Below are 56,451 nucleotides of genomic sequence, written 5' to 3'. Positions count from 1 at the left end.
TCAAACATTGTCAGGATGCACTGCTGGTGCCCGGTGGGTATATGTCTGTTCAAACGTTCGCGTATGGCTCCCGAAAGCCCCGTCAAGAGATGGTGGGCACCCGGGCGACAGCGTTCTTATCCAAGGAGATTTTTCAAGAAACCGATCCTCCGCATTTGCTGGATATTGTCCAAGCGGTTCAAGGACATTTTGAAATTGTCGAATTACGCAACGACCGATCTGATTATGTAAATACCTTGCGTGAGTGGATTTCGCGTCTTGATACCCACCGCGAGAGAGCAATCGAGCTGGTCGGTTTGGATCAGGTCGAAACCTATGAACGCTACCTTAAATATTCCATTCTCGGTTTTCAGAGCGGAAACCTGGATCTTTATCGGATTAAATTGAAGTGCCTGGATAAACCCTGGACGTCCACGCGATGAGTTTTTCCGTAAGGGGGGCGTGATGACTGGCGACTTTAAATTATTGAGCGTCGTGCACCAGCAAGGGGTGGACTTTGTCACGATAAACAATCCTCCTGTCAACCTGCTCGATGCCCAGTTGACGGACGAGTTGCTCCGCTACACCGCCCGGCAAGCAGAGTGTTCGAACGTTAAGGTAATTGTGTTCAACAGTGCGGACCCGGATTTTTTCATCGCCCGTGCGGATCTGCAGTTGTTCCAGAATTATCGCGATGAGGTGGCCAACCAGGCACTGCTGTCGATGTATGAGTTGATTGAACGCTTTCACGCCTGGGGGAAGGTCACCATCGGACAGCTCGCTGGCCGTGCCAGCGGCGCTGGCAGTGAGTTCCTGATGGCGCTTGATATGCGCTTTGCAGCGATTGGCAAAGCGTTTATCCGGCACCCGGAAGTGTCGCTGGGGTTGTTGCCCTGTAAAGGAGGAACGCAATTATTGCCGCGCCTCGTCGGTCGGTCCCGCGCGCTGGAAATGATGCTCAGCGGTCAATTTTATAATGCCGAGCAACTTGAAGCTTATGGCTATGTGAATCGCGCTGTAATGCCTGTGGCGCTGGATGCTTATGTGCGAAAGCTGGCAATACGTATCGCCAGCGCGCCTGCGGCGGCTATTGCGAATGCCAAGAGGGCCGTCAATTTGTCAACGGACCTGGATCATTCGTTGTTTGCCGATGAACATCGTCTGTTTCATGAAGTCGTTGGCAGCCCTGACTGTCAGCAGCGGGTTGGACAATTTCTCAAGCATATCAACGCGTCGCGCCAGACGGAGCTGGAGATGGACACGCGGCAATGGGGCCGGTAATGGAGCGTATCGCGATCATCGGTATGTCGCTGCGCTTGCCCGGCGCCAATGATGCTGAGCAATATTGGCAGAACTTGTGCGAGGGCAAAGACTGCATCACCGCAGTGCCTGCCGATCGGTGGAACAATGCCTATATTCCGCCACTGCATCATCGGGACAGACGTTCATCAGCGGCGACGCAGTGGGGGGGCTTCCTGGAGGGTATCGATCAGTTCGACGCTGCCTTTTTCAATATCAGCCCGCGTGAGGCAGAAAAGCTAGACCCCCAGCAGCGCCTGTTGCTGGAGATGAGTTGGCACTTGATTGAGCGTACTCATTACACAGCGTATTCGCTGCGCGGTAGTAACACCGGTGTGTTCATCGGCGCCAGTGGTTGGGACTTCAATAAAATCCTCAATCGCGATATTAATTTGATGGAAGGGTATGTAGGCACTGGGTCAACGCTCAGCCCCCTGGCCAATCGCATCTCCTATCAGTTTGATTTTCAGGGCCCCAGCATGGTGGTGGATACCGCGTGTTCATCTTCCCTGAGCGCGATACATCTGGCGTGTGCACATTTGAACGCAGGGGAATGCGATTTGGCCATCGCCGGCGGCATCAATGTAATCCTGGCCCCGGAAACCAACCTGGCCTTCGCTGCGGCTGGATTCATGTCGCCTACCGGCCGGTGCCAAACCTTTTCGGCAAGCGCCGATGGTTACGTGCGTAGCGAGGGGGCAGGATTGGTCATGTTGAAACCCTATGCGCGAGCGTTGGCCGAAGGTGACGAAATCCTGGGGATCATACGTGGCAGTGCGATCAATCAGGACGGCATGACAAATGGCCTGACGGCTCCCAGCGCCAAAGCACAAGAACAGGTAATCGCGCGCGCACTACGTCAAGCCGCAGTGCAGCCGCAGGACGTCAGTTATATCGAAACCCATGGCACGGGTACGCCGTTGGGTGATCCGATCGAGATAAAAGCGTTGTCCAAGGTATATGGTGGAGGGCAGGCTTCAATCGTTACGCCCTGTCTTCTGGGCGCGGTCAAAGCCAATATCGGCCATTGCGAGTCCGGCGCGGGCATGGCGGGCTTGTTAAAGATTCTGCTGATGTTCAAGCATCAATTGATCCCACCGCAAATTCATATCGGTCAATTGAATCCGTTGATTGATGAGTTTCTGGATCACACGCGGCTGAAGATAGTGACGGCACTCAGCGCATGGCAACCGGACAACAAGCGCATTGCGGGCCTGAGTGCCTTCGGGTTCGGCGGTACCAATACGCATATGGTGCTGGAAGAACCCCCGGCCGCCTGTGCAGGTGAGAGGTCCTGGGTTGAGGGCGCCGGGGTGCTGAAGATAACCGCACACTCTGAGTATTCCATCAAAGCCATTGCGCGTGCTTATGCTGATTATTTAAAGCCGACGCATAGAGGTGCGCAGACGCTCACCTACACCGCCAATCGTTACAGGGCCGATTTATCCATACGCAAGGCCATTGCTTTCTTGAACAAGGCGGATTTGTGCGAAAAACTGCGCTCATTTTCCAATGGCGCTGATAGGCCGAAGGCGTTTGGGAAGAGGCCCAAGTGTGTATTTCTCTTCACCGGCCAGGGTTCCCATTACCCAGGCATGGGGACAATGCCATATGCCGCCTTCGAGGTATTTCGCCAGGCCATTGATGAGTGCGAAGCGATCACGATGGCTAATCACGGTTTGTCGATCAAGACGCTGGTATTGGAATCAGACACAGCGGTGTTGCGAAAAACAATAAATTGCCAGCCTGCCATTTTTTGTCTGGAGTATGCCCTGGCCAAGTTATGGATCTCCTTGGGTGTCAAGCCCAGGTACTTGATCGGGCATAGTCTTGGTGAATACGCAGCGTGCTGCATTGCCCAGGTATTTTCCTTGGCTGACGCGTTGCGCCTGGTCGTTTCCCGAGCGCGATTGATGGAGCAAATGACGGCGCCGGGGGCGATGCTCTGCGTTTTGGCGAGCACCCGTGATGTTGAAGCGCTGCTTGAGCGCTGCTGTTTTGAACCTGAGCAGGCAGTGGTGATTGCCGCAGACAACAGCCAGCATCAAACAGTCGTCAGCGGGCCGTTGCCGGCGGTGAAACGATTCCAATGCCTGCTCGATACTCTTCCTATGCAATGGGTTGAGTTGCGAGTGGAAAAAGCCTTTCATTCCCCCTCCATGTTGCCGGCGTCTCTTGCCTTTGAGGCGGTGGCAGCGTCGGTCACCTATGGTGCGCCGCAAGTCCCCATCATCGCCAATCTCACAGGGCTACCGGCAGATGGCGGCACGTTCAATGCCGACTATTTTTGTCAACATATGCACCAGCGAGTACGGTTTCGCGAGAGCATTGAAAACTTACTGGGTAAGGGAACATATATAGGACTGGAGGTCGGGCCGGGTGCCGCGTTGAATGCCGTATGCCAGCCATTTTCCAGGTTTGCGATGTGTTCATCGTTGGCCAAAGAAACGCAAACTCAGCTTTATCGTGCAGTGAGTTGGTTATACGAGCGCGGCGTACCTATTGAGTGGGCGGCCTTGTGTGCCTCTGCGGCACCGCGCCCAGAACCGGTGATGGATATCCCGGTATATGCTTTCGAGCGTACCTCCTTTCGACCGGTCTTCAGTGACGCGCCGGTTATGCTGATCCCGCAAAACGGTCCCAACACGGGGATCGTATTCAGTCAGCCGTTTTTTACACCGACCATCGCACCAGGCGCGGCAGGGCTTGCGGACTCGGCGCCCAAGGTCGGTGAGCCCCAGGGGCGGGCAGCACATGATATGACTTCGATCATCGCCCTCAGTCTGGGACTCGAGGCGCAAACCCTGGACAAAACAGCCAGTTTCCGGATGCTCGGGCTGACCTCTTTCATGGCGGTTGAGTTACTGCTGAAGATCAAATCGACTTTCGGTCTGGATTTAAAACCTCAGGATTTGTTCGAGCATCATTCAGTCGCCAGGCTGGAAGCTTTCATACAGCAGTCCCTGACTCACCCTGCAGCAGCGTACACCGCGCCAGTACCCGAGCTGCCTGCCGCCCATCTCAGTGCGAGCAGACATCAAGTGCGCTTCATGGATAGGGAGCTGCTGATCAATGGTTATCGGATCAATGTCTGTCAGTGGGGCGAGGACCGGCAACCGGCTGTCTTACTCATCCACGGGCTACTTGACCAGGCTTATAGCTGGCACGATATGGCGCTGCATCTGGTGGCTGCCGGTTATCGCGTGATTGCCCCAGACCTGCGCGGGCACGGGCTTTCTTCGCATATAGAAGACGGGAAGGGCTACCAACTGGTGGACTACGTCAGCGATATCACCCTTCTTTGCGACGCGCTCGCACTCACCCAGGTGCATGTGGTTGGCCACTCCTTGGGTTCGGTACTCGCGGCCCTGTTCGCCAATCAAAATCGGCAATGGGTTAGAACGCTGTTTCTGCTGGAAACCTTCATTCCGCCCACCGTCGATGTCTTGGACATGGAGCTTCAGATTGCCAAAGAGCTGCATCATCTACGTACAACACCCAGCCAGCCGTTGATACGCAGCGTCGCCGAGGCAGTCCAACTTATCAAAATGAGCTATATGACCGTTTCCGACTCGTTTGCCCGTCAGTTGTGTGAGCGTGTGTTGTCTGGCGATGATGAACACGGTTACCGATGGCGTTGGGATGCACGTTTGCGCTCGCGTGTAGGACTGCGTTTTCACGGGCTGCGCAAGCATTACGTTGATCTGCTCAACGGCATCTCGGCGCCTGCCGCTCTGTATTTCGGCCAGAAGAGCAACTTTTCTTCGGCCGCCGAGAAGACCGCCCTGCAGCGTTCGCTGGCTGATTGCCAAGTGATCAATTTTGATGCAGGGCACAATATTCAGATCGAGTGCGCGAACGAACTTGCCCAGCATATCTTGCAAACCCTGGGTGCCCTGGAGCGCACGTGAGCTGATTAATTACTGAGGCAAGTTGCAGCGGGTGCTGCGCTACGCGGTTACGTGCTGATCTTGAGCCCAATCAATCCGCAAATAATCAACGCCACACTGGCCAACCGGAACAACGCCATGGACTCCCCAAACAGAATAATCCCGGCGATCACCGTGCCCACGGCGCCCACTCCCGTCCATACGGCGTAGGCGGTGCCCAATGGCAGTTCCTTCACCGCCAGCCCCAGCAGGCCTAGGCTGATAACCATAGCGGCAATGGTCAGTGCGGTGGGCAGGGGCTTGCTGAAGCCGTCGGTGTACTTCAGGCCGACGGCCCAGCCGACTTCAAACAACCCGGCGAAAAACAGAATGATCCAGGACATGGTGACCTCGCTTCTTCAGGCGGGGTCGTCCCCGGACTCAACGCGCATTGGCGTCGCGAGGTCGTCCCCGCGAGGGGCTAAGAGTGCCGAACATGGGCCGCTCGATCAAGTGTGCGGGGTGTTCTCCAGTGCGCGGCGATCTTCCTTCTCGCTCATACGTCGAAAGTAAGTCGACAGCAATGCCCCGGAAATATTGTGCCAGACGCTGAACAGCGCACTGGGCACCGCCGCCAGTGGCGAGAAGTGCGCGCTGGCCAGCGCGGCGCCGAGCCCGGAGTTCTGCATGCCCACTTCCAGCGCCAAGGATTTGCGTTGCGCCAATGGCAACGTGAACAGGCGCCCGGTGAAGTAGCCGAGCAGGTAGCCGAAGCTGTTGTGCAGCATCACCACGGCCATGATCAACAGGCCTGACTCGGCAATCTTCGCCTGACTGGCGGCGACCACGGCGGCGACGATGATCACGATGCTGACCACCGAGACCAGCGGCAGCACGTCGACCGCATGACGCACCCGATCACCCAGCAAGCGTTGCGCGAGCACGCCGAGCACGATTGGCAGCAACACCACCTGCAGGATCGACCAGAACAGCTCCATGAACGACACCGGCAGCCAGGCCGAAGCCAGCAGCCAGATCAACGCCGGGGTGAGCAGCGGGGCGAGGAGGGTGGTGACGGCGGCGATGGCCACCGACAGTGCCAGGTCGCCACGGGCCAGCCAGGTCATCACGTTGGATGACGTACCGCTTGGGCAGCAGCCGACCAGAATCACGCCAACGGCGATTTCCGGCGGCAGGTGAAAGACCTGGCACAACAACCACGCCACGCCGGGCATGATCACAAAATGCGCGACCACGCCCAGAGCGACACGCCACGGATGGCGGGCGACCTCGGCGAAGTCTTCGAGTTTCAAGGTCAGGCCCATGCCGAACATCACCAGGCCCAGCAGTGGGACGATGGCGCTTTTCAGGCCGAGGAACCAGCTGGGTTGGAGAAATGCGACGACGGCAAAGATCAACACCCAGTAGGCGAAGGTATTGCCGACGAAGCGGCTCAAGGCGGCGAGTGCGCGCATGGAAAGTGTCCTTTCTTGTTCGATTTTTGACGTGGTAACGCAATCAAATGTGGGAGGGGGCTTGCCCCCGATGGCGGTGTATCAGCTAATGGATTTTTGACTGATACACCGCTATCGGGGACAAACCCCCTCCCACATTTTAGAGCCTCACATGGCTTAGATGCCTTGTGGGGTCTCTTCACCGCCGAGTGCTTCGATCAACGCCGGCAGGAATTCGCCGAAGGTCAGCATCATCAGGGTAAAGCTGGCATCCAGTTGGCCCAGGGCTTCGTCGCCGCCGTCCTGTTCGGCCTGGTCCTGCAGCAAGTCTTCGAACTTCAGGCGCTTGACGGTCATTTTGTCGTCGAGCATGAAGGACAGCTTGTCCTGCCAGGCCAGGGACAATTGGGTCACGACTTTGCCGGTGGTCAGGTGCAGCTGGATTTCTTCGCCGGTCAGGTCCTGGCGCTTGCAGCGCACGATCCCGCCGTCTTCGTGGGTGTCGCGCAGTTCGCATTCGTCGAGCACGAAGAAGTCGGCCGCCGGTTTCTGGGTGGTGACCCAGTCGGTCATGATCGCCGTCGGTGCGGTTTTGACGGTCAGCGGGCGTACGGGCAGGGTGCCGATCACTTCGCGCAGGGTGGAGAGCAGGTCTTCCGCGCGTTTCGGGCTGGCCGAGTTGACCAGGATCAGACCCTGTTTCGGCGCGATGGCGGCGAAGGTCGACGAGCGACGAATAAAGGCGCGGGGCAGGAAGGCCTGGATGATTTCATCCTTGATCTGGTCGCGCTCCTTTTTATAGACCTTGCGCATCTGCTCGGCCTCGATCTCCTCAACCTTCTCTTTAACCGCGTCCCGTACCACGCTGCCCGGCAGGATGCGTTCTTCCTTGCGCGCGGCGATCAGTAAAAAATCCCCGCTGACGTGGACCAGGGGCGCGTCTTCACCTTTACCGAAAGGGGCAACGAAACCGTAGGTGGTCAGTTCCTGGCTTGCACACGGGCGCGCCAGTTTGGTGGCCATGGCCGCTTCCAACGCCTCGGCATCAACAGGCAGATCTTGGGTCAGGCGATAGATAAGCAGGTTCTTGAACCACATGGGGTGAGTCTCTCCTCTATACAAAGGGGGGCATTATTCTCTTGATCACGCCGCAGGCCAACCCTGCGTAAGCCATTGGAAGGGCTGAAAAAAAAGATTTAAGAAAGTGCTTGCCAGACCTCGGAGCGCTCCGTAGAATGCGCGCCACACCGAAACGAAGGGTGATTAGCTCAGCTGGGAGAGCATCTGCCTTACAAGCAGAGGGTCGGCGGTTCGATCCCGTCATCACCCACCATTCGCTTTATGTGTTACGCGCAGCGGTAGTTCAGTCGGTTAGAATACCGGCCTGTCACGCCGGGGGTCGCGGGTTCGAGTCCCGTCCGCTGCGCCATATTCGGTAACCTGGAATGCTGAACGCCAGGTCACCACGGAAAGCCCGCTCATTGAGCGGGCTTTTTATTGCCCGAAATATGGCAAAAAGTCGTGCGGTAAACTTTTTTTAAATAAAGTGCATTTAAATCAAGACATTACGATTTTTTGGTGTATGATGCGCCCACACCGAAACGAAGGGTGATTAGCTCAGCTGGGAGAGCATCTGCCTTACAAGCAGAGGGTCGGCGGTTCGATCCCGTCATCACCCACCATTCGCTTTATGTGTTACGCGCAGCGGTAGTTCAGTCGGTTAGAATACCGGCCTGTCACGCCGGGGGTCGCGGGTTCGAGTCCCGTCCGCTGCGCCATATTCGGCAACCTGGAACACTGAACGCCAGGTCGCCACAAGAAGCCCGCTCATTGAGCGGGCTTTTTTTCGTCTGCAAGATTGCGCTGCAATTGCATCTCCAGCCACGGTTTTTAATAGACAGTTAAGTTGCGCCAAGCCTCTTTAGCGCAACTCAACCGAATTGACGTGCCGATTGCGCTGTGGTTTTGGGCTTCCTGCTACGGGTCAGCTGATAAGCAATGGCCAGCCATATGAACCATGCTGGCATGACCATCAAGGCAACACGGGTGTCAGGTCTCAATGCCAGCAGGCAGAGAACGAAGCCCATAAAAGCCAGTGAGAGCCCTGCCATTGGGACGCCGCCCGGCATCTTGTAAGCAGATTTTGCGTGAAGCTCAGGACGCTTTTTGCGATAGGCAATGTAAGAGGCGAGGATGGTCGACCAGGTGAATATCACCAGAACCGCCGACACAGTGGAAACGATGGTGAATGCTGTCATGACTTGCGGAACGATAAACAGCACCAGTACGCCCATCAGCATCAGTGATGTAGTGAAGGCCAGGCTCAGCAGAGGCACGCTATTGCCCGATAGCCGCCGAAAAATACCCGGAGCATTGTCTTGATTGGCCAGCCCGAACAGCATACGGCTGGATGAGAATACGCCACTGTTGGCCGATGAAGCGGCGGATGTCAGAACTACGAAGTTCACGATACCGGCTGCTGCGGGAAAGCCTGCGACAAGGAACAGTTCGACAAAAGGACTTTTCACGGGTGAAACCTGCTGCCAGGACGTCACGGCAATAATGCAGCCCAATGCCAACACGTAGAACAGGATGATTCGCAACGGAATCGAGTTGATCGCCTTGGGTAGGGTCTTCTCCGGCGACCGGGTTTCTGCCGCCGCGGTGCCGATCAGTTCGGTACCGGCAAAGGAGAATATCGCCATCTGAAAACCGGCGAAAAAACCCAGCAAGCCATTAGGGAATGCAGCCTGCTTATCCACCAGATGGCCCAGGGACGCGGTAACGCCACTGGGGGATACGAACGAGCTGGCAATCATCACGAGGCTGACGCCAATCAGCGTCACCACGGCGATGATCTTGATGATCGCGAACCAGAATTCGACCTCACCGAAAAGCCTGACCGTCAGCACGTTCAAGGCAAACAGGGTCGTCAGCATCCCGATAGCCGGTATCCAGGCAGGCAGATCGGGGAACCAGTACTGGAAAAAGCCTCCGACGACGACGGCATCGCCGATCACTGCAACGCTCCAGCTCAGCCAATACGACCATCCGAGAAAAAATGCGGCGCGAGGCCCCAGGTAAGCGCCGGCGAAATCCGCAAAGGTCTTGAAATTCAAATTCGATAGCAGCATTTCGCCCATGGCGCGCATGACGAAATAAACGAACAGGCCGATGATCATGTAGATGAGGATGATCGAGGTGCCGGAGAGGGCGATGATCTTTCCGGAGCCCATGAACAAACCCGTGCCAATGGCGCCGCCCATGGCCATTAACTGGATGTGACGATTGCTGAGCGTGCGCTGCAGCGCAGGCTGCTCAGCCCGCTGTGATGAATTCGATTTCATTTCAAAACCTCTTGATCTTATGTTTTTGAGTTTTGGCAGAAAAATGGATACCCAGCGCCACTGTCAGGAGGCAATGGCGGGTGACGGTGTTGTTTTATTTTTGGGCAGTGACGGCCCGCTGCAGATGCCTTGGGGCGTCACTCGCAGGTCAACTGGCCGTGCGCAGATGGGCGGCGTTGGTCGGTTGCTGATCAAGCATCTGGAACAGGTTTTTTATATTTTCAGGCGTGGGTACCAGGTGGATGTGCCGGCCGACTTGATGTTCGTGCGCCATCGCCTGCAGGTAGCGAAGCGACGAGAAATCCTCCAGGGCAAAGCCTACGGAATCGAATACCGTCACCTGTTCATCGCTCTCGCGTCCCTGGATGTCGCCTTGCGCAATCCGGAAAAACTCGATGACGGGTGAGTCGGCCTCCAGTTGCTGAATATCACCTTCAATCCGCGTTTGAGGTTCAAACTCCACGATGACCCGAGCGTTGCGCAGGATGTCGGCGTGCAGTTCAGTCTTGCCCGGGCAGTCGCCGCCGACGGCATTGATATGCATACCGGGCTCCATCATCTCGGGGGTCAGGATCGTTGCGTAGGCCTTGTCGGCGGTAACGGTGGTAACAATGTCCGCGCCCTTGACCGCTTCCTGTACGGAGTCGGCGTGAATCACGTTGATCGTCGGGAAAGCCGCCAGGTTGCGCAGCAGCTTGAGTGAGGCATCGCGATCGATATCGAAGATGCGAATTTCGTTGATGCCCAGCATTTCATGGAAGGCCAGCGCCTGAAACTCGCTTTGAGCGCCGTTGCCAATGAGGGCCATCGAGGTTGCCCCAGTACGGGCAAGCGCACGCGCGACCAGTGCCGAGGTTGCAGCGGTACGAACGGCGGTGGTCAGTGTCAGCTCGCTGAGCAGGGTCGGATAGCCACTGTGGACATCGGCCAGCAGACCGAATGCCATCACCGTCAGCAGGTTCTGCTGACCATTGTCCGGATGGCCATTCACGTACTTGAAGGAATACTGCTTGCCATCATCGGTAGGCATCAGCTCGATCACACCATTTGCGCAGTGATTGGCCGTGCGCGGCGACTTGTCAAACTGCGCCCAGCGTAAATAGTCTGCTTCGATGTAGGTGGCCATCTCACGGATTGCCCGGCGGATGCCAACCTTGGCGAACAGGCGTGCGGCATCATCGACATCCAGGAAGAGCGTCATTTTTTATTCTCCAATCTGTCCAGTTACACGTTGTAGATTCGTGGGGGATCAGGCGCGTTTGCTCTCGAAACCATGCAGTACGTTCACCGCATTGATGCCGATTTCATCGACCATGTAGCCGCCTTCCATCACGAAGAGGGTGGGGCAACCCACACTCGCTATCAGCTCGCCGATCCCGATGAAGTCCGCGCTTTCCAGCAGGAAGTGACTGATCGGGTCGTCCTTGAAGGTGTCGACGCCCAGTGAGATCACCAATACTTCTGGCGCGAATTGCTGAAGCTTCCTGCAGGCATGAAGCAGGGCGTCGCGGTAGTTTTCCCAGGCGGTGTTTTTCGGCAATGGGTAGTTGAAGTTGAACCCTTCGCCGTGGCCCGCGCCGGTTTCACCGCTGAACCCCGAATAGTAGGGATAGGACACGGCCGGCTCGCCGTGCAGCGAGATGAACATGACGTCATTGCGCTGGTAAAAAATGTTCTGGGTACCGTTGCCGTGATGAAAGTCGACGTCGAGTACCGCGACACGTTTGGCGCCCTGAGTGATTGCCTGCTGTGCAGCAATGGCCGCATTGTTGAGATAGCAGTAGCCCCCCATGTACTCACGCGCCGCGTGATGGCCCGGCGGACGACACAGGGCAAAGGCACTGTCGTGGCCTTCATCGATCAGTGCCAGGCCCGTCAGGGCGATATCGGCACTGGTCTTGACTGCCTGCCAGGTCGTGGCGGTGATCGGCGAGCCGGCATCCATTGCATAGAAGCCCAGTTTGCCGTCAATGAACGTTGGCACTTGATCGTTGGCCAAGTCACGTACAGGCCATACCAGTGGCAGGGCATCATGGGTGCGCCCTGTGGCGCACCACTGCGACCAGGCGCTTTCCAGGAAGCTCACGTAGCGCTCGCTGTGCGCGTTGACGTAACACGAGCGGTCAAACACGCGCGGTTCGACTACCCGGCCAAGGCCTGTTTGCTTGACACGGTCGTGAACGGTGTCGGCCCGACTGGGCTGCTCGAACGACGGCTTGAGCACGCCATCCTTCAACTCGGTGCCATGGTGCAGACGGTGGGAATCACTGAAAACTGTAAACATTCTGCGCATCCGTTAATGTGAGCCAGTGCAAATATTCTGTTCTGGTCAGGACGCGATTTCTTTGCTTTGTTTTCGTGTTTATGCATATTTATCGGGAGATTTAACTCAGGAACAGCGTAATGAAGAAAAATATATCCAGGCGCATCAGCCTCGACGAGACCGATCTGGCCATTCTTGAGTTGTTGCAGGAGGACGCGAGTATTTCCAATGCCGAACTCAGTGAGCGGCTTTCATTGAGCCTCACGCCTTGCTGGCGACGGCGCAAGAGAATGGAAGAGGCGGGCGTGATAAAGGGTTATCAGGCAACGCTGGATCGAAGAATGCTCGGGCTGGATATCATGGCATTCGTGCACATCCGCTTTTCCACCCATGCCGATCACGCGCCGGACGCCTTCGAGGCAGTGATTGCGCAATTGCCGCAAGTATTGGCCTGCCACAAGATCACCGGAGACGCCGATTACGTGCTTCAAGTGTTGGCAGAGGACCTCGACAGCTATAGCGACTTTATCGAGCAAGTGCTGAGGCGCCAGGTCGGTATTGCGTCTATTCAATCGAGTCTGGCATTGCGTGAAATCAAGACCGGTAGTCGCATTGCCATACCCAAATTGAGCAAGGGTTAATCGGGATGGGCACCGCACTACGCTCGGTGTGCAGTAGAGCAATCGGGGAAATTGAAGGCAAAGGCAGCGTTCGGTTCGCGTCACATTGCAACGGGAGGGGCGTCACGCAGCACCTGGATCACTTATCCTTGCACTTGTTCATTCTGGTCTGTGAAGAGGGCACGATTGCACGCGCCGGCGAGCGGGCATTCATTAGCCGATCGCCTGGGTCACCAGCGCAAACTCGGTGACCCCGGCGCTTGATTGGGGCGGTACACCCCGCACCATCCGTGGCGCGTTATCCACGCACGGCAGCCCGAGGTTCTCCAGCCAGTCGGCCAACCCGCATGCGCTGGGAATATCGAAGCGCACGAACGCGCCCGGGATCAACCGAAGAAGGTGCGTGATCAAGTGTCGGGCCTGCTCCGGGTGGTGCGCGACGACGGGGCCAATGAGGTGGCCGCGACCAAATTGGCGGAGCATGGCGCATCCCTGCAGGTGCCCCTCTACCTCGATGCCCACCACATGCTCGGCCGTCGGCAGCAGGTCGTTGAGTACGCCGGTGCGGTCCAGTCCGCTGCCGGCGTTGGCCAGTTCGATCACCTTCGGGTAGTCGACTCGGCTCAATACGCGACATTGCCCGTGGCGGCTCGCGGGCAGGGGCTCCGGCGTCTGCGGCACGCCCTGATGTTGCTGAATCCGTGCAAATTCGACGAATCCCATGCTGGCGTACAGCGGCGCGCCTGACTCGGTGGCATTGAGGATCGGCGTGCGCGGGTCCACGGCCTCCAGGCACAGATTCATCAAGCGACGCCCGATGCCTTTGCTCTGGTGCTGATGACTGACGATCACCAGGCCGATGGACGAATAAGCCCCCTGATGACAGGCGAATGCGATGCCTGCCAAGACACCGTCCTGCTCGGCGACGAAGCCTTCGGATGTGCGCTGCACCATCGCCCAGTCTTCCTCGCGGTGAGGCCATTTGAGGTGCACGGAGAGTGCATGGGCGGCGGGCATGTCGGCGGCGGTTGCCGGGCGATACAGGTAAGCGGGACTCACATCGGTTTCCTCTGCTGGCAGGCAGGCACTGAGCCTACGGCGCGTTGCGGCTGTGGCGGTAATCGCTGACTGCTTCGTACACCGCCTTGCGCAGGCGGTTGATGCCGCCAATGGGGCGGTGTTCTTCCACGCCGAACCAGGGGTTGAATGACTGGTTGTCGCAGGCGAGATTCAGCGCGGGCGTGTCGAAGTCCTGCGCCGGGACCCGCACCTTGGCCACGGTTTCAAAAGGCGCGTCGCTTTCCCTCCATTCGATGCTGGTGTCTTCGATGGGCATGAATGTCTGCGGGTTCTGTCGCTGGATCTGCAACACGAAGCACGCCGGTACGCGGTCGGTGGAGAGCTGCTGGTTCAGGGCGCTACGCAGGAAGTTCGGCAGGTCCTGGTTCTGTTTGGGCAACACGTATTCGGGGCAGCTTTGCGGGTCGGGGGCGACGCGGAACTTGGCGTTGGCCGCACCGAACTTGTAAGGCGAAACCGAGAAGTACGTGGTCTGCGTCGGGCTGGCCGGAGCGGGTGCGAGGGTTGCCAGGGCGATGAACAGGTGGCGTATCTGCCAGGTGCGTGGGTCGGCCTTGGGGAAGAACGCCAGCACTTTCTTGCCATCCGCCTGGGCCCCGATGTTCTGCGCATATTCGGCCACGTCGCTGACAAAGAAGTTCGGGTGGCTGAACATCACGAAGTCCTGCTCGGTGCGCGCTTGTTGATCGGCCATCAGCTGTTTGCCGGGTACGTCCAGCAGCTTGATGGCCATGCCGCGGGCATCGCGGATGCTGTCGAATTGCGGGTAGGCATTGCCGTTGGACAGCCGCATCATCGCCTGCCAGGTTTTACCCGGCGTGGCGAACACGCCCTGGCGCAATGCCGGATCGAGGTCGGCCAGCACGCTGACTTCGGCCTTCACGCAACCATGGGCCTTGGCGTGGGCGTCGCGCAGGTAGCGCGTGCCCTCGCGGTGCTGATCGACAATGCGCACGGCGGTCTGGATGATGCCCTGGGTCATGGCGGCTTCACCGGGCGGAATCTGTTCGTCCGGCGACACCGGGCCGCTGTGTTGCCAGGCGTACCAGGCGCTGGCGCCGAGCCAACCGAGCAGGCCCAGACCCATCAGCCACAGCAGGGTTTTGCCGAGAAACCTGCCGATGCGCAGCCAGAGGCGGGCGAGCAGGGAGGGTTGGTCATAGCGGGATCGAATCATCATGGCAGTTGTTGCTCCAGCGGGCTGCCCAGCACTTTGAGGTATTCCAGCAGCGCCCAGCGTTCCTGCGGCAGCAAGCCACGGCCGATGACGCCGTTGCCACGCTGGCCGGCACGGAATTCGTGGCCGCTGTTGTGGTTGCCGGTGATTTTGGTATCGAACACAAAGGCATTCTTGAACGCGTCGGTCTCAAAGCCGAGATGGCGCGGATCATAGTTGAAGGTGCCTTTATAGAAGGTGGTGCTGCGCTCGTCCTGGGGCGAGAGCAACTGGTAGATCGTCGGCACCGAACCGTTATGCAGGAACGGCGGCGTCGCCCAGACCCCAGCCAGTGGCCGCGCTTTGTAGGCGCGCAACTCGCGCACGCCGATGGGCAGGCCGTAACCGTCCAGGCGCGGGCGCTCGGCCGGGCTTACGCCGGCGGCGCGGTAGGCGTGGTCCTCGACGAACGCGGTGACGTAGGCCAGGCCCTTGGCCACGGACATCTTTTTCAGGTCCAGTGGCTCGGTCGGCGTGGGGTGCAGTTGGACGTTGAGCCCGGCCAGCTCCGCCGGGTCCCATTGCAGGGCACTGAGGTCGTAACGCTGGTCGGCGATGTTGTTGGCGGTGCCGGGGTCGGTGCCGATGTAGTCCACTGGCAGCATCTTCAATTGCTGCACCGGCCGGCCGCCTTCTTGCGTGACCGTGGGCACGTGACAGCCGGCGCAGTTCTCGGCGAACAGTGCACGACCCTGGGCGGCAAGCGGCTTGTCGATGGCGCCGAACAGGTCTTCGGGCCAGGTGGGTGGCTTGAGGCGTTGCAAGGTCTCTTCGATCAGGTTCAGGTCGCGCACGCGTACGCTGGAAGGGTAGCGCGCATCGCCCTGCAGGGGCTGGCCGGCGCTGTCGAAGAAGTCCAGGGTCGCGCCGACGCCGAGGGCTTCACCGATGTTGCGGGCCATGGGTTGCTGGGCCGAACCGTTCCATTGCACCCAGTCGAAGGTCCATATGTCCCACAATTGCGGGTAATCCACCGGTGCGTTGGCGATGCGATAGTTTTGCGCGGAAATGGCATCGCCAAAGCTTGCATTGGCGATGCGGCCAAAGGCGTCGGTGCGGCCCGGCCCTTCTTCGGTGGGGTAGAGGCCACGGTGGGTATCGTTCCAGGCGACCTTGAGGAAGCGGTTCAGCGACTGCTTGAAGTCCTCGCGCAGTTGGCTGCGCTCGGCGTCGTAGCGCTCACCCAGGACCTGGCGGGCGAAGCGCTCGAATTTCCACGGGTTGTAATAAGTCGCCGCGAGGCTGGCGACCAGGGCCTGGCCGAAGCTGCCGCCGCGCAAGGTCGGCACGCTCGATGGCAGCACATGCTGGGCTGAGCCGCCGTCGATACGCAGGGCCTGGCCTTTGAAGTGCAGCTCGCCGGTGTGGCAGGCGGCGCAGGTGATATCCAGGTATTCAACGTTGCTGCCGGCGTTTTTATGCCGGGCGAAACCCACGGGCAGGTTGCCGGGGTTCTGCGCGCTGGGCGCCTGCTTTGGATCCACCAGGAAGCCAAAACGGGCCAGGTACTCCGGCGTGGCAAAACGGCGCTCGGAAAAGGGCAGCTCCAGCGCGGTGAACCAATCGTAGTGCAGGCCTTTGACTTGGGTACCCTGGGGCGTGAAGTAATAGGTCTGGCGGTCGGCGGCACTCCATTGGTCCTGGTAGTGCACCTGCTCCACGGGCATGTAGTCCGGCAGCCTGGGGTTAACCGTGTAATAGAGCACCACGGCCAGAATCAGGCCCAGTGCCAGGAGGATCAGGAGTAGGACACGGGTAAAAATGCGCAAGTTAACTATCCTTGTCGAGGGGTGGCGTTGTTATGCCACTACGCCAAGGGGGCGGCAAGTGGCCATGAGCCTGGAGTGACAGGTCCCACGATCCGTCGCAGACCTGCATCATGAATGAAATTGCTTTTAAACACGTGAACTTATCAGACGTTTCCTGCTCACATGCCGGTAGCCATTGGTCGTGGCCGCCTGATAAGCTCGCGACTTTATTCGAATGCCCTTTTGGCGCATGAACAAGGAAATAGCATGAAACAGCATCGGTTGGCGGCGGCGGTGGCCCTGGTTAGCCTGGTACTTGCGGGTTGTGATTCGCAGACCAGCGTAGAGCTGAAAACCCCGGCGCAGAAAGCTTCCTACGGCATCGGCCTGAACATGGGCAAAAGCCTTGCTCAAGAAGGCATGGATGACCTGGACTCCAAAGCGGTAGCCCAAGGCATTGAAGATGCTGTCGGCAAGAAAGAACAGAAGCTCAAGGACGACGAACTGGTTGAAGCCTTTGCCGCACTGCAAAAGCGCGCTGAAGAACGCATGACCAAAATGAGCGAAGAGTCGGCAGCGGCCGGCAAGAAATTCCTCGAAGACAACGCCAAGAAAGACGGCGTGGTCACCACCGCTTCCGGTCTGCAGTACAAGATCGTGAAGAAAGCCGACGGCGCCCAGCCAAAGCCAACCGACGTAGTGACTGTTCACTACACCGGCAAGCTCACCAACGGCACTACCTTTGACAGCTCCGTGGACCGTGGCAGCCCGATTGACCTGCCGGTCAGCGGTGTGATCCCGGGTTGGGTCGAAGGCCTGCAACTGATGCACGTGGGCGAGAAGGTCGAGTTGTATATTCCGTCCGACCTGGCTTACGGCGCCCAGAGCCCGAGCCCGGCGATTCCAGCTAACTCCGTGCTGGTATTCGACCTGGAACTGCTGGCCATCAAGGACCCAGCCAAGGCTGAAGCCGCTGACGCAGCTGCTGCACCTGCTGCACCTGCCGCCAAGAAGTAATCGGCGCTGCAACCAACGACAACGCCCCGTCTCGACGGGGCGTTGTTGTTTTCGGGCGTGCTCAAACGATGCAACATTTTCTGTGGGAGGGGGCTTGCCAGCCATAACGGCCTGACAGCCAGAGCCCTATCTACCTGATGTTCTGAGATCTAGATGTGGGAGGGGGCTTGGCCCCGATGGCGGCCTCTGGGCCGACCAGGATGCTGGAGCAGACCGGGTACATATCCGTTTTTGCGGTCACGGCTGCTATCGGTTCCGCCCTTACGGCGGGTCACTTTGGAAAAGCCCCAAAGTAACCAAATGTATGGTCAGCCCACCTTTTGCTATCCAGTCACGATGAACGGTAAATCAGGCTTGCGCTAATGTATTCGGGCTCCATGTGAGCGCGGGTACACGCTCGGCCCTTGATGAGTATTCGCTCCTGCCTGTCCTGAAAAGGGCTTCAGCTTAGAAAGCTATTTTGCTTACCAGGTTCTCAGCCAGGGTATCTGCCGTTTATCGCCATCAATTACTGACGTCGCAAAAGCTGGTGGTAAAACAGGATTACGCGGTGGCATGCCCGTTGTAGGTGCCGCCTTTGGTCAATAGCGCCCAGACAATCCTGGCCATTTTATTAGCCAGTGCACAGGCAACTTTGTTGAGTGGTTTTCGGGCCAATAGGTTTCTAGCCCAGACTCCAAGGGCATCGTTTCGTTTATCAATTCGGTAAAGCAGGGTTTGGGCACCTTGCATCAACAAGGTTCGCAAATACTTATCGCCCCGCTTGCTTATGCCCAACAGTGTGGTTTGGCCTCCGGTCGAGTATTGCCGTGGCACCAATCCCAGCGAAGCCGAAAAATCTCGGGACGATTTATATATCGAAGCGTCCCCGACATCGGCCACCAGCGCGCTAGCGATGAGGGGGCCGATGCCGGGGATGCTCTGTAATCTTTTGCCGGCGTCACTCCCATTTACTTGCTGCTTGATCTCGGTATCCAACGCTTTGATTTCGCTGGTCAATTGACGAATGTCATCAAGCATCCGACTAATGGCCTGCTGCAGGAGCAGAGGTAGATTGTGCTCTTCCATCAATGCAGGAACCCGCTCCAACGCGGCATAGCCGGTGGGAAAGATAACGCCAAACTCAAGTAAGAATCCGTGCACTTGGTTGATCACCCCGGTGCGTCGACTCACCAGTGATTTACGCAGTTTATGCACGGTCGACAGCACCTGCTGGTCAACCGATTTCACCTGTACAGATCGCGTTCTGGGACGTGATGCGGCTTCGCAAATAGCCTCGGCATCAATGAAGTCGTTCTTGTTGCCTGTGACGTAAGCTTTCACATGCTGTGGCGCAATCAGTTGGACTTGATGACCGAGCTTGGTGATTTCTCTGGCAAGAAACTGTGAACCCCACAGGACTCCATGGCGACTTTGCAAGGTGGCATTTGTGCAAGTAATGGCAGCAACTGTCGGCGATTAAGCTTCTTGCGTAATACCTGATGGCCTTGTGCGTTTTGGCCGTGCAAGTGGAAGCTATTTTTGCCAATGTCGATGCCTAGAATCGTTACGCTGTTCATGAGAAAGCCTCCTCAGGAAAAGTGAGAACCTCAGTAGTGTAGACCTGAGGTTCTCGCCGGGCTGACCATCTCATTAGGGCTCTTGCCCCACCACTCGGCACCTCGCCTAGGCTCGGTGTGCCCGAACGCAGGCTTGAATCCGTGGGCCGCCGCCACGCGCCATCCATGGCGCGGGCGGCTAACCCGGCGTCCTGCCGGGTTACCCACGGATTCAAGCCTGCGTTCGGCCAGCGTGGTTAACGGGGCGCCTAAGATCAAAAGCAGATCAAGATCAAGATCAAGAGCGGCTCGCTTCGCATCGTGGTTACGGTTGGGGGCTCTGGAGGTAGGCTACTGCAGGCGCGCCAGCTGTCACATTCAAGCCTCTGCAAATCCGAACGAACGTCCCCAACTTGACACAGTCTGATATAAGACTCGAACACGGGTAGCCGCACAGACCTGCCAAGTCAATGAAATATTGGGATTTTCTGATGTGCGCAAAAAACGCCCGATCTGACTGCAAGCCTTGTAGTCCGTGGCTTTCAGCCAGGAAAAAAGGCTCTGTTCACAAGGTTATCCACAATTTGTGTGGATAACCTTTCTGTCGTATGGAACTGGAGTGACACATGAAACCACCCTTCAATTTCACCCGTTTCCTGCCCATAGCCGCGCGCTTGCTGGGGCGTGGCCGTCTGCCGACCCTGCTGTTTGCTGTCGCGGCCAAAGGTTCGAGCCAGGGTAATCGGTTGGGCCAGCTCAAGGATGACCTCAAGCTGCTCCAGGCCCTGTGCCTGGCCTACTGGCGCGGCGAGTATCGGGCAATCAGCCCCAAGGCGCTGATTTCGGTGGTGGCGGGGCTGATGTACTTCCTCAGTCCGATTGACGCGATTCCGGATTTTATTCCCATGTTCGGCATGTTCGATGATATCGCCGTGCTGGCGTGGGTCATGAAGACCCTGAGCGGTGAGCTCAGCGCATTTCGCGCCTGGCGCGATGCGCAACGGCCTGAAAAGCTGGCCGTGGTCGAGCGCCTGCCGGCCACACCCGAGTTGCTCGCCCAGGAAAACCCGCAAAAAAACTAATGCTTTTGGCTATCCACTGCGACCTCCGTGGCTGTTAGGATTACACTTCCAAGGAAGGAGTAAGGAAATAACTTACTTGGTAAGTGTTTTTATCCTACGGGGCAGTCATGGATATTCAGATCATTTCACGCGATGGCGAACCCGAATATGCGGTGTTGCCATGGGACCAGTACCAGGCGCTGCTAAAAGCGGCCGGTCAGTCACAACCCACACTGGCTTCTTCCTCTGCCGCACCGATTGCCACCGACCAGCAACTGCGCCCGCTCGCAGCCCTGCGCGGCCTGCGCGAGGCCAAGGGCCTGGCCATCGAAACCCTGGCGCGCACAGTGGGTATCAGCCCCTCGTATCTTGGTTTGATCGAAAGTGGTGAACGCCAGCCGGATGCCGCCATTCGCCGCAGCCTGGCCTGGGAATTGGGCGTTGCAGGTTGGAGGGATGAATCTTGAGCCTACGTATCAGCCGTCAACATTGGGATGGATTACTCAACGAACTGGACCAGGCGCGCCGCCAGCGCCATCTGCTGACCTACCGTGCGCTGCTCGAGCGCCTGCAATTTCCGACGCCGGCGATGCAGACGCTGGCCGCCGCCCTGGAGCACCTGGCGGCGCTGGACGCCAAGGCCGAGCAGCCGCTGCGCAGTTCCCTGGTGATCAGCCAGGGTGCCAGCCGCCTGCCGCGCACGGGGTTCTTTGAATGCGTGGAGCGCCTGGGGCGTTTCAGCGGGCCTTCCGACGGCGTGGCCGCCGCTTCCTGGCACGCTTCGGAGGTGGTGCGGGTGTTTGAATACGAGTATCCCGAGTCCGCCGAGGCTTAAGCCGACAGCAGGTCCAGGCTGTCGATCACGTGGATGCTGTAGCCGGCGATGTCCTTGGCATGGTGCTTGGCCTGCGACGCCAGCTCTGCCAATTGGCTGGCATCGAGTTGTGCACAGGCCTGTGGATACAAATGCACCACGCCAATCGACAGTGAAAGCAGGGCGAACTCCTGGCGCACGCCCTGGCGGTTGAGTGCGGTGAAGCAGCCGGCGTCGAGGTGCTCGGCGCGGTAGAAGCGTCGGCATTGGGTGTGAAAGTCGTCCAGCAGTTGATTGAGCCGTTTGCGCCAGTCCTGTGGGCCCAGCACCAGCAGAAAGTCATCGCCACCGATATGCCCGACAAAGTCGCGACTGGGATCGACCCGGTCGTTCAGGCACTGTGCCAGGCACAACAGCACCTCGTCACCGCGCCCATAACCATAGATATCGTTGAAGGGCTTGAAGCTGTCGATATCCACGTAACAGATCACCGATTCACGCTGTTGCTGCAGCAGGCGCGTCAGGCACTGCTGGATCGGCACGTTGCCCGGTAGCAGGGTGAGCGGGTTGGCGTAGCGCGCCTGCTGGATTTTCAGCTCGGTGATCAGTTTGAGCACATCGATGACCCGGCCCAGGCCCAGATAATCGCCATTCAAGGTAATGATGAAATCTTCTTCGATGCGTTGCCGCGCGCGGCTGGTGAGCAAGCGGCTGACCTGTTGCAGGGACTGGCTCAACTCTACGGCCAGAAAGTCATCGTTCATCAGGCGGCTGATCGGCTTGCGTGCGAACAGGTCGGTCGCGAAGGGTTTGAGCAGCGCGTCCGACAGCGAGTGTCGATGCACGATGCCCACCGGGTGGCCGCGGGTATCGAGCACCGCCAGTGAGTTCAGGTTGGCCTGGCGCCGGAATGCTTCGAGCACCTGGGCGGTTGCCGTGTCTTGATCCACCGCCGGCTGTTCAATGAGCAGCGCGCTGAGGTCACTGGCTTCTTCATTCAGGGCGATATTGGCGTGGTCCGGCTTGGGCAGCATCAGGCGAGCTTGCTGCGGTGGATGTTCCTGGGGACGGCAGAGCAGGTAGCCCTGGACCAGGTCCACGCCCATTTCCGTCAACACCGCCAACTCTTCCGGCAGTTCAATGCCTTCGGCGATCACTTGGGCCCGTGAGGCCTTGGCGATCTGCATGATCGAGCCGACAAATTCGCGTTTGAGGGCGTCCTGGTGGATACCGTCGATAAAGTGGCGGTCGATCTTCACATAATCAGGGCGTAGCTCCGACCACAACCGCAGGCTGGAGTAACCGGCGCCCAGGTCATCCAGGGCAATGGCAAAGCCCATGTCGCGATAGTGATGCAAGGCGGTCTGCAACAGCTTGAAATCATCGGTGGGCGTCTGCTCGGTGAGTTCGATCACCACCTGGCTGGGGGGAATACCGAACTTGCGCAGCAGTTGCAGCGTGCGCCCCGGTTGGTGCGCCGTCTCCACCAGGGATTCCGGCGAGATATTGAGAAACAGCTTGCCCGGCAGTTTCTGCTCGCTGAAGCGCCGGCATGCACTTTCACGGCACGCCATTTCCAGTTCGCTCAGGCGCCCGGCATGGCTGGCGATGGAGAACAGGGCGACGGGGGAGTGCAACGGGCTGTTGGAAGGGCCGCGGCTGAGGGCCTCGTAGCCGAGGACCTGGCGTTCAGACAGGCAAATGATCGGTTGGAACAGGCTGTGCAAACTGCCTTGAGCCAGGATAGAGCCCAATGCATTCAGCTGTTCGGTCATGGTCATGGCGATCTCGATCGAAAAAAAAGGACCGCAGGCTTGAAACCTGCGGTCCTTTATTTCACGACAGAATGATGTCTATATGATGACACTCCGAGGAGCGATCACATTAAATTGCCATCATTTACTGCTTGGCCACCTGCTTGGTGATTTTCAGGTAGTCCAGCAGGATACGACCGGTCTCGGCCAGATAGGCATCGTCTTCCGGCTTGGTTTTTTCCGCCTCGGTCGGCAGTGCATCTTCATCTTCTTTCTTCAGCTCCTTGAGCGGGTCCTCGCCCTTGGCCTTGCGGCGCACGTTTTCCAGCACGAGCTGTTGATTCTCGATGTCGGCGTGCTGCTTGCGACGGTCCGCTTCGTTGAGGCTGACGGTTTTCTCTTCCATCAACTTCTTGGCCAGGGCCAGCTTGTCGCGGATGAAGACGAAATCGGCGTCCTTGGCGGAGCGCGTGTCGTGGTCAGCTTTCAGTTGCGCCAGGAACGGCTTGAACGGGTCGGATGCCGGCTTGATCGCAGGGCGGATGGTGTCCCACGGCATGGCTTCGGGCAGGGCGCTCTCGCCGATTTCCTTGGTGTCGATGATCGACGGGAAATCGATGTCCGGCAGTACGCCCTGATGCTGGGTGCTCTGCCCGGAAACCCGGTAGAACTTGGCCAGGGTCAGCTTGAGTTCGCCGTGGTTCAGCGGCTGGATGGTCTGCACGGTGCCTTTGCCGAAGGTCTGGCCGCCGACGATCAAGGCACGGTGATAGTCCTGCATGGCGCCGGCGAAAATCTCCGAGGCCGACGCCGAGAGGCGGTTGACCAGCAATGCCATCGGGCCTTTGTAGAAAGCGCCAGGGTTCTCGTCTTCGAGCACGTCGACACGGCCGTCAGCGTTGCGTACCAACACGGTCGGGCCCTTGTCGATAAACAGGCTGGTCAGCTCGGTGGCTTCCTGCAGGGAGCCGCCGCCGTTGTTGCGCAGGTCGATGACCACGCCGTCGACTTTTTCCTTCTGCAGCTCTGTCAGGATTTTCTTAACGTCACGGGTGGTGGACTTGTAGTCCGGATCGCCGGCACGGAAGGCCTTGAAGTCCAGGTAGAAGGCCGGGATTTCAATCACGCCCAGCTTGTAGTCCTTGCCATCCTGCTTGAGGTTGAGGACTTTCTTCTGCACGGCCTGGTCTTCGAGCTTCACCGCTTCACGGGTGATGGACACGATCTTGCTGGTCTGGTCGTTCGGTGCATTGGTGTGCGGAATCACTTCCAGGCGCACTACGCTGCCCTTGGGGCCACGGATCAGCTTGACCACTTCGTCCAGGCGCCAGCCGACCACGTCGACCATCTCTTTGTCGGCCTGGGCCACGCCGATGATCTTGTCGGTCGGGGCGACCTGCTTGGTCTTGTCCGCCGGACCTGCCGGTACCAGGCGCACGATCTTGACCTGGTCATTGTCGCTTTGCAGGACGGCACCGATGCCTTCCAGGGACAGACTCATGTTGATATCAAAATTTTCCGCGTTATCTGGCGACAGATAATTGGTGTGCGGGTCGTAGGACATCGCGAAAGTGTTGATGTAAGCCTGGAAGATGTCTTCGGCACGGGTCTGGTCCAGGCGCGCCAGTTGATTCTTGTAGCGCTTGGTCAACAGCTCCTGGATGGCCTTGGGCTCTTTGCCGGCAATCTTCAGGCGCAGCACTTCGTCCTTGACGCGTTTGCGCCACAGGTCGTCGAGCGCGGCGGTGCTGGTCAACCAAGGCGCGTCCTTGCGGTCCACCAGAAGGGTTTCCTTCTCGGTGAAGTCGAGCTTGTCGATGCCTTTGTTCAACTCACCCAGGGCGAAGTCCAGACGCGCTTTGACGCGGTCCAGGTAACGCTTGTAGATGGTGAAACCGGGCTGCAGGTCGCCGCTCTTGAGGAGGTCGTCGAACTGGGTCTTCCACTTGTCGAACTCAGTGATATCACTGGCCAGGAAGTAGCTGCGCGACGGATCCAGCAGCTTGAGGTAGCTGTCGTAGATGATCACCGAGCGCGCGTCGTCCAGCGGCGGCTTGCTGTAGTGATGGCGCTTGAGCAACTCGACGACGTTAAGGCTGGCAATCACCTCATCGCGATCAGGCTGAAGGTTGTCCCAGCTATTGGCTGCGAACGTATTGGTCGACATCGACGCGAAGCCGAGACCAATGAAAAAAGCGAGGGCGGTGCTGGGGAACAGATGCTTCATGCTGATTCGACGCGGGGGCAATTGATAACGCATATTAGGCCGTCTTTGAGGGAGCCGGTTCCATATGGTCCGGTCGCATAATGCAAAAAGCCCGACGCTACTGCAACGGGCTCAGTCCAGACTCACTATGGAGGCACTGTGAGAGCATTGCAAGGCGTCGAGGGTCATGTCGAGTGGTGTAATAGCTCGGTCCTACCTGCAATGTAGGTCAAGTTCGCGTTCGCGTGGCGGAAGCGGGCGCTCATCATGTTGAATATTCCAGAATTGTAATAGGGCCTATGTGGGAGGGGGCTTGCCCCCGATAGCGGTGTGTCAGTGAAGAATGTTTCATCTGATCCACCGCCATCGGGGGCAAGCCCCCTCCCACATGGGATCTCCCACAGGAGATCTTCGTGGGTTCAGGCCCAGTGATGAATCGGCCAGCCGGCCTGTTCGGCGTGGGCCCGCAATACCGGGTCGGGGTTCACCACCTGGGGATGATCCACCTTCAGCAATAACGGCAGGTCGTTGCGCGAGTCCGAATAGAAATACGCGCCGTCCAGGGTTTCGCCTTCCTGCTCCAGCCATGCCAGCAAGCGCGTGATCTTGCCCTCGCGGTAAGTCAGTACGCCCTCGGTCTTGCCACTGTACACGCCGTGGCTGACCTCCAGCTCGATGCCCAGCACTTCGTCGATGCCGATGCGCGCCGCAATCGGCGTGACCAGGTGCGTGCCCGAAGCGGAGATCACCAGGATCCGGTCGCCCTTCGCGCGGTGACGGGCGATGGTGCGGGTCGCGTCGCTGTAGATCAGCGGCTCGATCACGTCCTCGACCCAGGGCTCCACCAGGTGTTCGATCTCTTGCGGGGTGCGGCCGATCATCGGCTCCAGGCTGAAATCCATGAAGTCCTCCATGCGCAGCTCGCCTCGGCCGTAGGCAGCCATCAGCTCGTCGTTCCTGCGCATGAACGATTCAGGGTCGACCCAGCCCAGGCGGCCCATCTGCGCGCTCCATAAGGTGGCGCAGTCGCCATGGATCAGGGTGTCGTCCAGATCAAAAATTACCAATGCCATCCGAAATGCTCTCTCATTCAGTCGTTGCCCGTCAGGCTACTTCACACAGCGCGCTGGGGTCGATGGAAAGTGCCAGGCGCTGGCCGTCCGGATGCAGATCGTCGGCAGAGCGGTTAAGCACATCCACCACCAACTCCACACCACGGGCTTCGATACGATAGCGAATCACGTTACCCAGCAGGCTGTGGCTGCGCACCCGCGCATCAAGTTCACCGTTGCGGCTCAGTTCGATGGCTTCGGGGCGGATCGCGATGCGCCCACTGATCGGCCGTTGCAGCAGTTGGCTGGCCTTGTCGGCATCCAGCAGGTTGTAGTTGCCGATAAACCCGGCGGCGAACACATCCACCGGCGCAGTGTAGAGGGTCTCGGCATCGCCACTCTGTACGATCCTGCCCTGATTCATCAGGAAGATACGGTCTGACATGATCAGGGCTTCTTCCTGGTCATGGGTGACGAAAATCGTGGTCAACCCGAGTTCGCGCTGGATCTGGCGGATCTGCTCGCGCAGGTGTTTGCGGATCCGTGCGTCCAGCGCCGACAGTGGTTCATCCAGCAGCAACAGGCGCGGGCGGGTCACCAGTGAGCGGGCGAGGGCGACGCGCTGGCACTGGCCGCCTGACATCTGGTGCGGATAACGGCCGGCCAGGTCTTTGAGCTCGACCAGTTGCAGTACTTCCTGGACCCGTTTGTGACTGTCGTCGGCGTTGACTTTTTGCATGCGCAGGCCGAACGCAACGTTCTGTTCCACGGTCATGTTGGGGAACAGCGCGTAGCTCTGGAACACCATGCCGATCTGCCGTTTCTGCGGGCTCAGCGGGACGATGTCCTGGCCATCCAGCAGAATTTTCCCACTGTCCACCGAGGTCAGCCCGGCGATGCAGCGCAGCAAGGTCGACTTGCCGCAACCGGACGGGCCGAGCAGGGTGACAAACTCGCCCTTGGCGATTTCGCAGTTGATATCGCTGAATACCGGGGTGCCGGTGTAGCTTTTTTGCAGGTGTTGGACGCTGACGAAGCTCATTGGCTTTTGTCCTTGTTCAAGATATTGGCGGCCCAGGTCAGCACCAGCACAAAAAAGAAATAGGAGATCACGACGGCACTGGTGAAATGGCCGCTGCTGTTGCGCATATTGTTCAGGTACACCTGCAGGGTTTCATAGCGAGTGCCGACCAGGATGTTGGCGAACACGAACTCACCGAACAGGAATGAGAACGACAGCAGCAACGCGACCATCAGGCCTTTGCGCAGATTGGGCAGCACGACCAGGATCGCCGCTTGCCAGGTGCTGGCGCCGAGCAGTTGCGAGGCGTCCATGAGGTCGCGCAGATTGATCGCCTGCAGGTTGTTGGTGATTGCGCGGTACATGAACGGCAGCGCCACGGTGAAGTAGCAGCCGATCAGAATCCACGGCGTACCCACCATCGCCAGTGGCCCGGACCCGTACAGTTGCAGCAGGCCCACCGACGACACCACCGGCGGCACCGCGAACGGCAGCAGGATCAGGATGTTCATCAGCGCATCCAGCCTGGGGAAGTGGTAGTGCACCACGAACAGCAGCGGCAGAATCAGCAGCACCGACAGGATCAGTGCACCCACGCACACCAGCAGCGATTGCCCGAAGGCCATCAGGAAGCGCGGGTCGCTCCATAGCTGCACATACCATTTCAGGCTGAAGCCGGCGGGCAGGATGGTGGCCGACCAACTGCTGGAGATCGAATAGACAAAGGTGCCTACCAGCGGCAGTACCAGGATCAGGAACAGCACGTACACCACCACCCGATGGTAGAGGGACGCCGGGCCGGCATCAGCGCGAGACATGGTAGCTCCTCTTGAGCAGCAGTTGATGGACCACCGTGACCACGGTCATCAGCGCCACCAGCACCACGGCCAGGGCGCTGGCCATGTTCGGGTCCAGTGACACGTCACCGGACACCAGCCCCGCGATGCGGATCGGCAGCACATTGAAGTTGCCGGTGGTGAGGGCGTACACGGTGGCATAGGCGCCAAGGGCGTTGGCCAGCAGAATCACGAACGTGCCGAGCAGTGCGGGGGTCAGGACCGGCAAGCCGATATGCCGCCAGAACTGCCAGCCATTGGCGCCGAGCAGGGCGGCCGATTCGCGCCAGTCTTCACGCAGGGCGTCAAAGGCCGGGTACAGCAGCAGGACGCCGAGGGGGATCTGGAAGTAGGTGTAGAGGAGGATCAAGCCGGTTTTCGAGTACAGGTTGAAATCCTCGATGATCCCCGCCTGCTTGAGCATGATGGTGATGCTGCCGTTGAACCCCAGCAGGATGATGAACGCGAAGGCCAGGGGCACGCCGGCGAAGTTGCTGGTCATGTTGGCAAACGCCGTGACGAAATTGCGCAGCGGCGAATCGACCCGGCGCAGGGAGTAACTGCCCAGCGTGGCGATGATGATGCCGAAGACGCTGGAGTAGAAGCTGATCTCGAGGCTGAACTGGATCGCCTGCAGGTAGAACTTCGAACTGAAAATGCGCGTGAAATTCTCCAGGCTCCAGCCGCTGTCTTCGGTTTGCAGGCTGTTGATCAGCACCCAGGCCAACGGCGCGATTTGGAACACGATAAAGAACAGCGCGAAGGGCACCAGGCACAGTAAAGCCAGCCATTTGCTGCGAACCATGGCACTCATTTGAGCAGCTCCCGGCAGACCGGTTTGTCGTGGGGCACGCCGAGCAGTTCGCAGACGGTGCCGCACAGATCGGTCTGTTTCGGCGCGGCGGTGGCATCCAGACTGAAGGCGTCGCCCAGTACAAACAGGGGCACTTCGCGTTCCTCCGGCAGCAGCCCGTTGTGGGAGCGGTCGTTGTTCATGCCGTGGTCGGCGGTGACCAGCACCTGGTAACCGGCGTCGAGCCAGCCTTGCAGGTAATCGGCCAGAATAATGTCGGCCGAGCGTGCGCTGTTGCGGTACTGCGCACTGTCGAGGCCGTGCTTGTGACCGGCATCGTCGATGTTCATCGGGTGCACCAGCAGAAAGTCCGGCGCGTGCTTGAGGCGCAGGCTTTCGGCGTCGGCAAACAGGTGAGAATCCGGGTAGTGGTCATTCCAGTAGAAATGCCCATGCTGGATCGCCAGCGCCGCATCGTCGGTATGACGATCACGGGCGGCGAGAAAGGGCGTGCGGTTATACAATTCGCTGACCTAATGGTAAGCCGCCGCCGCGGTGGTCAAGCCGGCACGGGTGGCGTAGTGGAAAATGCTGCGCTGGCTGGACAGGCGCGCGACGTTGTTGTGGACGATGCCGCTCTGGATCGGCGGCACGCCGGTCAGGATGCATTCATACAACGGGCGGGACAGGGCGGGCAGTTCACATTCCAGTGTGTAGAAGGCTGCGCGTCCTGCGCCGACATAAGCCTGCAAGTGCCCCATGGCGTGCCGGGCGACCCCGGCGTTCAGGCCGTCGAGCACGACAAGGATGACAGGGTGCTTCATGGGGGCTGGGGCTCCGCGACAAAGATTTCAGGCGTGACTCGATTTCCCGTTGGAAACGGTGCAGCAGTTTGGGAGGGGGCTTGCCCCCAATAGCAGCAGATCAGTCAATGAGTTGGTTGCATGACCCACCGCTATCGGGGGCAAGCCCCTCCCACATTGGATCTCCAGTGGATCTCCAATGTGGGGTACAGGCTTACTTCATTTCTACAATGACCTGCTCGTTCCACAACTGCGGCAGTTTCTTGGACGTGGCTTCCCAGGCATCGGCATCCTTGATCGGTTGCGGGTTGGCCTTGGTGTACTGCTCACCCGGGATCAGGTTTTTGGCGATGTCAGCCGGCAGCTTCAAGTCGGTTTCGGCGCGGATCGGACGGGCATTGCCTTTGGCCAGGTTGAGTTGACCGGCATCGCTGAAGATGTATTCGCGCGTCAGCTTGGCGGCGTTCGGGTGCTTGGCGTACTTGTTGATGATCGTGGTGTAGCCGGATTTCACCGAGCCATCCGATGGGATCAGCACCACGTAGTCATCCGGGTTGGCCATCTTGGCCTTGTAGCTCAGGCCGTTGAAGTCCCAGACGATACCCACTTCGACTTCGCCTTTTTCCAGGGTGGCGATGGTCGGGTTGGACAGGCCGAGGCGACCTTGCTGGGCAATCTTGGTGAAAAACTGCAGGCCCGGTGCGATGTTTTTCTCGTCGCCCTTGTTGGCGATGGCTGCGGCGAGTACTGCGTTGGAGGCTTGGGCGGCGGTGCTTACGTCACCCACCGACACTTTGTATTTGCCGGTTTGCAGGTCGGCCCAACTGGTCGGGACTTCAGAGCCGTGCAGCAATTTCTTGTTGACGATAAACGCGATAGTGCCGGTGTAGGCCAGCGCCCAGTGGCCGTCTTTGTCCTTCGCCCAATCCGGTACCGAAGCCCAGGTGGAGGGTTTGTACGCTTGAGTGACCTCCTGCTTCACCGCGATGGGACCGAAGGCCGCGCCTACGTCGCCGATATCGGCGCTGGCATTGTCTTTTTCGGCTTTGAACTTGGCGATTTCCTGGGCCGAGCTCATGTCGGTGTCGATGTGCTTGAGGCCGTAGATCCTGGCCAGGTCGTCCCAGGTGCCTTTCCAGTTGGCCCAGTCATCGGGCATGCCGACGCTGTTCACGGCGCCCTCGCTCTTGGCGGCGGCTTCCAAGGTTTTTAGATCGGTATCAGCGGCCATGGCGGCGGTGCACATGGCAATGGTCGAGCCTAACAGTGATGCCAGGAAAAGCTGTTTCATCCGAAGCTCCTTTGGGCGTTTTACACGCGGCGTTTTATATGAACGTTGGCGAGGGTGTGGTCTAGGTCAGCAATACCTGAGCCAATCTAGGCCCGATGGATGACAGTTTCATGTCGATGTCGTTTTTGAAGCACGGGTGTCGTTCAGCTCAGACATAGCGTAGACCATGCCAAAGTGCCCGCAGGCCATGGACTTGGCCGATGTATTGCAGGGTGTGGTGCGGGCAGCGACGTCCGTTGTCATCTGTCGGTCATCTGCAATGCCTAGGCTGGCACGCAGCAGCACAAGCCCAGGAAGAGCGCGTTTTATGCACCTGAGCGGTGCTGGTCTAGTCCAGATAGGTAACGTTGATGCGTGACGAGGCAATCAAGGCGGTAACCTCCATCGGCCTGGCGCTGCAAGAGCAGATCGATCATGGCCTGTTGCCGCCTGCCAGCAAACTGCCCGCCGAACGCAAGCTCAGCGAGTTGTTCGGGACCACCCGGATTACCGTGCGCGAAGCCTTGCTACAGCTTGAGGCCCAAGGGCAGATCTATCGCGAGGAGCGCAGGGGCTGGTTCGTTTCGCCACCCCGGCTGGCCTATAACCTGATGCAACGCAGCCACTTTCACGCGATGGTCAGCGACCAGGGGCGCGTGGCCTCCACTGAGGTCATTTGCGCGCGGCTGCAACCGGCGTCGGCGGCGGTGTGTGCGTGGCTGCAATTGCCGGCGTTGTCCAGCGTGATCCAGATTTGCCGGGCGCGCAGGATCGACGGGCGTCTGGTGCTGTACGTGGAGCACTACCTCAACCCCCACTATTTCCCGGGAATCCTGACGTGCGATTTGAATCAGTCGATGACCGAACTCTATGCACGCAAGTACGACTTGCACTACGGGCGGGTGCGTTTCGAGATCGTGCCGACCTCATTGCCGGTGGAAGCCGCCGCTGCGTTGCGCGTATCGGTGGGCAGCCCGGGCTTGCGGATCGCGCGGGTCAACTATGACCAGCACCAGCGCTTGATCGATTGCGACCTGGAGTTCTGGCGCCATGATGCGATTCATGTGGGGGTGGACGTCATGGCATCAGCGTCTTGATCACCTGATCCACATTGGTTTCCAGCTCTGTCACAGGATCAGCACCGTCTACGTTCAACACCAGCAGGCTGGCGCCGCCGGCACTGACAGCCGCTTTCACGGCCTCACTCGGCTGGCGGTGGTGCAGCACCAGCGCCACGTCATTGTCCTTCAACTGCGCACTGAGCGTTTGCAGCGCGTCAGGCGTCCAGTCTGCATCCGGACGTGCGTCGGTACTGAGCACTTCCAGGTTCAAGCTGCTGACCAGATAGGCAAAGTGATCGCTCAAGCTGACCACACTCAGATTATCGGCCCTGGCCAGGCGCGCCTCGCTGTCGGCGGTGAGCTTGAGCAGGCGTTGCTTGAGCGCGGCCAGGTTAGCGTCGATCTGCGCTTTGGCGCCCGGCGCCAGGCGGCTCAGGTCGGCCGCCAACACATCGGCCATGCGCCCCATATTGTTGCTCGACTGCCACGGTTGGCTGTTCAAGCCATCGCTGACGCCCGGCTGCACGGCGATGCCCGGCAAACCGCCGTCCACCGGGCGCGCAGCGTCGACTTCGACAATGCGGATGTTGCTGCGCCGCGCCACGGGGTACAGCGGATCATCCGCCCACAGCGAGCGCAGGCCGATGGCGGCATCGGCATCCTGGGCCAGTTGGCTCAGTGCCGGCGCACCGCGCCCGGTGAAGTAGGACACTTGCCGCGTACCGGGCAAATTGGCGGGTGCCGCGCGTTCGAGCTGCACGTCGGAGCCTTTGAGCAGCATGTCGGCGAGGCCGTAGGTGATCGGCAATGAAGCCAGCACCTTGACCGGCTTTACCGCTTTGGCCTTGGTCAGCGCGGCATGACCAAGGCCATGGTTGGCAACGAAGTCCCTGGTTTGAAAGCCATCCACGACGGCGAGCGCCGAGGTGCTGAGCAAGCAGGCAATGGTCAGGGCCAGTGGGCGAAAGACAGGGCGCATTATCCAAGATTCCCTTTGAGGCTGGGCACGGTGCCGCGCGCGATGGCGGCGAAGGCGAAGGCGATGCCGGCAACCAGAATGATCGCGGCACCGGACGGCACAGGCAGGTCGAAGATGATCGGCAGCAGGATGCCGCACAGGGTACTGACGGTAGCGATTGCCACCGAAACCCAGAAGAAGCCCTTGAGCGACTGGCTCAACAGCCGCGCCGCCGCCGCCGGAATTACCAGCAGGGCACCGACGAGGATGGCCCCGATCACCTTGACCGCAGCGACGGTGATCAGCGTCACCAGAATCACGAACAGATAGTCCAGGGTTTTCACCGCCACGCCGCGCACTGCCGCCAACTGCGGGTTGAAGCTGGCGAGCATGATGCGGTTGTACAGCGGCAACGCCAGGGCCATCACCAGCGCACCGACCACCGCCAGCACCAGCAAGTCGTTGCCGTTGACCGTCAGCACCGAGCCAAACAGCACGTTTTCCAGAATGTGCACATTGATCTTGCCGGCCAGGATCAACAGCAGGCTGGCGCCCAGCGCCAGGGACACCGACAGAAACACGCCGATCAGCGTATCCGGCGCCAGGCCGGTTCGGTTGCGCAGGTAATTGAGCAGGATGCCGAACAGCAGGCAGTAGCCGAACAGGCTGCCGTAGGGCCCGGTGTAGGGTTCACCGAGCAGGATGCCCACGGCCACGCCGGTCAGTGCGGCATGGCCGACCGCTTCGGAGAAAAACGCAAAGCGCTTGACCACCACCAGCGTGCCCAGTCCGCCCAATACCGGGCCGATCAGCAACCCGGCGAGCAGCGCGTTGACCACAAAACCGTAAGCCAGCGCCTCCGGCAAATAGCCGGAAGACGCCCAGCCCTGGACCATCAAGCGAAACGCTTCATAACTCATTGCGCCCGACTCCGAGGGTGAGTGGAAAACAGGGTCAGCAGGCGATCCGGGGTCAGCGCTTGCTCAGGCGTGGCGTCGAACAGCACGCGCCGGTTCAAGCCGGTCACTTGGTCGGCCAGACGGCCAACGGCTTCAAGGTCATGCTCGATCCACAGCACGGTGATTCCGGCCAGGCGCCAGTCGCTGAGCAAGCGTTCGAACACCTGGATACCGGCCTCGTCCAGCGCCGACATCGGCTCATCCAGCACCAGCAATTGCGGCGCCGGAATCAGGCCCTGGGCCAGCAACACGCGCTGGCGCTCGCCACCGGACAGCGCACCCATGCGCCGCTTGCGTTTGTCCTGCATGCCGACCCGCTCCAGTGCCTCGCCAATCGCACCGGCGTAGTGCCGGGACAGGCCAAGAAACGCCGGCCTTCGCTGGCACATGGCAGCCATGAAATCATCCACGGTCATCGGCAAACCGCGGTCGAACTCCAGGGCCTGGGGCACGTAGCCAATGGTGCCGGGCGTGGCCGGCCATTCCAGGCTCAATCGGCCCTGATGCGGTGTTTGTCCCAGCAGGGTCTTGATCAGTGAACTCTTGCCGCCGCCATTCGGCCCGACCAGCGCGTGGATGCTGCCGGGCTGTACCTGGAAACTCACGCCATCGAGAATCACGGTACGACCCAGGGTCAGCGAGACGTTGTCGAAGTCCAGCGTCGGGCCGTTGCTCACAATGTTCAGGTGTTCTGCCGCCGTCATGTCCCCGACTCCTGGATCGCCCGGACCACAGTATTGAGGTTGCCGGTCATTTCCACTTCGTACTTCTGGGCGCTGTATTCGCCGTAGGAAATATGTGACAGCGGATACAGCTTGACCCCGGATTCACGCTGGATTGTGTCGACATAGGAAGACGGGAAATCCATTTCCGAGAAGATCACTTTCACGTCCAGGGCGCGCAGTTCATCGATGGTTTTCTTCAACTGGCTGGGACTCGGTTCGATGCCGTGGGCCGGTTCGACCACGGCGGTGACTTCCAGGCCGAACTCGCGCAGCAGGTAATCGTAGGCCGCGTGTACCGTGGCCACGCGCAGGTCGGGGTTGGGGGCGCTGGTCAGCTTGGCCAGGGCATCGGCGCGCATCTGGCGCAGACGTTTGCCGTAGGCGCGGGCGTTCTGGGTGTAGGTCTTGGCGTTGTCCGGGTCGAGCTTGCCCAACTCGCGGGCAATGTTATTGACCTGGGCAATCGACGCACTGATCGACAGGAACGTGTGCGGGTTGACCACCTTGCCCGCACCGCGTGCGGCGTTGCCGGTGGCGGCCAGCAGCGGCACATTGGCGTTGGCTTCGATCACCGGGATGTCCGGGCGCTCGCTGGTGGCGATCATGCGGTCGGCGAAGTCGTCATGGCCGACGCCATTGAGCACGATCACGTCCAGGGTGCCGATGCGCTTGATGTCTTCGGCGCGCGGCTCGTAGGCATGGGGGTTGAAGCCCGCCGGAATCAGCGGCACCACCTCGGCCTTGTCGCCGACGATGTTGGCCACGTAGCTGTAGTAAGGGTGCAAGGTGATGCCGATGCGCAAGCGTTTGCTCGCCTCGGCGTTCGCCAGGGGAGCGAGGATCAGGCTGAACAGACCAACCAGCAACAGGCGCAACAGGGGAGATGAAATGGACATGGGCAATCGGTCTTCTCGTTCAGTGGCGGTGCTGGCGGGTCACGCCGGCATCGAATTGCGCGACCACTTGCTGCCAGCCGGCAGCGATCAGCGCCTGGTCAGTGAGGTCGGAGGGGACGGCCAGGTGTTTGCCACGGTTGAGCCAGATATCCGGCTCGGTGCCTTGCACGCGCATCAACAGCGAGCCACTGGTGTCGGTGGCCTGGCTCAAGCCCAGGTAGGTCGAGGGCGCGAGCAGTTGCCAGCGATGACCGCCACGGCTGACGGAACTGGCGTCCTGGGCGAACGGCGCAAAGCCTTCTTCTGCCAATTGGTCCGGCGTCGGCAGGGCGTCCTGCTCTTGCTGCAGCAAACGGATTTCATCCAGGGTCACCCGCAGGTCGGCGTAGATGCCTTGTTCGGCGGCGCTCAGGTCACGTCGGGCATCCAGTTGGTGGCTGGGCACTGCTGCGACCTCTTGGGTTTCACCGTGCCAGGCCACCACCGTTCCCGCCACCGCAAGGATGATCAGGCACAGCACGAGCACATAGAGGGTTTCATGCCCCGCGCCGGCCGGGCGCACTACCTGTACGGTACTCATGGTGCCTGGATATCCGCTTGGTCGATTTCCACCACGTGACCGGGGCCGGCATCGAACAGTACATAGAATTCGGCCGTGGGTTTCTTGAAGGTCAGGGTCGAATCCTCACCGAGCTTGCCCGGCACCAGGATGGTCTCGTCGTAGCCGATCACATCCAGGGTCACCCCCGGAGCGCCGCTGCCGTCGGAGAACCCGCCCTTGCACTGGATCTGCTCGCCGGGGATTTCCTTGCATTCGCACATCGGGTTGTGAGCGAGGGCAAGTTGACTGACGCCGGCACTGAGCAACAGTGCGCAACCAGCCCGAGTCAGGCGCTTGAATATCATGGTTTAACTCCTTGCTTGTTCAGCCAGGCAATGGTGGCAGGCGAGGCCTGGCTCAGCGGGATGGAACCCTGGTGCATAGTGCCGTCCCAGCCTTCCATGGTGACCCACAGCTCGGCATCGATCGGCGTGCGTTCCGGCACCGGCACGATGGCGCCCATGCGGTACGGCGTACCGAAGAAGATCACCCCGGCGGCCCGCAGGCTGCGGGGCTTGCCGATGCGCAGGTAAGTGGCCTTGACCTGCTCGGCACAGGTGGCGCACAGGGCGGCGTTGAACGCTTTCATCGGGCCGGCCGGGTCCGGGCGCGGGCCTTCGTTGCGAAACTCGGCGAGGGTCAGGCTCCAGGGGCCGACTTGAATGTCCCCGGCGACCCGCTCGCCAATGCCGGCATCCCCGCGAAACAGGGCGGCGTCGGCAAAATACTTGGGCATGAAGCCCAGCGGCACCAGCAACAGCAGGATGTTTATATGGAAACGCCACTTCAGCCACCAGGCCCGCAGGGATGAAGAGGGTTTGGCCGCGACTCTGCTCATCAGTGAGTCTCCGAGGTTTCAGCCTGCAGGGCTGGGGTGGGCACAGGCCGGCGCGGGGTCTTGGCCTCGCGCTTGAGGGCGTTGAGGGTGGCCAGGGCGGTGCGCTTGGTCCAGATCAGCAAGCCACTCAACACCATCATGCTCAGCACCAGACCGAAGAAGGCCCAGATCAGCTTGATCCACAGTCCGCCAAAGTCACCGGTGTGCAGCGGGCGCATGGACTCGGTGACGAACTCCAGCGCGGTGCGGTCGGACAGCAGGTGCGAAACGGCGATTTCACCGCTGTAGGGGTTCAGTTGCGCGGTCTGGAACATCAGCGGGTACCAGCCGCGCCCGCCGATCTGCAGGTGGCTGTAGGCATTGAGCGGCAGGAAGGCAAAGGTGGCTTCCAGTCCGGGGATGCGCTGGGTGGCGATCTTGATCGCGTCGTCCAGGGCAATCATCGGAGCCGGCACGCCGGGTGCGGACAGCGGCACCTTTTCCCGGGCAATCACCGGCACGATGGGCTCGCTGGAAATGGAGATCTGGTTGTCACCCAGAATCGCCTGGATCAGGAACCAGGTGCCGGTAATGGAAATGACGGCGATGAACCAGATCGACCAGATACCGCTCAGGCGGTGGAAGTCGCCCCAGAAAATCCGCGCGCCGTGGCGGATGCGCAGGGTGGGGCGCAAAAAACCTTTCCAGAAACGCTTGTACACCACAAGGCCCGTGATCAACGAGGCCAGCAACGGCAGTCCGAGCAGCGACACCAGGTACCAACCCCAGCTGTAGCCATTGGTGAACGGCACCAGCCACCAGCCATGCAGGGCGCGGGTGAATTGCTGGAAGTCGAATGCCGGGCTGATGCCCTGGAGGGCGCCCGTGTAGGGGTTGGCATAGGCATCGACCGAACGCCCGTCCGGATAGCTGAGGCCGACCATCAACGCGAAGTGCGATTCGTCGGGACGGATGATTGAGCGCACGATGACCTGAGGCTCGTCGCGCTTGATGGCGGCGATCACCTGATCAAAGCTCAGCGGTTGGGCGTCATCCGACGGCTTGCTCGCGCGGATATCCGGGTTGGCCAGCCAGACGATTTCCTGGCTGACCACCGCCAGGGTGCCGGTGACGCAGACGATCAGGACAAAGAACCAGATGGGCAACGCCAACCAGCTGTGTACGAGAAACCAGAGTTTTGAGCGTGACTTCTTCGACATGTGGATGAGGGTCTTGATGGAAGGGGCGATGGAGGCCCGGAAAAGGCCGGTCGTAGCTTTTGCTGACGCGACGGGCTGTATCTAAGTTAAGACGAATGAGAATGAGAAATCCCTAAGCGGGAAATGAAAGAAAATGTTTCAGGCGCACAGGCGGCCGTACGCATGGGCACCGATCGTGCGTGATGGCACCGAGGGGCCGGGTGCAGGCCAGGTGCGCGTCGAGGCAGAGTAATACGCGCCGAACTACGTAGTTATATAAGTATAAAAATACTGTTGCGGGAGGCTGAACGAAGTATTCACGGTGTTATTTACTTTTTAAATGAATGCGTTTTAACGGCTGACTGCCTATGTTTGCGGGAGGTGGACGCAGGCGTGGTTGGAATCCTGAAAAAAACAAGGGATATTCTATTGACGCTGTCGAACGCTTCGGCTTAAGTAGGTGTCGGCATGGAAGTCAGATAATTTTAAAAAAAAGGAAGTGTGTTAAATGACCGTCTCCGTCGCTTATCCGACCCCCTCTATAACAAGTTGTTATTGCTTTTCAACGTGGCTGATTGCATCGGCCATTTGATCGCCGCCTGCCGCCCAAGTCGATTGTCATTGTTGCGAATATCGCTGTTCCCGCCAGGGAAGGGCACGCGTTCATTTGCCTGAACAGAGAGTACCTACTCATGTCGATTTTTGATCAAGAAATTCACCGCTCGGTGCAGTGGCAGGACTGGCGCTGGCAGCAGAAGAATGCCTTGCGTGATGAGCCGACGCTTCGCGCTGCCTGCGGTGGTTGGGGCGAGGAAACGACTGCGCACATCGAACATAACCTGCTCGGGCGCAAGATGCAGATCACGCCTTACTACATCGATCTGATCAAGCGTTCCCTCACCAGTGGCACAGTCATGGACCACCCGCTGTGGCGGCAAGTGGTGCCGTACTGGAGTGAGCAGATCGAGGGTGATTACGATGGCACTTCCGAGAACTGGGAGCTGGGCCATGAAATGAAGACGCCCATCTGCCAGCACAAGTACGACAATCGCGTCATCCTGCGCACCACCAATACCTGCAATGCCTATTGCCAGTTCTGCTTCGAAGCGCTGCGCACGTTGCAGGTGGGCACTGACAAGGCCAACGCCAGCCGGGATTCCTTCATGGAATCGGTGGAGTACATCCGCGCCAACCCGACCATCGAAGAAGTGATTCTCAGCGGCGGCGATCCGCTGATGCTGGCCGACCGCAAGCTTGAAGAGTACCTGGCCGCACTGCGCGGAATCAGTGACGACCTGCTGATCCGCGTTCACTCGCGGGCCTTGAGTTTCAACCCGTTTCGCGTGACCGATGAGTTGATCGCGATGTTGGAAAAGTACAAGGTCAATGCGTTTGGCGTGCACGTCTGCCATCCGCTCGAACTCAGCGCTGACTTTGCGGTGGCGGTCAAACGTATTCAGGGCGTGGTGCCGATCGTGTTTTCCAACATGCCGTTGTTGCGCGGCGTCAACGACGATGAAGCGACCCTGCATAAACTGTTTATCGATCTTTATCGTTTGGGTGTGAAGCCTTATTACTTATATCACTTCATGCCGTTTTCACCCGGGGCGTCGGAATACAAGGCCTCGATCAGTCAGGCCATCGCCATCATGGATCGCCTCAAGCGGCGAGTGTCCAATATCGCCCTGCCGGAATATGTTCTACCGCACGCCCAAGGCAAGTTTACGGTGCCGCTGCTGGACTTTGAAAAACCTGAGGACTTGCCGTACTTCGAAGTTCGCGATGGACAGCGCCATTACCGATTCCGTAACTGGGAAGGGCAGTGGTGCAGTTGGCAGGATGCCTGAATCAACTTATGCACTGAGGCGGTATTAAGCATGAAACAAGACGCCATCCTTTTTATCGATGTCGATGACAGTACATCTGTTCGTTATAACTACCGGGAGCCACACTTCGCGGCTGCCCGCGCCGAGGGCCTGGTGTGTCTGACGGCGGGCGTCGCAGGGCGCAGGCATGTGCAAAGGCTCAGGGATGACAGTGATGCGGTGTTCCTGCTCGACGCCCTCAACGAGCAGGCCATTCTGGAGTTGGTCGGCCAGCTCGATGGGCAGTATCAGATTCGCGGGATTTTCTGCCAGGCCGGCCATCCGTCTGCGCTGGGCGAAGTCGGCTGTATCGTTGCGCGGGCTTCCCAGCGTCTGGGCCTGGTGCACAGCCGCCCCGAGGCAGTTGCGGCGTGCAACAACAAGTTCCTGATGCGCAAGAGGCTGAAACAGCACGCCATTGCCTCGGTGCCGTTTGCGCTGTGCAATAACGAAGAGCAACTCCAGCAACAGGCTGAACGGGTCGGCTACCCGCTGATCGCCAAACCGCCGTTTGGCGGCGCTTCGGCGTTTATCAGGAAATGCGCCAATTGGGCGGAACTGCGCAGCCACTACGCGCTGTTTGTCAAAGACCACGCCACGGCGGCGTACGCGGATTTCTATGGCTGTGCGCAGACTTTACTGGAGGACGACGGCCAACGGCATGACTACATTCCCGGGCGCAGTCTCCTGCTGGAGGGCTACATCCCGGGTATCGAAGGCAGCGTGGAGTGTGTGGTGGCTGGCGAGCGTGTGCATCCACTGCTGATCAACGAAAAACTGTTGCTGACCGAGCGCAGTGGCACGGTTCTCGAAAACCTGCTGATTTCCCCTCCGACCTCCTTCACCGACCGTGAGTGCGAGCAGATCCGCGCGTACGCCGTGGCGTGCCTGAACGCGGTCGGCCTGACCAACGCCGTGGTGCATTTCGAGTTCCGCATGACCCCGCAGGGCCCTGTGGTGATCGAGATCAACCCGCGCGTGGGCGGGCTCTATGTGAACGCGGCGTTTCGCGATCTGGCCGGTATCGATCCCTATCAGCTGTATCTTTCGTTGCTGACGGGCGGCCAGGGGATCGCCGCGCAGTTGGAAGCGGGCGCACGCAAGGTGGCCGAGGCCGGGCAACATTACGCGATGCTGGCGATCTACCCGCAGCACAGCGGTCGGTTTCAGGGCATTGAGGGCGTGGAGTTCCTCGAGCAGAACGTCGCGGTGCTCGAGTATGCCCAGCAGGAGCCGGGGCACATGATCGATGCGGATATCGAGGAGCACTATCTGCTCAAGTGCTGGGCCAGGGTTGCAGGCGCTGGCGATGCGCGCGCACTGCATGATGCGGTCGGCCAGCACTTGCGCGTCATCATCGACAACCCGGTGGCAGGCTAGCGATATGGATATCCCGACAGTTTCCGCGCACTTGCGCGAGCACCATTACTGCCATCGCCCTGACTTTGGCGAGTTGGTCAGTGTCGAGGCGGGCGAAGAGCAGAGCTTTCGCGCGTACTGGGCCAACCTGGTGCGCGACGAAGCGTTCAAGGCCTACACCCATCGCGAGCGGCGTATTCTGCGCTATCGTTTATCACCCTCACGGCAGTTGCAGATCGACAGGAGAACCGCGTTCAAGTCGCCGGTCACCTACGCCGTCAACTATCGCCAGGGGGTGAACCATTTGAGCTACAGCGAGGAAGGCTTTATCGAACATCCGCTGATGCGCAAGCTGTTGGCCACCGACCTGGCGGTGATCGCACCGCACCTGGGCGAGCGGAGTCATACCATCGACATCCACCAGTTCCGTGTGCGGGCGGACGCGCAAGCGTGCAGCCCCACTACGTCGGGGATTCACCAGGATGGTCTGGATTGGGTGTTCATGCATTTTATCGGCGAGCACAACACGCTGCCGGTGGTCTCGGAAGTGTTTACCAGTGATGAGGAACACAGTCGCGTGTTGAATCTGCCGATGACGCGCTTTTTGGAAACCATCGTGATCGATGACCGAGGGCTCTATCACCGCGCCGGCGATGTGCGGCCAAAGGTCGAGTCGACACCGGCCTGGCGCGACATACTGCTGGTCAGCCTGCGCAGCGTGCCGGATGATCAAGCGGCGCTGCCTGCATGAGCCACGATCAACAGTTATACCTGTCGATCCGCAACGCGCGGCTGATCATCTTCGCTCGCGGCGTGTCGGACTTTGGCGCCTTCCTCAACATGGTGGCCTTGTCCACCTATGTCTACTGGCTCAGCCAAAGCGTGGTGTTCGTCAGCATCTTCCTGGCGTGCCGCGTGACTGGTGGCATTGCCGCGAGCCTGTTCGGCATCCCGTTTTTCCGGCGTTTCGCCGGGCGCGGCACCTTGGCCGGGCTGGACCTGGCGCGAGCACTGTTGCTGATGCCGTTGCTGCTGCTGATCCCAGCGCATCAACTCAGTCTGCTGCCGTTCATCGCCTTTGGCATCGGCCTGTGCAATTCGCTGTTTGCCATCGGCCTCAACAGCCAGTTGCCCACCTGGGTTGCCCTTGAGCAGCGGGTTGATACCAACGCCTGGATCACCTCGGCGGCCGCGACCGGCGCGGTGTTCGGCAGCTTGCTGTCGGGGCTGCTGATTGCCACGGGGGGATTCGAGGCGGTATTCGCGGCGAATATCGGCACCTATGTGATAGCCGCTTGCCTGGTCATGCCACTGCGGGGGTTGTACAGCGCTACCGTCGCCACGCATCGCGCTCTTTCGGCCGAGTGGCAGGCGTTGACCAAGGGACTGCGCGGCGCGCCGGTGCTGGCCGCCATGTTGTTGATCAGCATGCTCGACACCCTCGGCAGCGCGGCGCATAACGTCGGCTGGCCGGTGCTGTCCCAGTACATTTCCCCGGACACGGCCAAGACGGTGATGGGGTATCTGCTGGCGGTCTGGGCCTGTGGCAAGTTTATCGGGGCGCGTATCGCCAGTGCGCTGTTGAAGGGGCGCGGCACGCCAAGCATGGAGCGGTTGTTCATGTTTGGGGTGGCGCTGATGTCCAGCGGCTTTATCCTGACCTTCCAGCAAACCGAATTGTGGCTGGCGCTGCTGTTGGTGGTGTGGGCAGGGTTGGGGGACGGGCTGTCCGAAGTGGCGCTGGTCTCCCGCGCGCAAAGCGAGCCAGATAGCTTGCGCCTGCCGCTGTTCAGCTTGTTGACCCTGATTCAGATGGCAGGTTTTGGTGTAGGGATGCTGGTGGTCGGGCCGTTCTATGTGACGTGGACGCCGGCCCAGGTGATCGTGCTGTTCCACGGGCTGCCGCTGACGGCGTTGGCAGTGATGACCTTGTGGCTGGGCTGCACGGCTTACCGGGACCGGCCGGACGCGTCGGGGTCACCGCCCACGCGTTGATCGCCACTGTGGCAAGGGAACTGGCGTCCGCGCAGCGCCCACAGGGATCGGGTCGGCCACTCAGGATTGTGCAGTAGGCTCCAGCAACTGCGCACCCGGCCCGCGCTCACCGAGTTGGTCGCCCTGGTTGCGCAGCGGGCACGCCTCCATCGACAGGCACCCGCAGCCTATGCAGCCATCGAGTTTGTCGCGCAGCAGCGACAATTTGTTGATCCGCTCATCCAGGTCTTCCCGCCAGCGTGCCGACAGGCGTGCCCAATCCTTGGCAGTGGGCGTTCGGCCATCGGGCAATGCCTGCAACGCCTCGCCAATGGTCGCCAGCGGAATTCCCAGGCGCTGGGCGATCTTGATCACCACCACCCGCCGCAACACATCCCGTGGGTAGCGCCGCTGGTTGCCGGCGTTGCGATGGCTTTTGATCAGCCCCTTGGTTTCGTAGAAATGCAGGGCGGTGACGGCCACGCCGCTGCGAGCAGCCAATTGGCCAACGGTGAGTTCCTTGTTGAGCATAAAAACCCCGATTCAGCGCTTGACCTTGACTTAACTAGAGGTTTTACCCTGCATGGCACTGGATCGCAAGATTCTGCCTACAAAGAAAGGGGAGTGTTCATGCAGTTATCAGAGAAAAGTCGCAGCTTCACACAGTTGATCGAATTTCAGATCGACCCGCGCCAGCAATCTGCCCTGGTGGCGGCCTTGTCCCTGCAAAGCGAGCGACTGGCGCAAAGCTATGGCGGCTTTTTGAGTGCGAGCGTGCAGGTCAGCGATGACGGGCGGCGGGTGCTCAACTACCTGCAATGGCAATCCCGTGAGGATGGCGAGGCGGCCTTCAGGCGCTTCGAGCAAGGCGGCGAGGAATTCTGGACGCTGATTCGAGTGCACCGGGCCCAGGCGGTGATCTTTGATTCGTTCCAGGTGCTGCGCAGTTTTGAGCGCAGCCATGACGACGCCTTGCACTGCCGCCTAAATGGATAGATGCAGCATTCGCTCGCCCTGCAGGTTTGCCCCAGGCCTGCGCTTGTTCACCGCCAACTCGCCGATCTTGATCAGCCGCGCGCGCGTGACGTTGCGGCTCAAACCCAGGAGGCTGGCGGTATGCACCTGGTTATAGTGGCTGAAGCGATAAGCGGCGCGTAACAGCGCGTCCTCGACCTTTTCGTGCAAGGCGCCGGCCTGTTCCTCGAACAGTTTTTGAAAGGCGCGCGCAAGCAGTGCGTCGGCGCTGTTGTCGGTGCCTTGCTGGCTGTCGTCCTGGCGCTCGATGCGCAGGTTCGACAGGCGCAGATCATCGCGTTCGATCACGCTGTTGCGGCAGATCAGCAGCGTGTGATGAATCACGTTTTCCAGCTCGCGAATATTGCCCGGCCAGCTGTAGCTCCTGAGTTTGTGTTCCGCCTCGCGGCTGATGGTGATCGGGCCATAACCCAGGCGTCGGCTGTAGGCGTCGATGAAGTGTCGGGTCAGCGGCAGGACATCGCCGGGGCGCTCGCGCAGTGGGCTGAGCTCCAGGCTGACTACGTCGAGGCGGTAGTAAAGGTCTTCGCGGAAATGCCCGGCGTTGATGGCTTTTTCCAGTTGTACATTGGTTGCCGCCAGTACCCGCACGTCGATAGGAATACTCTTGCGCGAGCCCAGGCGTACCACTTCACGTTCCTGCAGCACCCGAAGCAGCTTGACCTGAATCGCCAGGGGCAAATCGCCGATTTCATCAAGGAACAAGGTGCCGCCATCGGCCTCTTCGAACCAGCCCGCCTTGGCACAGAGGGCGCCGGTAAAGGCGCCTTTTTCGTGGCCGAACAGCTCGGCTTCGACAAGGGATTCAGAAAACGCCCCGCAGTTAACCGCCACGAATGGCCGGTTGCGCCGCGCGCTGAGCGTGTGGATGTGCCGCGCTACCAGTTCCTTGCCGGTGCCGGTTTCGCCGATGATCAGCACGCTGGCTTCGCTGGGGGCCACTTGCTGGATGTGATCGAGCAGGGCCTTGGATTTCGGGTCTTCGAATACTTGGGCCGTGGCACGGATGGAGGTCGCGAGGGCGGGCGAGGGGGGGAGGGTTAGTAACTGCATGGACACCTCTCTTGGAAATAAAATGCGGGAAATGCCTTTGGCGAGACGTAGCAACGTTGGTGGGCAGCGTTGTTTATAGAGGGATTCTTATATTCCGTAAATTAATTGATTTACATATTTATAGATCTTAAAAGAATAAATGGTTGTGCTTATCGAGCCTGCCGTAACGGTTGATAGCGACTATCGAGGACGGTGATTTTTCAGCGTGCGGGGGCCGGAGTAGCCTGTGTTCATTGATTCGACACCTCCTTTGCAGGGCCACCGCCATGATCCGTTCACTCGCTGTTTCGCTGTTGCTTGTCACCTCTGTCCTCGCCGGATGCGCGACCCATCCATCCCCTGAGCTGCGCCCTTACACGGCGCAGGAAACCCAGCAACTGGCGCTCGAAGCGCTGAGTCGTCGGGGTTTGTCATTCGATGACTATCAACGCCAGCGCGCGGCACTGACCGGCCAGCCACAGCAGTCTTTCGGTTTTGATCATCAGGGCGAAATGAATGCCGAGCGCAGCGTAGCCCTGAAGGATCGCCCCAGTTGAGCGGCGCTGTTGCGGTGAAGAACCCGGGTTTCCCATAAGGAATCTCGGGTTTTTTGTTTTCCATGCTGTGACTTCAGCCTGTTAAGCTGAATTTCAGGAGCGTTCCGACGCACATTTTCATACAGTGGTCCTTCTTTAACGGCATCCGATCAGTTAAATCTGACAACCTCTGTTCTGTTCGATGCCCCCGCGACACTGCTCTCGGGAACACGCTCTGCGAGTTTTTAACGCCATGAATAAACGTCCGTTGTATTTCGACTACGCCGCCACTACGCCGGTGGATGAGCGAGTCATCCAGGTGATGGTTGAGTGTCTGGGCTTCAATGCCAATTTCGGTAATCCTGCGTCCAGCTCCCACGCGTTCGGCCAGGCGGCCCGGCGAACGGTTGAGCAGGCGCGTGAGCAGGTGGCCGAACTGGTCGGCGCCCAGCCCGAGCAGATTGTCTGGACCTCCGGCGCCACCGAGTCCAATAACCTGGCGATCAAAGGCGTGGCCCAGGCCCGTGGCGTAACGGGCGGGCATATCATCACCAGCCAGATCGAACACAAGGCGACGCTCGACACCGCGCGGCAATTGCAGGAAGCCGGGGTGGCGGTGACCTACCTGGTGCCCGATGCCGAAGGCCTGATCAGTGTCGAAGCCGTCAGTGAGGCATTGCGTGAAGACACCTTTCTGGTGTCGCTGATGCTGGTCAATAACGAACTGGGCACGTTGAGCGATATCCCGGCCATCGGCGCGCGGGTGCGTGAACAGGGGGCGTTGTTCCATGTGGACGCGGCTCAGGGCGCGGGCAAGGTCGCGATCGACCTGGCGCAGTGGCCGGTGGACTTGATGTCGTTTTCGGCCCACAAGCTCTACGGTCCGAAAGGTATCGGCGCGTTGTACGTGGGGCCCAGGGCGCAGCAGAAGGTATTGGCGCAGATTCATGGCGGCGGTCATGAGGGCGGCTTGCGTTCGGGGACCCTGGCGACTCACCAGATCGCGGGCATGGGCACGGCGTTCGCCCTGGCGGCGGCGTCTTTTGCCGAGGAGAAGGCACACATCGCGGCCTTGCGTCAGCGTCTGCTGGATCAATTGGGGTCGATTGCGGGCGTGCGCCTCAACGGCAGCCCTGTACAGCGAATTCCCCACACCCTGAGCCTTACGTTCAGCGAAGGCGAATTCAACGCCAGTGCGTTGAGCGCCGGTATTGCCTTTTCGGCGACTTCAGCGTGCAATTCGGCCAGCAACGCGCCGTCCCATGTGCTTCTGGCCCTGGGGCATGACGCTCGCAGCGCCGCCCGTACCATTCGCTTGAGTCTCGGCCGGTTTACTACCGAGCGGGATATCGACGAAGCGGCACAACTGATCAAGTCGACCCTGGCCAGCGCACCGGCGTTCTGGGCCGTCTGAAACGTATCCGCAGTCCATAACAATTATTAGTGGTTAGCAGGAGACACAATGAGTACGCAGCCTTTGACCCATGGAACGGTTCCCCAGCGCCTGGCGCAGACCCGTGAGCTGATGCGCCAAGAGGGCATTCACGCCCTGCTGGTGCCGTCCGCGGATCCGCATTTGTCCGAGTACCTGCCGGGATACTGGCAGGGGCGCCAATGGTTGTCGGGCTTTCATGGTTCGGTGGGAACGCTGATCGTCACCGCGGATTTTGCCGGTGTGTGGGCCGACAGCCGTTACTGGGAACAGGCGACCAAGGAACTCAAAGGCAGTGGCATCGAGCTGGTCAAACTGCAACCGGGCCAACCCGGCCCCCTGGAGTGGCTGGCTGAACAAACCCCGGAAGGCGGCGTGGTGGCCGTGGATGGCGCGGTAATGGCCGTGGCGTCGGCACGGACCCTGGGTGGCAAGCTGGCTGAGCGTGGTGCGCGCTTGCGTACCGATGTCGACCTGCTCAATGACGTCTGGCATGACCGCCCGGCGCTGCCGAACCAGCCGATCTATCAGCATTTGCCCCCGCAAGCGACCCTCAGCCGTGGCGAGAAACTCGCGGCCCTGCGCGCCAGCCTGAAAGACAACGGTGCTGACTGGCATTTCATCGCGACACTGGATGACATCGCCTGGTTGTTTAACCTGCGCGGTGGCGATGTGTCGTTCAATCCGGTATTCGTGTCTTTCGCCTTGATCAATCAGCAGCAGGCCACCCTGTTCGTGGCGCTGAGCAAAGTCGATGCCCAACTGCGGGCGGCGCTCGAGCGCGATGGCGTGACCGTACGCGACTACAGTGACGTGGCCGACGCGCTGCGAGCTGTACCGGCAGGGGCAAGTCTGCAAATTGATCCGGCACGCGTCACGGCCGGTCTACTGGAACATCTCGACGCCGGTGTGAAGCGGGTGGAAGGTTTGAACCCGACCACCCTGGCCAAGTCGCGTAAAAGCCTGGCTGATGCCGAACATATCCGTCAGGCCATGGAGCAGGACGGCGCCGCCTTGTGCGAATTTTTCGCCTGGCTGGAAACGGCCCTGGGGCGCGAGCGCATTACCGAGTTGACTATCGACGAGCGTCTGACCGCGGCGCGTACCCGTCGTCCGGGTTATGTATCGCTGAGTTTCAACACCATCGCGGCCTTCAATGCCAACGGCGCGATGCCGCACTACCACGCCACGCCGGAAGAACATGCGGTGATCGAAGGCGATGGCTTGTTGCTGATCGACTCGGGTGGCCAGTACCTGGGTGGCACGACGGATATCACGCGGATGGTACCCATCGGTACGCCGAGTGAAGAGCAGAAACGCGATTGCACGCGGGTGCTCAAGGGCGTGATTGCCTTGTCCCGTGCCCATTTCCCCAAAGGCATCCTGTCGCCGCTGCTCGATGCCATCGCACGTGCGCCGATCTGGGCCGAAGGCGTGGATTACGGTCATGGTACGGGGCACGGTGTAGGGTATTTCCTCAACGTGCACGAGGGGCCGCAAGTGATCGCCTACCAGGCGTTGGCCGCACCGCAGACGGCGATGCAGCCGGGCATGATTACTTCGATCGAGCCGGGTACCTACCGCCCTGGGCGTTGGGGCGTGCGGATCGAGAACCTGGTGTTGAACCGTGAAGCGGGGACGACCGAGTTTGGTGAATTCCTCAAGTTCGAAACACTGACGCTGTGCCCGATCGACACCCGTTGCCTGGAGCCGTCCTTGCTCAGTACTGATGAGCGCGAGTGGTTCAACGCTTATCATGCCCAGGTGCGCGAGCGTTTGAGCCCGTTGCTCAGTGGCGATGCGCTCGAGTGGTTGCAGGTGCGTACAGCGGCGATCTGATTCAGGACTGGCTCAGGGCTTCGCGCACGAAATCCACACGGTCCTGACCGAAAACAGCGTCGCATTGCCGGCGCTGACTACCAGTGCGACGTTCTTGTTGTGCGTCGCTCAGGTACCTATTTGCAAATGACGATCATGCTGCGGCTGGTGTAGCCGGCAGGGTTGAGGCCGAAGGGGTAATCCCCTGGCTCCTCGGAATTGTCGCCGGATTTGGCGATAACCCGATATCCCTTGGCACCACATGAATTGGCTGCGCTGGTGTAGCACTGGTCCCAGGAGGAGGACAGGCCCGAACAGTTGATATGCAGCCCTTTCTTGCCCCGTTTCACTTCTGTTTTAGTGGTCGCGGCACAACCAGCAATGCCTACGACCAGCAACAGTATCAAAATTCGATTCATTCCAATCCTTAAATAGCCGCTTCGCAAAAGGATCGAAGTCGGCTTTTACTCGCTCTCGAGCGTAGCGTTCATGCTGTCCGTGTCGAACTTCTCCATGAAGGACATTCGTTTTACGAGCCTAAACATGGCCTAAATGAGCGTTAAATACCAGAGCTGCCTGCAAACAGCGTCAGTCGGCGGGTACCAGCGGTTTGGATTCGTTGCGCATTGTCAGCGTCGCACCGACAGAGGCCAGGATAATGCAGGTGATGGCCAGCCATTGCGCGAGCGTCAGTTGCTCATGCAGGAAGAACAGACCGGAGAGGGCGCCGAACGCCGGCTCGATACTCATCAGGGTACCGAAAGTGCGAGCGGGCAGGCGGGTGAGCGCAACCATTTCCAATGTGTAGGGCAGTGCCGTAGACAAGATAGCCACGCCGATGGCGACAGGAATCAGCGCGGGGGTCAGCAACGCGGTACCGGCGTGCACGATGCCGATGGGTGCGACGAATAAAGCAGCGATCATTACGCCGAGCGCGGCGGTTTGCACGCCGTTATCGTTACCCGCCTTTTGGCCGAACAGAATGTAAAGCGCCCAGCAAACGCCGGCGCCGAGTGCATACGCGGCACCCACCACGTCAATGCCACTGCTGGCTTGTCCCATCGGAATCAACAGGAGCAAACCGATGATCGCCAGCGCGACCCACAAAAAGTCCACTGCCCGGCGCGATGCATAGATGGCGACGGCGAGCGGGCCCGTGAATTCCAGGGCGACCGCAATACCCAGGGGGACGGTGCGCAGCGACATATAGAAGAGAAAGTTCATGCCGCCCAGCGCCATGCCGTAGACAACGACCGTGCGCAGGGACCTGGCCGTCAGCTTGGCACGCCATGGGCGCAATAGAAGCAGCATGATCACGCTGGCGAAGATCAAGCGCAGGGTGGTAGTTCCTTGCGCACCAATAATCGGGAACATGCTTTTGGCCAGCGAGGCGCCGGACTGGATGGATGCCATCGCGATCAACAGCAGGCCAACGGGGAAGAGTGCGCAGGCCAGGCTGCGGGGTGGGGTAGTCATTGAAGGTGTTGTCCGAAGTCATATATAGAAGGGCAGAGGGATTATGATGCTTAACGGTCACGGATTGAGCAATATATTGCTCAGTTGAGCAAGGGCTGAGGGGGTTTAAACGGGATTGATAGAAAGTTCACATTAACGGTTGACGTAGAATTTTATCTGTCTATAATTCGCCCCACTTCCGGCGCAGTCGAAACGGAAAACTCCTTGGTAAACAACGAGTTAAGCAGTTTTCGACAGCAAGTTGCTTCAGTTCAGCGAAGCCAGCAGGAAGTTGAAAAAGAGGTGTTGACAGCAGCGTGTAACGCTGTATAATTCGCCTCCCGCTTACGAGAGATCGCAAGCGCAAGTGGTTGAAGTTGTTGAAGAAATCTTCGAAAACTTCTGAAAATAACCACTTGACAGCAAATGAGGCTGCTGTAGAATGCGCGCCTCGTTTGAGACGAAAGATCTTAACCAACCGCTCTTTAACAACTGAATCAAGCAATTCGTGTGGGTGCTTGTGGAGTCAGACTGATAGTCAACAAGATTATCAGCATCACAAGTTACTCCGCGAGAAATCAAAGATGTAACCAACGATTGCTGAGCCAAGTTTAGGGTTTCTTAAAAACCCAAAGATGTTTGAACTGAAGAGTTTGATCATGGCTCAGATTGAACGCTGGCGGCAGGCCTAACACATGCAAGTCGAGCGGTAGAGAGAAGCTTGCTTCTCTTGAGAGCGGCGGACGGGTGAGTAAAGCCTAGGAATCTGCCTGGTAGTGGGGGATAACGTTCGGAAACGGACGCTAATACCGCATACGTCCTACGGGAGAAAGCAGGGGACCTTCGGGCCTTGCGCTATCAGATGAGCCTAGGTCGGATTAGCTAGTTGGTGAGGTAATGGCTCACCAAGGCGACGATCCGTAACTGGTCTGAGAGGATGATCAGTCACACTGGAACTGAGACACGGTCCAGACTCCTACGGGAGGCAGCAGTGGGGAATATTGGACAATGGGCGAAAGCCTGATCCAGCCATGCCGCGTGTGTGAAGAAGGTCTTCGGATTGTAAAGCACTTTAAGTTGGGAGGAAGGGCAGTTACCTAATACGTGATTGTTTTGACGTTACCGACAGAATAAGCACCGGCTAACTCTGTGCCAGCAGCCGCGGTAATACAGAGGGTGCAAGCGTTAATCGGAATTACTGGGCGTAAAGCGCGCGTAGGTGGTTTGTTAAGTTGGATGTGAAATCCCCGGGCTCAACCTGGGAACTGCATTCAAAACTGACTGACTAGAGTGTGGTAGAGGGTGGTGGAATTTCCTGTGTAGCGGTGAAATGCGTAGATATAGGAAGGAACACCAGTGGCGAAGGCGACCACCTGGACCAACACTGACACTGAGGTGCGAAAGCGTGGGGAGCAAACAGGATTAGATACCCTGGTAGTCCACGCCGTAAACGATGTCAACTAGCCGTTGGGAGCCTTGAGCTCTTAGTGGCGCAGCTAACGCATTAAGTTGACCGCCTGGGGAGTACGGCCGCAAGGTTAAAACTCAAATGAATTGACGGGGGCCCGCACAAGCGGTGGAGCATGTGGTTTAATTCGAAGCAACGCGAAGAACCTTACCAGGCCTTGACATCCAATGAACTTTCTAGAGATAGATTGGTGCCTTCGGGAACATTGAGACAGGTGCTGCATGGCTGTCGTCAGCTCGTGTCGTGAGATGTTGGGTTAAGTCCCGTAACGAGCGCAACCCTTGTCCTTAGTTACCAGCACGTTATGGTGGGCACTCTAAGGAGACTGCCGGTGACAAACCGGAGGAAGGTGGGGATGACGTCAAGTCATCATGGCCCTTACGGCCTGGGCTACACACGTGCTACAATGGTCGGTACAGAGGGTTGCCAAGCCGCGAGGTGGAGCTAATCCCACAAAACCGATCGTAGTCCGGATCGCAGTCTGCAACTCGACTGCGTGAAGTCGGAATCGCTAGTAATCGCGAATCAGAATGTCGCGGTGAATACGTTCCCGGGCCTTGTACACACCGCCCGTCACACCATGGGAGTGGGTTGCACCAGAAGTAGCTAGTCTAACCTTCGGGAGGACGGTTACCACGGTGTGATTCATGACTGGGGTGAAGTCGTAACAAGGTAGCCGTAGGGGAACCTGCGGCTGGATCACCTCCTTAATCGACGACATCAGCTGCTCCATAAGTTCCCACACGAATTGCTTGATTCATTGAAGAAGACGATAGAAGCAGCTTCAAGCTTTGAGCTACAAGCTTCAAGTTTGATTGCGTAACGCATCAAAATTGGGTCTGTAGCTCAGTTGGTTAGAGCGCACCCCTGATAAGGGTGAGGTCGGCAGTTCGAATCTGCCCAGACCCACCAATTTTAGTGTCGCAACCCGTTTAAAAGCGGGGCCATAGCTCAGCTGGGAGAGCGCCTGCCTTGCACGCAGGAGGTCAACGGTTCGATCCCGTTTGGCTCCACCATTAACTGCTTCTGCTGTTAGAGTTTAGAAATGAATATTCTGAAGTGAATATTGATTTCTAGTCTTTGATTAGATCGTTCTTTAAAAATTTGGGTATGTGATAGAAAGATAGACTGAACGTTACTTTCACTGGTAACGGATCAGGCTAAGGTAAAATTTGTGAGTTCTCTTAACGAGAAATTCGAATTTTCGGCGAATGTTGTCTTCACAGTATAACCAGATTGCTTGGGGTTATATGGTCAAGTGAAGAAGCGCATACGGTGGATGCCTTGGCAGTCAGAGGCGATGAAAGACGTGGTAGCCTGCGAAAAGCTTCGGGGAGTCGGCAAACAGACTTTGATCCGGAGATGTCTGAATGGGGGAACCCAGCCATCATAAGATGGTTATCTTACGCTGAATACATAGGCGTAAGAGGCGAACCAGGGGAACTGAAACATCTAAGTACCCTGAGGAAAAGAAATCAACCGAGATTCCCTTAGTAGTGGCGAGCGAACGGGGACTAGCCCTTAAGTGGCTTTGAGATTAGCGGAACGCTCTGGAAAGTGCGGCCATAGTGGGTGATAGCCCTGTACGCGAAAATCTCTTAGTCATGAAATCGAGTAGGACGGAGCACGAGAAACTTTGTCTGAATATGGGGGGACCATCCTCCAAGGCTAAATACTACTGACTGACCGATAGTGAACTAGTACCGTGAGGGAAAGGCGAAAAGAACCCCGGAGAGGGGAGTGAAATAGATCCTGAAACCGTATGCGTACAAGCAGTGGGAGCCCACTTTGTTGGGTGACTGCGTACCTTTTGTATAATGGGTCAGCGACTTATTTTCAGTGGCGAGCTTAACCGAATAGGGGAGGCGTAGCGAAAGCGAGTCTTAATAGGGCGTCTAGTCGCTGGGAATAGACCCGAAACCGGGCGATCTATCCATGGGCAGGTTGAAGGTTGGGTAACACTAACTGGAGGACCGAACCGACTACCGTTGAAAAGTTAGCGGATGACCTGTGGATCGGAGTGAAAGGCTAATCAAGCTCGGAGATAGCTGGTTCTCCTCGAAAGCTATTTAGGTAGCGCCTCATGTATCACTGTAGGGGGTAGAGCACTGTTTCGGCTAGGGGGTCATCCCGACTTACCAAACCGATGCAAACTCCGAATACCTACAAGTGCCGAGCATGGGAGACACACGGCGGGTGCTAACGTCCGTCGTGAAAAGGGAAACAACCCAGACCGTCAGCTAAGGTCCCAAAGTTATGGTTAAGTGGGAAACGATGTGGGAAGGCTTAGACAGCTAGGAGGTTGGCTTAGAAGCAGCCACCCTTTAAAGAAAGCGTAATAGCTCACTAGTCGAGTCGGCCTGCGCGGAAGATGTAACGGGGCTCAAACCATACACCGAAGCTACGGGTATCACGTAAGTGATGCGGTAGAGGAGCGTTCTGTAAGCCTGTGAAGGTGAGTTGAGAAGCTTGCTGGAGGTATCAGAAGTGCGAATGCTGACATGAGTAACGACAATGGGTGTGAAAAACACCCACGCCGAAAGACCAAGGTTTCCTGCGCAACGTTAATCGACGCAGGGTTAGTCGGTCCCTAAGGCGAGGCTGAAAAGCGTAGTCGATGGAAAACAGGTTAATATTCCTGTACTTCTGGTTATTGCGATGGAGGGACGGAGAAGGCTAGGCCAGCTTGGCGTTGGTTGTCCAAGTTTAAGGTGGTAGGCTGAGATCTTAGGTAAATCCGGGATCTTAAGGCCGAGAGCTGATGACGAGTTATCTTTTAGATGACGAAGTGGTTGATGCCATGCTTCCAAGAAAAGCTTCTAAGCTTCAGGTAACCAGGAACCGTACCCCAAACCGACACAGGTGGTTGGGTAGAGAATACCAAGGCGCTTGAGAGAACTCGGGTGAAGGAACTAGGCAAAATGGCACCGTAACTTCGGGAGAAGGTGCGCCGGTGAGGGTGAAGGACTTGCTCCGTAAGCTCATGCCGGTCGAAGATACCAGGCCGCTGCGACTGTTTATTAAAAACACAGCACTCTGCAAACACGAAAGTGGACGTATAGGGTGTGACGCCTGCCCGGTGCCGGAAGGTTAATTGATGGGGTTAGCTAACGCGAAGCTCTTGATCGAAGCCCCGGTAAACGGCGGCCGTAACTATAACGGTCCTAAGGTAGCGAAATTCCTTGTCGGGTAAGTTCCGACCTGCACGAATGGCGTAACGATGGCGGCGCTGTCTCCACCCGAGACTCAGTGAAATTGAAATCGCTGTGAAGATGCAGTGTATCCGCGGCTAGACGGAAAGACCCCGTGAACCTTTACTATAGCTTTGCACTGGACTTTGAATTTGCTTGTGTAGGATAGGTGGGAGGCTTTGAAGCGTGGACGCCAGTCTGCGTGGAGCCAACCTTGAAATACCACCCTGGCAACTTTGAGGTTCTAACTCAGGTCCGTTATCCGGATCGAGGACAGTGTATGGTGGGTAGTTTGACTGGGGCGGTCTCCTCCTAAAGAGTAACGGAGGAGTACGAAGGTGCGCTCAGACCGGTCGGAAATCGGTCGTAGAGTATAAAGGCAAAAGCGCGCTTGACTGCGAGACAGACACGTCGAGCAGGTACGAAAGTAGGTCTTAGTGATCCGGTGGTTCTGTATGGAAGGGCCATCGCTCAACGGATAAAAGGTACTCCGGGGATAACAGGCTGATACCGCCCAAGAGTTCATATCGACGGCGGTGTTTGGCACCTCGATGTCGGCTCATCACATCCTGGGGCTGAAGCCGGTCCCAAGGGTATGGCTGTTCGCCATTTAAAGTGGTACGCGAGCTGGGTTTAGAACGTCGTGAGACAGTTCGGTCCCTATCTGCCGTGGACGTTTGAGATTTGAGAGGGGCTGCTCCTAGTACGAGAGGACCGGAGTGGACGAACCTCTGGTGTTCCGGTTGTCACGCCAGTGGCATTGCCGGGTAGCTATGTTCGGAATAGATAACCGCTGAAAGCATCTAAGCGGGAAACTAGCCTCAAGATGAGATCTCACTGGAACCTTGAGTTCCCTGAAGGGCCGTCGAAGACTACGACGTTGATAGGTTGGGTGTGTAAGCGCTGTGAGGCGTTGAGCTAACCAATACTAATTGCCCGTGAGGCTTGACCATATAACACCCAAGCAATTTGACTACTCTAACGAGCATCAGATTGCGGTGTGTGAAGACGAGATGAACCGAAAGTTCGA

Annotated in this window: 45 protein-coding genes, 6 tRNA genes, 2 rRNA genes and 2 pseudogenes (1 of these 55 only partly in view); 25 read left to right on the top strand and 30 right to left on the bottom strand. The window is 58.8% G+C overall.

Going from position 1 to position 56,451, the window contains the following annotated elements:
• The 3 genes in view from BFQ04_RS12705 to BFQ04_RS12695 are tightly spaced (at most 22 nt apart) and all read left to right on the top strand, a layout consistent with a single transcriptional unit that may run on beyond the window.
• Positions 1-422, top strand: partial view of a class I SAM-dependent methyltransferase gene (locus tag BFQ04_RS12705; RefSeq protein ID WP_083217977.1) — the final stretch only. It extends 478 nt beyond the left edge of the window; 422 of the gene's 900 nt are visible here — the last part of the coding sequence; its start codon lies beyond the left edge, outside the window; its stop codon occupies positions 420-422.
• 22 nt (positions 423-444) lie between these two features.
• On the top strand, positions 445-1,260 hold the full coding sequence (locus BFQ04_RS12700) for an enoyl-CoA hydratase/isomerase family protein (RefSeq protein ID WP_065951127.1): 816 nt from the start codon (positions 445-447) through the stop codon (positions 1,258-1,260).
• Positions 1,260-5,189, top strand: a complete 3,930-nt coding sequence (locus BFQ04_RS12695) for a type I polyketide synthase (RefSeq protein ID WP_175413280.1) — start codon at positions 1,260-1,262, stop codon at positions 5,187-5,189. Before BFQ04_RS12700 ends, BFQ04_RS12695 begins: the two co-directional genes overlap by 1 nt.
• 47 nt (positions 5,190-5,236) lie before the next feature.
• Here the strand turns inward: BFQ04_RS12695 and sugE are convergent, their stop codons facing one another.
• From sugE to rdgC, 3 genes are all read right to left on the bottom strand, one after another.
• The gene (sugE, locus tag BFQ04_RS12690) at positions 5,237-5,551 is read right to left on the bottom strand and encodes a quaternary ammonium compound efflux SMR transporter SugE (protein ID WP_065951125.1); all 315 of its coding nucleotides are present in this window, start codon (positions 5,549-5,551) and stop codon (positions 5,237-5,239) included.
• 105 nt (positions 5,552-5,656) lie between these two features.
• Entirely contained in the window at positions 5,657-6,622 is a 966-nt protein-coding gene (locus BFQ04_RS12685) for a bile acid:sodium symporter family protein (protein WP_065951124.1), read from the bottom strand.
• 156 nt (positions 6,623-6,778) lie between these two features.
• Positions 6,779-7,699, bottom strand: a complete 921-nt coding sequence (rdgC, locus tag BFQ04_RS12680) for a recombination-associated protein RdgC (RefSeq protein WP_065893686.1) — start codon at positions 7,697-7,699, stop codon at positions 6,779-6,781.
• A gap of 159 nt (positions 7,700-7,858) precedes the next feature.
• Between rdgC and BFQ04_RS12675 the strand changes: the two genes are divergently transcribed.
• The 4 genes from BFQ04_RS12675 to BFQ04_RS12660 all read left to right on the top strand — a co-directional run bounded on the left by BFQ04_RS12675 (position 7,859) and on the right by BFQ04_RS12660 (position 8,379).
• A tRNA-Val gene (locus BFQ04_RS12675) sits at positions 7,859-7,934 on the top strand.
• 19 nt (positions 7,935-7,953) lie between these two features.
• Positions 7,954-8,030: transfer RNA gene (locus tag BFQ04_RS12670), tRNA-Asp, on the top strand.
• Between the two features lie 177 nt (positions 8,031-8,207).
• A tRNA-Val gene (locus BFQ04_RS12665) sits at positions 8,208-8,283 on the top strand.
• 19 nt (positions 8,284-8,302) lie between these two features.
• Positions 8,303-8,379, top strand: a tRNA-Asp gene (locus BFQ04_RS12660).
• Between the two features lie 153 nt (positions 8,380-8,532).
• On the opposite strand, the gene BFQ04_RS12655 is transcribed toward BFQ04_RS12660, so the two are convergent.
• The 3 genes from BFQ04_RS12655 to BFQ04_RS12645 all read right to left on the bottom strand — a co-directional run bounded on the left by BFQ04_RS12655 (position 8,533) and on the right by BFQ04_RS12645 (position 12,232).
• A complete protein-coding gene (locus BFQ04_RS12655) occupies positions 8,533-9,948 on the bottom strand; it encodes an amino acid permease (RefSeq protein ID WP_065951123.1) in 1,416 nt (471 codons plus the stop codon).
• A 148-nt stretch (positions 9,949-10,096) separates the two neighbouring features.
• The gene (locus tag BFQ04_RS12650; RefSeq protein ID WP_065951122.1) at positions 10,097-11,149 is read right to left on the bottom strand and encodes an ornithine cyclodeaminase; all 1,053 of its coding nucleotides are present in this window, start codon (positions 11,147-11,149) and stop codon (positions 10,097-10,099) included.
• Between the two features lie 48 nt (positions 11,150-11,197).
• Positions 11,198-12,232 carry a histone deacetylase family protein gene (locus BFQ04_RS12645; protein ID WP_065951121.1) on the bottom strand — a complete coding sequence of 345 codons (1,035 nt, stop codon included), beginning with the start codon at positions 12,230-12,232 and terminating at the stop codon, positions 11,198-11,200.
• Between the two features lie 119 nt (positions 12,233-12,351).
• Between BFQ04_RS12645 and BFQ04_RS12640 the strand changes: the two genes are divergently transcribed.
• Entirely contained in the window at positions 12,352-12,852 is a 501-nt protein-coding gene (locus BFQ04_RS12640; RefSeq protein ID WP_065888210.1) for an Lrp/AsnC family transcriptional regulator, read from the top strand.
• A gap of 192 nt (positions 12,853-13,044) precedes the next feature.
• Here BFQ04_RS12640 and BFQ04_RS12635 read toward each other — a convergent pair whose 3' ends face one another.
• The 3 genes from BFQ04_RS12635 to BFQ04_RS12625 form a co-directional block, all read right to left on the bottom strand.
• On the bottom strand, positions 13,045-13,848 hold the full coding sequence (locus BFQ04_RS12635) for a GNAT family N-acetyltransferase (RefSeq protein WP_175413281.1): 804 nt from the start codon (positions 13,846-13,848) through the stop codon (positions 13,045-13,047).
• Positions 13,849-13,924: 76 nt separating this feature from the next.
• Positions 13,925-15,091, bottom strand: a complete 1,167-nt coding sequence (locus BFQ04_RS12630; protein WP_065951119.1) for a catalase family protein — start codon at positions 15,089-15,091, stop codon at positions 13,925-13,927.
• Positions 15,088-16,896: a di-heme-cytochrome C peroxidase gene (locus tag BFQ04_RS12625; RefSeq protein ID WP_065951118.1), complete on the bottom strand. Its 1,809-nt coding sequence runs from the start codon at positions 16,894-16,896 to the stop codon at positions 15,088-15,090. Before BFQ04_RS12625 ends, BFQ04_RS12630 begins: the two co-directional genes overlap by 4 nt.
• Before the next feature lie 246 nt (positions 16,897-17,142).
• Between BFQ04_RS12625 and BFQ04_RS12620 the strand changes: the two genes are divergently transcribed.
• Entirely contained in the window at positions 17,143-17,892 is a 750-nt protein-coding gene (locus BFQ04_RS12620; protein WP_065951117.1) for an FKBP-type peptidyl-prolyl cis-trans isomerase, read from the top strand.
• Between the two features lie 543 nt (positions 17,893-18,435).
• Here BFQ04_RS12620 and BFQ04_RS12615 read toward each other — a convergent pair.
• Positions 18,436-19,451: pseudogene (locus tag BFQ04_RS12615) on the bottom strand (IS110 family transposase).
• A gap of 605 nt (positions 19,452-20,056) precedes the next feature.
• Between BFQ04_RS12615 and BFQ04_RS12610 the strand changes: the two are divergent.
• The 3 genes from BFQ04_RS12610 to BFQ04_RS12600 all read left to right on the top strand — a co-directional run bounded on the left by BFQ04_RS12610 (position 20,057) and on the right by BFQ04_RS12600 (position 21,326).
• On the top strand, positions 20,057-20,512 hold the full coding sequence (locus tag BFQ04_RS12610) for a YkvA family protein (RefSeq protein ID WP_065932250.1): 456 nt from the start codon (positions 20,057-20,059) through the stop codon (positions 20,510-20,512).
• A 107-nt stretch (positions 20,513-20,619) separates the two neighbouring features.
• The gene (locus tag BFQ04_RS12605) at positions 20,620-20,958 is read left to right on the top strand and encodes a helix-turn-helix domain-containing protein (RefSeq protein ID WP_065951116.1); all 339 of its coding nucleotides are present in this window, start codon (positions 20,620-20,622) and stop codon (positions 20,956-20,958) included.
• Positions 20,955-21,326: a hypothetical protein gene (locus BFQ04_RS12600; RefSeq protein WP_005786715.1), complete on the top strand. Its 372-nt coding sequence runs from the start codon at positions 20,955-20,957 to the stop codon at positions 21,324-21,326. Before BFQ04_RS12605 ends, BFQ04_RS12600 begins: the two co-directional genes overlap by 4 nt.
• Here BFQ04_RS12600 and BFQ04_RS12595 read toward each other — a convergent pair.
• The 8 genes and pseudogenes from BFQ04_RS12595 to BFQ04_RS12560 form a co-directional block, all read right to left on the bottom strand.
• Positions 21,323-23,086 carry a bifunctional diguanylate cyclase/phosphodiesterase gene (locus BFQ04_RS12595; RefSeq protein WP_065951115.1) on the bottom strand — a complete coding sequence of 588 codons (1,764 nt, stop codon included), beginning with the start codon at positions 23,084-23,086 and terminating at the stop codon, positions 21,323-21,325. The two genes, BFQ04_RS12600 and BFQ04_RS12595, sit on opposite strands and share 4 nt — an antisense overlap.
• A 118-nt stretch (positions 23,087-23,204) precedes the next feature.
• Positions 23,205-25,286, bottom strand: coding sequence for a carboxy terminal-processing peptidase (locus BFQ04_RS12590; protein WP_256544581.1), 2,082 nt, complete (start codon positions 25,284-25,286; stop codon positions 23,205-23,207).
• 398 nt (positions 25,287-25,684) lie between these two features.
• Positions 25,685-26,338 (bottom strand): HAD family hydrolase, encoded by a 654-nt coding sequence (locus tag BFQ04_RS12585; protein WP_065951113.1) that lies wholly within the window; start codon positions 26,336-26,338, stop codon positions 25,685-25,687.
• Between the two features lie 31 nt (positions 26,339-26,369).
• Positions 26,370-27,359 (bottom strand): ABC transporter ATP-binding protein, encoded by a 990-nt coding sequence (locus BFQ04_RS12580; protein ID WP_065951112.1) that lies wholly within the window; start codon positions 27,357-27,359, stop codon positions 26,370-26,372.
• Positions 27,356-28,156, bottom strand: coding sequence for an ABC transporter permease (locus BFQ04_RS12575; protein ID WP_065951111.1), 801 nt, complete (start codon positions 28,154-28,156; stop codon positions 27,356-27,358). Before BFQ04_RS12575 ends, BFQ04_RS12580 begins: the two co-directional genes overlap by 4 nt.
• Positions 28,143-28,988 carry an ABC transporter permease gene (locus BFQ04_RS12570; protein ID WP_065951110.1) on the bottom strand — a complete coding sequence of 282 codons (846 nt, stop codon included), beginning with the start codon at positions 28,986-28,988 and terminating at the stop codon, positions 28,143-28,145. Before BFQ04_RS12570 ends, BFQ04_RS12575 begins: the two co-directional genes overlap by 14 nt.
• Positions 28,985-29,791, bottom strand: a pseudogene (locus BFQ04_RS12565) (alkaline phosphatase family protein). The gene BFQ04_RS12570 and the pseudogene BFQ04_RS12565 overlap by 4 nt, the downstream one beginning before the upstream one ends.
• A gap of 193 nt (positions 29,792-29,984) precedes the next feature.
• Complete coding sequence (locus BFQ04_RS12560) at positions 29,985-31,061, bottom strand: ABC transporter substrate-binding protein (RefSeq protein ID WP_065951109.1); 1,077 nt, start codon at positions 31,059-31,061, stop codon at positions 29,985-29,987.
• A gap of 350 nt (positions 31,062-31,411) precedes the next feature.
• Between BFQ04_RS12560 and BFQ04_RS12555 the strand changes: the two genes are divergently transcribed.
• Positions 31,412-32,137: a UTRA domain-containing protein gene (locus tag BFQ04_RS12555; RefSeq protein ID WP_065951108.1), complete on the top strand. Its 726-nt coding sequence runs from the start codon at positions 31,412-31,414 to the stop codon at positions 32,135-32,137.
• Here BFQ04_RS12555 and BFQ04_RS12550 read toward each other — a convergent pair.
• The 8 genes from BFQ04_RS12550 to BFQ04_RS12515 are packed head-to-tail and all read right to left on the bottom strand — an operon-like array spanning position 32,118 to position 38,277.
• Positions 32,118-33,080 (bottom strand): metal ABC transporter substrate-binding protein, encoded by a 963-nt coding sequence (locus BFQ04_RS12550; protein WP_065951107.1) that lies wholly within the window; start codon positions 33,078-33,080, stop codon positions 32,118-32,120. The genes BFQ04_RS12555 and BFQ04_RS12550 overlap by 20 nt on opposite strands.
• Positions 33,080-33,979 (bottom strand): metal ABC transporter permease, encoded by a 900-nt coding sequence (locus BFQ04_RS12545; protein ID WP_065951106.1) that lies wholly within the window; start codon positions 33,977-33,979, stop codon positions 33,080-33,082. The genes BFQ04_RS12550 and BFQ04_RS12545 overlap by 1 nt, the downstream gene beginning before the upstream one ends.
• The gene (locus BFQ04_RS12540) at positions 33,976-34,722 is read right to left on the bottom strand and encodes a metal ABC transporter ATP-binding protein (RefSeq protein WP_065951105.1); all 747 of its coding nucleotides are present in this window, start codon (positions 34,720-34,722) and stop codon (positions 33,976-33,978) included. Before BFQ04_RS12540 ends, BFQ04_RS12545 begins: the two co-directional genes overlap by 4 nt.
• Positions 34,719-35,639 (bottom strand): metal ABC transporter substrate-binding protein, encoded by a 921-nt coding sequence (locus tag BFQ04_RS12535; RefSeq protein ID WP_065951104.1) that lies wholly within the window; start codon positions 35,637-35,639, stop codon positions 34,719-34,721. The genes BFQ04_RS12540 and BFQ04_RS12535 overlap by 4 nt, the downstream gene beginning before the upstream one ends.
• Positions 35,640-35,658: 19 nt before the next feature.
• On the bottom strand, positions 35,659-36,219 hold the full coding sequence (locus BFQ04_RS12530) for a DUF6162 family protein (protein WP_065951103.1): 561 nt from the start codon (positions 36,217-36,219) through the stop codon (positions 35,659-35,661).
• Positions 36,216-36,545, bottom strand: coding sequence for a hypothetical protein (locus BFQ04_RS12525; RefSeq protein WP_065951102.1), 330 nt, complete (start codon positions 36,543-36,545; stop codon positions 36,216-36,218). Before BFQ04_RS12525 ends, BFQ04_RS12530 begins: the two co-directional genes overlap by 4 nt.
• Positions 36,542-37,078, bottom strand: a complete 537-nt coding sequence (locus BFQ04_RS12520) for a thiamine pyrophosphate-binding protein (protein ID WP_065951101.1) — start codon at positions 37,076-37,078, stop codon at positions 36,542-36,544. The genes BFQ04_RS12525 and BFQ04_RS12520 overlap by 4 nt, the downstream gene beginning before the upstream one ends.
• On the bottom strand, positions 37,078-38,277 hold the full coding sequence (locus tag BFQ04_RS12515) for a PepSY-associated TM helix domain-containing protein (protein WP_065951100.1): 1,200 nt from the start codon (positions 38,275-38,277) through the stop codon (positions 37,078-37,080). The genes BFQ04_RS12520 and BFQ04_RS12515 overlap by 1 nt, the downstream gene beginning before the upstream one ends.
• 671 nt (positions 38,278-38,948) lie before the next feature.
• On the opposite strand from BFQ04_RS12515, the gene BFQ04_RS12510 reads away from it, so the two are divergent.
• Genes BFQ04_RS12510 through BFQ04_RS12495 form a run of 4 tightly spaced genes read left to right on the top strand, consistent with a single transcriptional unit; the run spans position 38,949 to position 43,475 of the window.
• On the top strand, positions 38,949-40,103 hold the full coding sequence (locus tag BFQ04_RS12510) for a KamA family radical SAM protein (protein WP_065951099.1): 1,155 nt from the start codon (positions 38,949-38,951) through the stop codon (positions 40,101-40,103).
• A 30-nt stretch (positions 40,104-40,133) separates the two neighbouring features.
• Complete coding sequence (locus BFQ04_RS12505; protein ID WP_065951098.1) at positions 40,134-41,501, top strand: ATP-grasp domain-containing protein; 1,368 nt, start codon at positions 40,134-40,136, stop codon at positions 41,499-41,501.
• A 4-nt stretch (positions 41,502-41,505) separates the two neighbouring features.
• Positions 41,506-42,231, top strand: coding sequence for a 2OG-Fe dioxygenase family protein (locus BFQ04_RS12500; protein WP_065951097.1), 726 nt, complete (start codon positions 41,506-41,508; stop codon positions 42,229-42,231).
• Positions 42,228-43,475 carry an MFS transporter gene (locus tag BFQ04_RS12495; protein ID WP_065951096.1) on the top strand — a complete coding sequence of 416 codons (1,248 nt, stop codon included), beginning with the start codon at positions 42,228-42,230 and terminating at the stop codon, positions 43,473-43,475. Before BFQ04_RS12500 ends, BFQ04_RS12495 begins: the two co-directional genes overlap by 4 nt.
• 60 nt (positions 43,476-43,535) lie before the next feature.
• Here the strand turns inward: BFQ04_RS12495 and soxR are convergent, their stop codons facing one another.
• Positions 43,536-43,985, bottom strand: coding sequence for a redox-sensitive transcriptional activator SoxR (gene soxR, locus BFQ04_RS12490; RefSeq protein WP_065951095.1), 450 nt, complete (start codon positions 43,983-43,985; stop codon positions 43,536-43,538).
• A 99-nt stretch (positions 43,986-44,084) separates the two neighbouring features.
• Between soxR and BFQ04_RS12485 the strand changes: the two genes are divergently transcribed.
• Positions 44,085-44,450, top strand: a complete 366-nt coding sequence (locus BFQ04_RS12485) for an antibiotic biosynthesis monooxygenase (protein WP_065951145.1) — start codon at positions 44,085-44,087, stop codon at positions 44,448-44,450.
• Here the strand turns inward: BFQ04_RS12485 and BFQ04_RS12480 are convergent.
• Entirely contained in the window at positions 44,439-45,542 is a 1,104-nt protein-coding gene (locus BFQ04_RS12480; RefSeq protein ID WP_065951094.1) for a sigma-54 interaction domain-containing protein, read from the bottom strand. The two genes, BFQ04_RS12485 and BFQ04_RS12480, sit on opposite strands and share 12 nt — an antisense overlap.
• 266 nt (positions 45,543-45,808) lie before the next feature.
• Here BFQ04_RS12480 and BFQ04_RS12475 point away from each other — a divergent pair, with 266 nt between their 5' ends.
• From BFQ04_RS12475 to BFQ04_RS12465, 3 genes are all read left to right on the top strand, one after another.
• Positions 45,809-46,078, top strand: a complete 270-nt coding sequence (locus tag BFQ04_RS12475; RefSeq protein WP_065951093.1) for a hypothetical protein — start codon at positions 45,809-45,811, stop codon at positions 46,076-46,078.
• A gap of 232 nt (positions 46,079-46,310) precedes the next feature.
• A complete protein-coding gene (locus tag BFQ04_RS12470; RefSeq protein ID WP_065951092.1) occupies positions 46,311-47,471 on the top strand; it encodes a cysteine desulfurase family protein in 1,161 nt (386 codons plus the stop codon).
• A gap of 48 nt (positions 47,472-47,519) precedes the next feature.
• The gene (locus BFQ04_RS12465) at positions 47,520-49,328 is read left to right on the top strand and encodes an aminopeptidase P family protein (RefSeq protein WP_065951091.1); all 1,809 of its coding nucleotides are present in this window, start codon (positions 47,520-47,522) and stop codon (positions 49,326-49,328) included.
• A 116-nt stretch (positions 49,329-49,444) separates the two neighbouring features.
• On the opposite strand, the gene BFQ04_RS12460 is transcribed toward BFQ04_RS12465, so the two are convergent.
• Both BFQ04_RS12460 and rhtA read right to left on the bottom strand, forming a co-directional pair.
• Positions 49,445-49,726 (bottom strand): hypothetical protein, encoded by a 282-nt coding sequence (locus BFQ04_RS12460; protein ID WP_065951090.1) that lies wholly within the window; start codon positions 49,724-49,726, stop codon positions 49,445-49,447.
• 169 nt (positions 49,727-49,895) lie between these two features.
• Entirely contained in the window at positions 49,896-50,783 is an 888-nt protein-coding gene (gene rhtA / locus BFQ04_RS12455; RefSeq protein ID WP_065951089.1) for a threonine/homoserine exporter RhtA, read from the bottom strand.
• A gap of 620 nt (positions 50,784-51,403) precedes the next feature.
• On the opposite strand from rhtA, the gene BFQ04_RS12450 reads away from it, so the two are divergent.
• The 4 genes from BFQ04_RS12450 to BFQ04_RS12435 all read left to right on the top strand — a co-directional run bounded on the left by BFQ04_RS12450 (position 51,404) and on the right by BFQ04_RS12435 (position 56,374).
• A 16S ribosomal RNA gene (locus BFQ04_RS12450) occupies positions 51,404-52,940 on the top strand.
• 125 nt (positions 52,941-53,065) lie between these two features.
• Positions 53,066-53,142 (top strand) — tRNA-Ile (locus BFQ04_RS12445).
• A gap of 28 nt (positions 53,143-53,170) precedes the next feature.
• Positions 53,171-53,246: transfer RNA gene (locus tag BFQ04_RS12440), tRNA-Ala, on the top strand.
• A gap of 236 nt (positions 53,247-53,482) precedes the next feature.
• Positions 53,483-56,374, top strand: a 23S ribosomal RNA gene (locus BFQ04_RS12435).
• The 16S and 23S rRNA genes sit together here with 2 tRNA genes alongside, the layout of an rRNA operon.
• Positions 56,375-56,451 lie beyond the last annotated feature (77 nt).

It is taken from the genome of Pseudomonas sp. 37 R 15 (assembly GCF_900004865.1).
Classification (GTDB): domain Bacteria; phylum Pseudomonadota; class Gammaproteobacteria; order Pseudomonadales; family Pseudomonadaceae; genus Aquipseudomonas; species Aquipseudomonas fluorescens_AM.
The sequence above is the reverse complement of the archived record's forward strand: the minus strand, read 5'-3'. Positions and strand labels throughout refer to the sequence as shown.

Excerpts from the sequence above, each read along its gene's own strand:
- BFQ04_RS12470 (WP_065951092.1), top strand. The coding sequence starts at position 46,311 with ATGAATAAACGTCCGTTGTATTTCGACTACGCCGCCACTACGCCGGTG.
- BFQ04_RS12575 (WP_065951111.1), bottom strand. The coding sequence starts at position 28,156 with ATGTCTCGCGCTGATGCCGGCCCGGCGTCCCTCTACCATCGGGTGGTG.
- BFQ04_RS12645 (WP_065951121.1), bottom strand. The coding sequence starts at position 12,232 with ATGTTTACAGTTTTCAGTGATTCCCACCGTCTGCACCATGGCACCGAG.
- BFQ04_RS12695 (WP_175413280.1), top strand. The coding sequence starts at position 1,260 with ATGGAGCGTATCGCGATCATCGGTATGTCGCTGCGCTTGCCCGGCGCC.
- BFQ04_RS12585 (WP_065951113.1), bottom strand. The coding sequence starts at position 26,338 with ATGGCATTGGTAATTTTTGATCTGGACGACACCCTGATCCATGGCGAC.
- BFQ04_RS12530 (WP_065951103.1), bottom strand. The coding sequence starts at position 36,219 with ATGAGTACCGTACAGGTAGTGCGCCCGGCCGGCGCGGGGCATGAAACC.
- BFQ04_RS12560 (WP_065951109.1), bottom strand. The coding sequence starts at position 31,061 with ATGAAACAGCTTTTCCTGGCATCACTGTTAGGCTCGACCATTGCCATG.
- BFQ04_RS12700 (WP_065951127.1), top strand. The coding sequence starts at position 445 with ATGACTGGCGACTTTAAATTATTGAGCGTCGTGCACCAGCAAGGGGTG.
- BFQ04_RS12650 (WP_065951122.1), bottom strand. The coding sequence starts at position 11,149 with ATGACGCTCTTCCTGGATGTCGATGATGCCGCACGCCTGTTCGCCAAG.
- BFQ04_RS12520 (WP_065951101.1), bottom strand. The coding sequence starts at position 37,078 with ATGAGCAGAGTCGCGGCCAAACCCTCTTCATCCCTGCGGGCCTGGTGG.
- BFQ04_RS12480 (WP_065951094.1), bottom strand. The coding sequence starts at position 45,542 with ATGCAGTTACTAACCCTCCCCCCCTCGCCCGCCCTCGCGACCTCCATC.
- BFQ04_RS12465 (WP_065951091.1), top strand. The coding sequence starts at position 47,520 with ATGAGTACGCAGCCTTTGACCCATGGAACGGTTCCCCAGCGCCTGGCG.
- BFQ04_RS12495 (WP_065951096.1), top strand. The coding sequence starts at position 42,228 with ATGAGCCACGATCAACAGTTATACCTGTCGATCCGCAACGCGCGGCTG.
- BFQ04_RS12555 (WP_065951108.1), top strand. The coding sequence starts at position 31,412 with ATGCGTGACGAGGCAATCAAGGCGGTAACCTCCATCGGCCTGGCGCTG.
- BFQ04_RS12505 (WP_065951098.1), top strand. The coding sequence starts at position 40,134 with ATGAAACAAGACGCCATCCTTTTTATCGATGTCGATGACAGTACATCT.
- BFQ04_RS12685 (WP_065951124.1), bottom strand. The coding sequence starts at position 6,622 with ATGCGCGCACTCGCCGCCTTGAGCCGCTTCGTCGGCAATACCTTCGCC.
- BFQ04_RS12630 (WP_065951119.1), bottom strand. The coding sequence starts at position 15,091 with ATGATGATTCGATCCCGCTATGACCAACCCTCCCTGCTCGCCCGCCTC.
- BFQ04_RS12460 (WP_065951090.1), bottom strand. The coding sequence starts at position 49,726 with ATGAATCGAATTTTGATACTGTTGCTGGTCGTAGGCATTGCTGGTTGT.
- rdgC (WP_065893686.1), bottom strand. The coding sequence starts at position 7,699 with ATGTGGTTCAAGAACCTGCTTATCTATCGCCTGACCCAAGATCTGCCT.
- BFQ04_RS12570 (WP_065951110.1), bottom strand. The coding sequence starts at position 28,988 with ATGAGTGCCATGGTTCGCAGCAAATGGCTGGCTTTACTGTGCCTGGTG.
- BFQ04_RS12595 (WP_065951115.1), bottom strand. The coding sequence starts at position 23,086 with ATGACCATGACCGAACAGCTGAATGCATTGGGCTCTATCCTGGCTCAA.
- BFQ04_RS12545 (WP_065951106.1), bottom strand. The coding sequence starts at position 33,979 with ATGAGTTATGAAGCGTTTCGCTTGATGGTCCAGGGCTGGGCGTCTTCC.
- BFQ04_RS12610 (WP_065932250.1), top strand. The coding sequence starts at position 20,057 with ATGAAACCACCCTTCAATTTCACCCGTTTCCTGCCCATAGCCGCGCGC.
- BFQ04_RS12510 (WP_065951099.1), top strand. The coding sequence starts at position 38,949 with ATGTCGATTTTTGATCAAGAAATTCACCGCTCGGTGCAGTGGCAGGAC.
- BFQ04_RS12550 (WP_065951107.1), bottom strand. The coding sequence starts at position 33,080 with ATGCGCCCTGTCTTTCGCCCACTGGCCCTGACCATTGCCTGCTTGCTC.
- BFQ04_RS12605 (WP_065951116.1), top strand. The coding sequence starts at position 20,620 with ATGGATATTCAGATCATTTCACGCGATGGCGAACCCGAATATGCGGTG.
- BFQ04_RS12535 (WP_065951104.1), bottom strand. The coding sequence starts at position 35,639 with ATGTCCATTTCATCTCCCCTGTTGCGCCTGTTGCTGGTTGGTCTGTTC.
- BFQ04_RS12635 (WP_175413281.1), bottom strand. The coding sequence starts at position 13,848 with ATGCCCGCCGCCCATGCACTCTCCGTGCACCTCAAATGGCCTCACCGC.
- BFQ04_RS12515 (WP_065951100.1), bottom strand. The coding sequence starts at position 38,277 with ATGTCGAAGAAGTCACGCTCAAAACTCTGGTTTCTCGTACACAGCTGG.
- BFQ04_RS12655 (WP_065951123.1), bottom strand. The coding sequence starts at position 9,948 with ATGAAATCGAATTCATCACAGCGGGCTGAGCAGCCTGCGCTGCAGCGC.
- BFQ04_RS12525 (WP_065951102.1), bottom strand. The coding sequence starts at position 36,545 with ATGATATTCAAGCGCCTGACTCGGGCTGGTTGCGCACTGTTGCTCAGT.
- soxR (WP_065951095.1), bottom strand. The coding sequence starts at position 43,985 with ATGCTCAACAAGGAACTCACCGTTGGCCAATTGGCTGCTCGCAGCGGC.
- BFQ04_RS12485 (WP_065951145.1), top strand. The coding sequence starts at position 44,085 with ATGCAGTTATCAGAGAAAAGTCGCAGCTTCACACAGTTGATCGAATTT.
- rhtA (WP_065951089.1), bottom strand. The coding sequence starts at position 50,783 with ATGACTACCCCACCCCGCAGCCTGGCCTGCGCACTCTTCCCCGTTGGC.
- BFQ04_RS12475 (WP_065951093.1), top strand. The coding sequence starts at position 45,809 with ATGATCCGTTCACTCGCTGTTTCGCTGTTGCTTGTCACCTCTGTCCTC.
- BFQ04_RS12580 (WP_065951112.1), bottom strand. The coding sequence starts at position 27,359 with ATGAGCTTCGTCAGCGTCCAACACCTGCAAAAAAGCTACACCGGCACC.
- sugE (WP_065951125.1), bottom strand. The coding sequence starts at position 5,551 with ATGTCCTGGATCATTCTGTTTTTCGCCGGGTTGTTTGAAGTCGGCTGG.
- BFQ04_RS12640 (WP_065888210.1), top strand. The coding sequence starts at position 12,352 with ATGAAGAAAAATATATCCAGGCGCATCAGCCTCGACGAGACCGATCTG.
- BFQ04_RS12540 (WP_065951105.1), bottom strand. The coding sequence starts at position 34,722 with ATGACGGCGGCAGAACACCTGAACATTGTGAGCAACGGCCCGACGCTG.
- BFQ04_RS12500 (WP_065951097.1), top strand. The coding sequence starts at position 41,506 with ATGGATATCCCGACAGTTTCCGCGCACTTGCGCGAGCACCATTACTGC.
- BFQ04_RS12590 (WP_256544581.1), bottom strand. The coding sequence starts at position 25,286 with ATGAAGCATCTGTTCCCCAGCACCGCCCTCGCTTTTTTCATTGGTCTC.
- BFQ04_RS12620 (WP_065951117.1), top strand. The coding sequence starts at position 17,143 with ATGAAACAGCATCGGTTGGCGGCGGCGGTGGCCCTGGTTAGCCTGGTA.